This is a genomic window from Rhizobium sp. USDA 3886, assembly GCF_056279785.1.
Map to the genome: position 1 here is coordinate 843,276 of NZ_JBWCDC010000001.1, position 54,930 is coordinate 898,205.

The window sequence follows — 54,930 nt, forward strand, 5'->3', positions numbered from 1 at the left end:
GTCGGCCGTCAGGCTTTCGTCGGGGGCCTTTCGGCCGTCAGCTACGATGTTATTCCCTACGGCATGCTCAACGGAAACCCGGGTTTGCTCGGCGGCCTCAACGTCGTCGGCATGACACGAGCAGGGATCGATCGCGCTGTCATTCATAAGGTGCGGCGCGCCTACAAGGCGATTTTCGAGGGATCGGGATCGATCCGCGACAACGCCGCAGCCATCCGCGACGAATATGCCGATTGCGAGCCGGTGATGCAGATCCTCGATTTCATTGCCGCGGAAAGCGATCGAGCGCTGTCATCGCCGACGCGAGGGCAGAAAGGCTGACCTTGTCTCCCGCCAGTGATACCGACAAAGGCCGTCTGGCGATCATTGCGGGAAACGGCCTTCTGCCGTCCTATGTCGCAGAGGCGGCGCGGGCGGCCGGCGAGGAGCCATTCGTGATTTCGCTGAAGGGCGAGCTCGACCGGTCATGGGAGGGCTACGACCACGCGGTCATCGGCGTTGGCGATTTCGCGGCGCTGTACGGACTTTTCAAGCGCAACAACATCACCCGCGTCGTCATGTCGGGCGGCGTTCGCAGGCGCCCCGAATGGCGGGAAGTACGGCCGACCTGGCGGACGATCGCAAAGATGCCTGGCGTAGTGCGCACGCTGCTCTCGGGCGGCGACGATACGGTGTTGCAGATGGTCATCAAGCTCATTGAGGATGACGGCCGCCGCGTCATCGGCGCGCAGGAAATCGCCCCTGACCTGCTGGCGGCTGTCGGACCGATCGGCGCCATGCAGCCGAGAAATGACGACAAGACCGATATTCTGAAGGCGGCAGCCGCCGCCGAAGCGCTTGGGGCGCTCGACGTCGGGCAGGGCGCAGTCTCTGTCGGCGGACGCATCGTGGCGCTCGAAGGTGTGGAAGGGACGGACGGCATGCTTGAGCGCGTCGCATCGCTGCGTGCCGCCGGGCGGATATCGCCGCGCCGCCGCGGCGTGCTGGTCAAGCTCTGCAAGCCGCAGCAGGATGTCCGAGCCGACCTGCCGTCGATCGGCCTCTCCACGGTGATGAATGTCAAGGCGGCAGGCTTGGCGGGCATTGCCGTCGAGGCGGGACGTGCGCTCATACTCGACCGCAAAGCAGTGATCACGGCCGCCGACGAAGCCGGACTTTTCGTCTGCGGCCTCGATCGCGGCCTGCCGTCATGGGGGCTCTCATGAAGGTCGCGATCGTGGCAGGCGAGGTTTCCGGTGATCTTCTCGGCGCCGATCTCGTGGCGGCACTGAAGCGCAGACATGCCGGGGTCGAACTGGTCGGCGTCGGCGGCGATGCGCTGGAGGCGCAGGGGCTGAAATCGCTCTTCGATTTCTCCGAGCTTTCGATCATGGGCATCACCCAGGTGCTCGGAAAATTGCCGAAGCTTGTCGCCCGCATCAGGCAGACGGCGGCCGCGATCATTGCGGCAAAGCCCGATATCCTGGTCATCATCGACAGCCCGGATTTCACCCATCGCGTTGCCAGACGTGTCCGCGAAACCCTGCCGGAGCTACCGGTCGTCAATTATGTCTGTCCTAGCGTATGGGCGTGGAAGGAATATCGTGCGCAGCAGATGCTGGGTTACGTCGACCATGTGCTGGCCGTTCTGCCGTTCGAGCCCGCAGTGATGGAGCAACTCGGCGGACCGCAAACGACCTACGTCGGCCACCGGCTGACGGCGGATGCGGATTTAATTGGCGCTCGGCTCCGCCGGGCAGAAAAGCTCCAGACTGACGCCGAAGGCCGGAAGACGATCATGCTGCTGCCCGGATCGCGCTCGTCGGAAATCACGAAGCTGCTTCCCTATTTTCGCGAGGCCGTGAATGAACTGGTGGCGCGCAACGGCGACGTGCGTTTCCTGATGCCGACGGTCAGCCGCAGAGAATCGATGGTTCGCGACATTGTGAAGGACTGGGAAACGAAACCTGAGATCCTGACTGGTAATGAACAGAAATGGCAGGCTTTCGCGGAGGCTGATGCGGCAATGGCTGCGTCAGGGACCGTCATCCTTGAGCTTGCACTTACAGGCGTGCCGACAGTCTCGGTCTACAAGACAGACTGGATCATCACGATGATGACGCGGCGTATCAAAACATGGACTGGCGCAATCCCGAATCTGATCGCTGACTACGCCGTCGTGCCGGAATATATCAACGAGGTCGTTCGCGGCGCCAGCCTGGCACGCTGGATGGAGAGGCTTTCCAGCGACACACTCCAGCGGCGCGCAATGGTTGAAGGTTTCGACTTTGTCTGGCAACGCATGCAGACGGAAAAGCCGCCGGGGGAACGGGCGGCTGACGTCGTTCTCGACCTTCTGAACAAGAAAAAAAACGGCCATTTCTGACCGGGTGCCCAACTGCATTGTGGCATCGGCCGCTCATAGACATGTAGCAGAGCAGTGATTGACGACATGCAACTTTGCGTCTAGCTACAATGGAATGAATATCGCAACGGTTCTCGTAGTGGTGATGGAGCGCATGGGCAGGATGGTATAACCACCCGGCGAAAGCACCCATGCGCGGTAAGCAGGCTCCTGACGGGGCCTTTTTTTATGCCCGAAATTGGGGCCGCGCCTCGTCAGACTTCCATAATCCCCACTGGCAAGATGGACAAACAATGATGAGCGACAATCCCATTCAGGTTCCCAGCAAACAGACCGCCGGAAACCCGGTCGTGACTTCGGCTGCGGCTGCGCCCCGACGCACAATTCTTATCCTCCTTACGGCACTCTCGGCGTTGCCGGTGAATATGATCTTGCCGTCGCTGCCGAACATTGCCGCCACGTTCCAAGCTGATTTCACGCTCGTCAACCTTTCGGTTGCCGGTTATGCGATTGTCAGCGCCCTGACGAACCTCATCGCAGGCGCAATGTCGGATCGCTATGGACGCAGGCCCGTTGCATTGATGGCAATCTCCATCTTCGTCGTCGCGTCCGTTGGCTGTGCCCTTGCGCCCAATATTGGCGTTTTCCTTCTGTTTCGAGCGATGCAAGCGTCCATCTCTGCCTGCTTTTCCGTCGCTCTCGTCGTTATCAAGGAAACATCGGGCGAACGCGAAGCCGCAAGCAGAATTGGTTACGCCGCCATGGGATGGGCAATTGCGCCCATGCTCGGCCCGACGTTTGGCGGAGTGTTGGACGAACTGTTCGGATGGCGGGCGATCTTCGCCATTCTTGCGATGTTCGGTGCGGCGATCCTGGCCCCGTCCATGCGGGAGTTGAGAGAAACCGCCACACCCTCGGCGAAATCGACGACGAACTACCTTGCTTCATATATGCATCTCTTGGGCGCGGCCGGTTTCTGGGCCTACACCCTGTGCATGGCCTGCTCCATGGGGACACTTTATATCTTCCTGGGAGGCGCGCCGTTGGCCATTGACGGATCAAGCGCGAAGCTGGGATTCTACATGGGAATGGTTCCGGCTGGCTTCATCCTGGGCAGCTATTTGGCTGGCCGCTACGGGTCCCGAAGCCCACGAAACGCCACCATTGTTGTTGCACGTCTCTTGACTTGCATGGGGCTGCTGGTCGGCCTGAGCCTGTCGATGTCGGGCATCACCCACGTTCTGGCGTTCTTCGGACCTTGCATGTTTATCGGCATCGGCAATGGGTTGACGATGCCCGCTGCCAACTTGGGCGTGATGTCCGTCCGTGCCGATCTCGCGGGCACTGCCGCAGGGTTGGCCGCCGCGATGTCAATCGCCGGCGGAGCGCTCATAGCCTCCACCGCCGGTCTGTTTCTCAAGGAGTCAGGCGCGGTCCATGCGCTGCTCGGCATGTTGCTGATATCGGCATCGCTCGCGTTACTGGCGGCACTTTTCGCGGCTTTTATCGATCGGCGCGCGTCCAAGCGGGTTTCCTAGCCGGCTGGCGCTTTCCACCCATCGCAGAAATGGGGTTGCTGCAAGGATCCTTAAGGCTCGCGACAAAGTCAAAAAAACAGCCGCAAAAGCCGGCGTTCTCGACCGGCTTTTGCGGCTGTTGATATTCCGCACTCTGGTCAAGAACTGGATCCTTGACCGGGTTTCCTTTCGGGAGGAAGCGGCCTAACGCTTCGAAACCGGAACGTAGTCGCGCGGCGGCTCGCCGACATAGAGCTGGCGCGGACGGCCGATGCGCTGCTGCGGATCTTCGATCATCTCGTTCCACTGGGCTATCCAGCCGACGGTGCGTGCCAGCGCGAAGAGTACGGTGAACATCGTCGTGGGGAAGCCGAGTGCCTTCAGCGTGATGCCGGAATAGAAGTCGATGTTCGGATAGAGCTTCTTTTCGATGAAGTATTCGTCGGTTAGCGCGATGCGTTCCAGCTCCATCGCGACTTCGAGAAGCGGGTCGTCCCTGTGACCGAGTTCGGCGAGAACCTCATGCGTCGTCTTCTGCATGATCTTGGCGCGCGGATCGTAGTTCTTATAGACGCGGTGACCGAAGCCCATTAGGCGGAACGGATCGTTCTTGTCCTTGGCGCGGGCGATATATTCCGGAATGCGGTCGACCGTGCCGATTTCCGAAAGCATGTTGAGGGCCGCTTCGTTTGCACCGCCATGAGCCGGACCCCAGAGGCAGGCAATGCCGGCTGCGATGCAGGCGAACGGATTGGCGCCCGAGGAGCCGGCGAGACGGACCGTCGAGGTCGATGCGTTCTGCTCGTGGTCGGCATGCAGGATGAAGATACGGTCCATGGCGCGTGAAAGGACCGGGTTCACGACATATTCTTCGCAAGGAACGGCGAAGCACATGCGCAAAAAGTTCGAGGCGTAGTCGAGATCGTTCTTCGGGTAAACGAAGGGCTGGCCGATATAGTACTTGTAGGCCATGGCCGCGATCGTCGGCATCTTGGCGATCATGCGCAGGCTTGCAACCATGCGCTGATGTGGATCGGTGATGTCCGTCGAGTCGTGGTAGAAGGCAGACAGAGCGCCGACGCAGCCGCACATGACGGCCATCGGATGCGCGTCGCGGCGGAAGCCGGTGAAGAAGCGCGACATTTGCTCGTGCACCATGGTGTGATGCGTGACGCGGAAGTCAAAGTCCTTCTTCTGCGCGGCCGTCGGCAGTTCACCGTAAAGCAGCAGATAGCAGACTTCCAGGAAGTCGCCGTGCTCGGCAAGCTGTTCGATCGGGTAGCCGCGATGCAGCAGAACGCCTTCATCGCCGTCGATATATGTGATCTTCGATTCACAGGAAGCGGTCGAGGTGAAACCAGGATCGTAGGTGAAGGAACCGGTGTTTTTGTACAGTGCACCAATATCGATGACATCCGGACCGATCGTTCCGCTTTTCACGGAAAGATTGGCGGTTTTGTCGCCGATTTTGATTGTTGCGCTTTGATCCGTCATGCTGATCCTCCAAACTGGCGGCGGCGCCATAAAAGCGCCATAGGGTTAAGCGTCCTCTCCGATAGCTATATGATCACGGCGCCAATGCCAAGTTACCGTGGCGCCATTTTGTGCATCGCAGTATCAACTTTTAGACACTCCTGCGATGCCGGAGGCGCATAACGGAAGCCAATGATTTAATTCGGCTTTTGGCAATCCAATTTTTTTGGCTTTTTTCAATCGATTATTGTTACTGAAACGCCCGTTGGGCTGCATTCGGGGTTGTATTAAGAGGTGCCGCCGGGCTGGGTGCATGCCGGAGTTGAAAACGAGCACGCTGCGCATTTCCGCGTCAGCAGATGTCGTGGACGGGCAGTTCCGCATGCCCCTGCCTTGCGCTTTTGGAAAGCGGGAGGAAGCCTCCGGCATATGCAAAGCTCTCGCCCGCGAATAACCGCCGTTCGCAACGTGGCGCTTTCAGCGCTTCTCATCATCATCGTCTCGCCGCCCTCCGAGGATCATGGGGCCGAGCTTCCAGATGTCCTTTACCGCGACGCTGGCGCTGGTCCCCGGATACGCGCTATGGAAGGAGCGGCCGATGCGCGAAGCCCGTTTGCAAAACTTCGGGCGCTTCAGCTGCTGATTTCGGTCTCGGGCTTTTTCGGCGGCATCCTGCGGCTTTTCGACGGCATTGTTCTCGATCGAGCATATTCACCGGCTGACGGCTTATGTCCTGCGGGCCAATCCCGCAGCCATGCCGATCATCTCCTTCATCATCATGCCTGCTGGATTGATTGCCATGCTGCTGATGCCCTTCGGGCTCGACGCGCTGCAATGGAGGGTGGTCGGTTTCGGGCTCGATCTGGTGATCGCGACCGCAAAGACAGTATCCTCGTGGGTGGCGACATCGGCGTGGGCGGGCTGCCGGGCTGGTACTTTCCGGTAGCAGTCACCGGCTTCCCGCTGCTTACGCTGCTGCGCACGAAGCTCCGGCATATTGGCACCGCGATCATGTCAGTCTCGACGCTTTTGGTCGCCCTGATGTCGGGCGTAACCGCACCGGATGTTGTGATCGCAGAGGACGGCAGCCTCGTTGCCATCGTCAACAGAGCCTCGCTCGCGTCGGACGGCGAGCGTCGCCGGATTTCATTTTCGATCAGTGGAAAGGGCGCTGGCTATCGATGACAATCTGCGGCCCCGATTCATCGATGCCGGTTCAGCGCCGATCCACTCGGCAAAAGCCAGCGAGAGAACGGAGCTCTCCCCGGAGCAGCAGGAGAAGGCGAGAAATGCGATGCGGAACACTGCCGCGGCTAGCCATTTGTCCTGCGTCAAGAAAGCATGGTGTACGGGAACGGCTCGAAAATGGCTCCGTGCTGACGGTGCTCGATAATGCCGCCTATCTTGGTCCAGCTTGCCATACCGTGGACATCGGCGTTGCGCCGGTCAGCTGCGCTCTGCCGATCCGGCGCGATGCCCTTCACGGGCGAAACCTTGCGGAAAACCGGCGCTATTGAATTGCGCTTCGGAAGCGGAGCAGCACAAATCACAACCGCCTTCGAGAAACTCGATCGCCCCTGGAGCCGCCACCGCGCCTATGATTGGCGCAGCGGTACCTTTGCCCGGCGATGGGCCGCCGGTTAGTGATAACGGCGGATGAGGCCGACGAGTTTGCCCTGAACCTTGACACGATCTGGTCCGAAGATGCGGGTTTCGTAGGCCGGGTTTGCGGCCTCGAGCGCAATCGAAGCACCCTTGCGACGGAACCGTTTCAGCGTCGCTTCCTCGTCGTCGACCAGGGCCACGACGATATCGCCGGGGTTTGCGGTACTGGTGTTGCGGATGATGACCGTGTCGCCGTCGAAGATACCAGCCTCGATCATCGAATCGCCCTTGACCTCGAGCGCGTAGTGCTCGCCGGAGCCGAGCATGTCGGCTGGAACGTTGATGTCGTGCGTGTTGTTCTGGATCGCCGAGATCGGAACGCCTGCCGCGATCCGGCCCATGACGGGAACCGAAACGGAGCTGTTATTGCCTTCGTTCGCCGGCTTCGGCGGGACGGCCGTAGGCTGCAGCTTGCCGAGGCTGCCCTCGATGACGCTCGGCGAAAAGCCGCGGCGGGGCTGAATGCTCGGGCTATAGGCTTCCGGAAGCCGGATCACCTCAAGCGCGCGAGCCCGATTCGGTAGGCGGCGAATGAAACCGCGCTCTTCCAGTGCGGTGATCAGCCGATGGATACCGGATTTGGACGCGAGATCCAGCGCATCCTTCATTTCGTCAAAGGACGGCGGCACGCCGGATTCTTTCATGCGCTCATGAATGAAGAGGAGAAGCTCCTGTTGTTTGCGCGTCAGCATCGAAGTTTAACCCCAGTTTCGTGAAACAAAGCCAGAACAGACACTATATGTTCCATATGTGTTCCGCAAGTACCTAAATTTTCGTAAAATTTCCCCTCAACTGCGTTCGTTTTCGAAACTTTTTGTTTGCCGGATAGGGCGCCCGGCTTGCAAAGCCAAGATACCCGGCACACATCTTTCGGCACAGGAAATGGAGACGTGACGCCATGCTGCATCCGCTGGATCATCTTGTTCTGCCTGTCACCAACATCGATCTCGCGCGGGAGCGGCTGGGACGATTGGGGTTCACGGTTGCCGACGAGGGCCGTCATCCTTTCGGCACGGTGAATGCCTGCGTTTTCTTCTCCGACAAGACCTATCTCGAGCCGCTTGGCGTTGCGAGCGCGAAGGAATGTGAAGAGGCAGTGCGGCACGGAAACGTCTTTGTGGCACGCGACCAAGCCTTTCGCTTCCGCTGCGGCAATGACGGATTCTCTGCGGCCGTGTTCGCCACGGAAGACGCGGACGCCGATCATGCGCACTTCGTGCGGGCGAGAAAGAGCGGCGGCGGCATGCTGGAGTTTTCGCGCCTGATCAAGATGCCGGACGGGTCGCAATCGACGGGGACTTTCAAGCTTGCCTTTGCCGCCGATCTTCGGGTGCCGGATTTCTTCCTCTTCGCCTGCCAGCGCATCAACGCCTTTCCGGCCGATCGCAGCGCGCTGGAAAAGCATGCGAATGGCGCAACCGGTATCTCGGAGATCGTGCTAAGCGCGCCGGAGCCTGAAGCTTTCGGCTCGTTTCTTCAGTTGGGCGCGTCTACGACGGGAATCGAGCGGACGCCGTTCGGCGTGGCGATCGCGTCAGCGAATACCAGGATTAGCCTGCTGTCGCCGGAAGGGATGGAGGCTTATTTCGATTCGCTGCCGTTAACCGCAGATAAGGGGCTTAGAGGCAGCGCTATCGTTTTCCGCACCACCGATCTTGCCGTGACAGAAGCGCTTTTGGCTGATAACGGGATGACCTATACACGCAAGAACAACAGAGTCCTGGTGAAGCCGGCGCCCGGCCAGGGTGCGATCTTCGCCTTCGAGGAGACCCAATGAGCAATACGAATTCCGAAGTCGCAGTCGGCGAAGGTGCCGGCCGCGTCGTCTTTTCCAACAGCGGCAGGCTGTCACTGATTGCCGGCCCCTGCCAGATGGAGAGCCGCGAGCATGCGTTCATGGTGGCCGGCGTTTTGAGCGAGCTGTGCAAAATGCTCGGCATCGGCCTGGTTTACAAGTCGTCCTTCGACAAGGCGAACCGGACCTCGCTGTCCGCTCAGCGCGGCATCGGCCTTGAGAAGGCGCTGGAAGTCTTTGCCGACCTCAAGAAGGAATTCGGTTTTCCGGTGCTGACGGACATTCATACGGAAGAGCAGTGCGCTGCCGTCGCGCCGGTCGTCGACATCCTGCAGATCCCGGCCTTCCTCAGCCGCCAGACGGACCTCCTCGTTGCCGCCGCCAAGACGGGCCGGGCGATCAATGTGAAGAAGGGCCAGTTCCTGGCACCCTGGGATATGAAGAACGTCCTCGGCAAGCTGAATGCCACCGGCAATCCGAACATCCTGCTTTGCGAGCGCGGGGCCTCCTTCGGCTACAACACGCTGGTCTCGGACATGCGCTCGCTGCCGATCATGGCGGCCATGGGCGCCCCTGTCGTTTTCGATGCGACCCATTCGGTGCAGCAACCCGGCGGGCAGGGCGGCTCGACCGGCGGGCAGAGGGAGTTCGTCGAGACGCTGGCACGCGCGGCCGTCGCCGTCGGCGTGGCAGGCGTCTTCATCGAGACGCATGAGGATCCCGATCACGCACCGTCCGACGGCCCGAACATGGTCCATCTGAAGGACATGCCCCGGCTGCTCGAAAAGCTGCTGGCCTTCGACGCGATCGCCAAGGCGGCTTGAACGGACATGAGGTGCCTGCCGTCAGCCGGCAAGCGCCATCCTTTGGCTAGAGTGCGACCGCGTTGCGGTAGGGGCCGTCACGTCGTCGAGACGGAAACGGGACAGCAGGTGATTGAGGTGTATCGCCTCTTCACCAAGTTCGCGGCAAGCGGCACTCGTCTGCTCAACCATCGCCGCGTTCTGCTGCGTGACGCTGTCCATTGTGTTGACGGCGGCGTTGACTTCCAGGAGAGCGGTCGTTTGTTCGGAAGAGGAACGCACGATCGCCTCGATCAGCGCCGTGACCCTGAAAACCTGCTGATCGATATTGCTGAGCGCCTCACCGGTGCGGTTGACTAGTGCAACGCCGGCTGACACCTGATTGGAAGACGTCTCGATCAACTGCTTGATTTCCTTCGCTAGATTGGCAGAGCGGCCGGCAAGGTCGCGCACTTCCTGCGCAACGACTGCAAAACCCTTTCCGGCTTCACCGGCGCGGGCGGCTTCCACGCCGGCATTGAGCGCGAGGAGGTTGGTCTGGAAGGCGATTTCATCGATGACGTTGATGATCTCGCCGATCTGCACAGATGATGTCTCGATCTTCTCCATCGCAGCGACCGCCTCATGCACGACGGTTGCCGAATAGGTGGCACTTTCCTTGGTCGCCGTCATCATCGCGTTCGCTTCATTGGCCCGTTCCGACGAGTTCTTGACGGTGACCGTGATCTGGTCGAGCGCCGAGGCTGCTTGCTCCAGCGAAGCGGCCTGATGCTCGGTGCGCCGGGCCAGGTCGTCCGTGCTCGACGCGATTTCGCCGGAGCCGGTCCGCACCGTATTCGTGACGGCCGAAATTTCCGTCATCGCGCCGGAAAGCGTGTGGATGCTCGAATTGAACTGCTCGCGCAACTTTTCATAGGCCGCTTCGAAGGGCTCGCTTAGCTGGACGGTGAGGTCGCCCCCGGAAAGGCGTTCCAGGCCGCGGCTCAGGCTCGCGATGACGCGCTCGCGGACGGCTTCCTCATCTGCCTTGGTGGCGGCAAGCGCCGCATCACGCTGCGTTTGGGCCTGACGTTCGGCATCCTGGCGCTCGCGGATATTGTTCCGCTCTTCGGCGGCTTCGCGGAAGACGGTAAGCGGCCCGCGCCATCTCACCGATCTCATCGCCGCGGCGGCTGAAGGGCACTTCCTTCGAATAGTCGCCGCCGGCAAGGATCGCCATATAGTCGCGCATCGCCGAGAGCGGCACGATGGCGCGGCGTCGGAAGACATACAGGCCGCCGAGAAGCAGGCAAAGCGAGACTGCGGCAGCTGCGAGCGTGATGGTCGAGAGGATGCGTGTCTGTTCCGCGGCATCCTTTTCGGCATCCGCCAGGAAGGTGTTCGCCATATCCACGAGCTTGTTGACGGCGCTTTCATGAATATGGAAATTCGTCGCAAGTGTTTCGAAGGACGCCGGGATGACTGCGGAGTCATTCTTGAGAATGGCCGGCGCGAGTTCCTCCAACATCACCTTCCAAAACACGTCGCCTTTGACGAGCACATCGTTCAGGAGCTTTTGCTTGAGGTCACCGCTGAGCGCCGTCGTCAGCCAATATTTGCGGCGATCCTCATAAGCGGGTTTCAGGATGTCTTCAATGCGGTCGATGTTTTTCTTCGCAACGTCGGGGCGCTGCACTGCTTCGAGCGCAAGCATGTAGGATTCGACGACGTAGAGGGGCGGCGGTAGAATATCGGCGACGAGATCCTTGCCGTAGATGATCTGCCTGTACATCTCGCCGTTCACCCGCAGCTTGTTGAAGGCGTAATTCTGTATTCCGATCGAAGCGATCAATCCAGCGGTGACGACCACCGCGAAGATTGCAAGACTGCGTGCAATATTGAGTTTCATCCTGCGCCCCATGAATTGAATAGCGAACAGATGCTGTTCGTTGAAATTATTTTGGAATTTCCGAGGGAACCTGAAATCGTGAAGGTCGGCATAGTCAGGCGGGTTTGGACCGCACCAGGAAGCGCATCATGCAATACTACTTGCCGGAGAGCGGGGCAGTATTTCCTCAGTGAGTATTAATTATAATATTGATTGGTTACTGACCGATAAATTTACAACCAAATCGAAAGTGACGAAGGTTGCTTTCAAAACCTGAGGTTTCGAAGCGCCGGAACGAGCTCGCTGGCAGCGGATTGATGACGTGGCAAGCGGTCTCTTCAAAAGCCTGACATATTCGCGCTATAGGCCCGTGCCAGCCGTCTGTCGTCGGTGTGGCATTGTAATTTGCGTGCCTTCGATTAAACAGCTTCGAACGATTTATCACCCACCGAGCAGGAAGAGATCATGACCGCAATTACCGACATTATCGCCCGCGAGATTCTCGACAGCCGAGGCAATCCGACCGTTGAAGTCGATGTCTATCTCGAAGATGGCAGCATGGGCCGTGCGGCCGTGCCGTCAGGCGCCTCGACCGGTGCGCATGAGGCCGTCGAAGTTCGCGATGGCGGCAAGCGCTATCTTGGCAAGGGTGTCGAAAAGGCCGTCGAGGCTGCCAACACGGAAATCTTCGACGCGATCGGCGGCATCGATGCCGAGAACCAGATCCAGATCGACAACATCATGATCGAACTGGACGGCACGCCGAACAAGTCGCGCCTCGGCGCCAATGCCATCCTCGGCGTGTCGCTCGCCGTTGCCAAGGCGGCCGCCCAGGCATCCGGCCTGCCGCTCTACCGCTATGTCGGCGGTGCGAGTGCCCATCTCCTGCCGGTTCCGATGATGAACATCATCAACGGCGGCGCGCATGCCGACAACCCGATCGACTTCCAAGAGTTCATGATCCTGCCGGTTGGCGCCGATTCGATCCGCGAAGCGGTTCGCATGGGCTCGGAAGTCTTCCACGTCCTCAAGAAGGAACTGTCGGCCCAAGGTCATAACACCAATGTTGGCGACGAGGGCGGTTTCGCGCCGGGCCTGAAGAGCGCGCCGGAAGCGCTCGACTTCATCATGAAGTCGATCGAGAAAGCCGGCTACAAGCCGGGTGACGACATCTGCCTCGGTCTCGACTGCGCCTCGACGGAATTCTTCAAGGACGGCAAGTACGTTCTCGAAGGAGAGGGCCGCACGCTGGAATCGGGCGCCATGGCCGAATATCTCGCCGATCTCGCCGGCAAGTACCCGATCATCTCGATCGAAGACGGCATGGCTGAAGACGATTGGGACGGCTGGAAGGCTCTGACGGACCTCGCCGGCAAGAACGTGCAACTGGTCGGCGACGACCTTTTCGTCACCAACTCGGAGCGCCTGCGCGACGGCATCCGCATGGGCGTCGCCAACTCGATCCTCGTGAAGGTCAACCAGATCGGCTCGCTGACGGAAACGCTCGACGCCGTCAACACCGCGCACAAGGCAGCCTACACCGCCGTCATGTCGCACCGCTCTGGCGAAACGGAAGACTCCACGATCGCCGATCTGGCGGTCGCCACTAATTGCGGTCAGATCAAGACGGGCTCGCTGTCGCGCTCGGACCGTCTGGCAAAGTACAACCAGCTGATCCGCATCGAAGAGGGTCTCGGCCCGCAGGCCCGCTACGCCGGCCGCTCGATCATCCGCGGCTGATAGTCTTTAAGAATCAGTTGTTTGAAACCCGCGCTTCACCGGCGCGGGTTTTTTGTTGCGCGAAATTCATAGTCAACGGACGGTTAATCTCTCAGGCGTAAGCTCGCTGCAATCGGTAATGCGTTTCAGAGCATGTGTGCGTATGTGGACAAAGCATCATAAGAAGAGAAAGATTGGGCGGTTCGTCATTCCGGCCATGACGGTCGCTTTTCTCTCCTATTTCGGTTATCACTGCATTCACGGCGACTATGGTCTCCGGGCCACGGAAGGCTTTGAGAAGCGCCGGATTGCGCGCGAGCGCGAGCTTGCGGTCTTGAAGGTGAAACGCGAACATCTGGAACAGCAGGTCGCGCTGTTGAGCGATGGTTCGCTCGACAAGGACATGCTGGACGAAAAAGCCCGCTATCAACTGAACATGTCGCGGGGCGACGAAATCGTCATATTCAATTCTTATGCAAATTAACCGGAAATAGGTTAATCTGCAATTCTGTTGGTTTATCAATGGCTTAAAGCAGAATACGTGCCATGCATTTATGGCATTGCTGTGGCCAAATTTCTTCCCTATGGTACGCGCCACCCAAGAAACGACAAACCCATAGGGAGGGTTGAATGGCGCCGCGAAAGACCGCGACCGTTTCCAGCCGCAAGACCAGCGCAAAACCTCACAGCAAGCAATCGAATGGCGGGGCTATCGCCGATTTCGATCGCGATACCGAGCTCAAGGCCTATCGCGAAATGCTGCTCATCCGCCGTTTCGAGGAAAAGGCAGGCCAGCTTTACGGCATGGGCTTCATAGGCGGTTTCTGTCACCTTTATATCGGCCAGGAAGCGGTCGTCGTCGGCATGCAGTTCGCCCTCAAGGAAGGCGACCAGGTGATCACTGGCTACCGCGATCATGGCCATATGCTGGCGACCGGCATGAACGCCCGCGGCGTGATGGCGGAACTGACAGGGCGCAGGGGCGGCTATTCCAAGGGGAAGGGCGGCTCCATGCACATGTTCTCCAAGGAAAAGCATTTCTACGGCGGCCACGGCATCGTCGGCGCCCAGGTTTCGCTCGGCACCGGCCTTGCATTCGCCAACAAGTATCGCGGCAACGACAATGTCAGCGTCGCCTATTTCGGCGACGGCGCGGCCAACCAGGGTCAGGTCTACGAAAGCTTCAACATGGCGCAGCTCTGGAAGCTGCCCGTCATCTACGTAATCGAGAACAACCGTTACGCCATGGGCACTTCGACCGCCCGCGCTACCGCGCAGGCCGACTTCTCCAAGCGCGGCGCGTCCTTCGGCATTCCGGGCATCCAGGTGGACGGCATGGACGTGCGCGCCGTCAAGGCTGCTGCCGACGAGGCGATCGAATACTGCCGTTCCGGCAAGGGTCCGATGATCCTCGAAATGCTGACCTATCGCTATCGCGGCCATTCGATGTCCGACCCGGCGAAGTATCGTTCGAAGGACGAAGTGCAGAAGATGCGCTCCGAATCCGATCCGATCGAGCAGGTGCGCCTGCGCCTCATCGAGAAGGGCTGGGCGTCGGAAGACGACCTGAAGTCCATCGACAAGGACGTGCGCGATATCGTTGCTGACGGCGCGGATTTCGCCCAGGCCGATCCGGAGCCGGATGTATCCGAGCTCTATACCGACATTCTGCTCTAATCGGGGAGGGAACCCATGCCTATCGATATCCTCATGCCCGCCCTTTCTCCGACGATGGAAGAAGGCACGCTGTCCAAATGGCTCAAGAAGGAAGGCGACAAGGTCACTTCCGGTGACGTGATTGCCGAAATCGAAACCGACAAGGCGACCATGGAAGTCGAAGCCGTCGACGAAGGCACGATCGGCAAGCTGCTGGTCCCAGCCGGCACCGAGAACGTCAAGGTGAATGCCAAGATCGCGGTGCTACTGCAGGACGGCGAGTCGGAATCCGACATTTCCGCTGCGCCTGCCGCACAGCCCGCGCCGGCTGCTCCTGTCCAACAGGCAGAAGAAAAGCCTGCCGCTGCGCCCGTTCCGGCTGAGCCTAAGGCTTTCGTACCGAACGATCCGGAAATCCCGGCCGGCACCGAAATGGTGTCGATGACCGTCCGCGAAGCGCTCCGCGACGCCATGGCCGAGGAAATGCGCGCCGACGAGAGCGTCTTCGTCATGGGTGAGGAAGTTGCCGAATACCAAGGCGCTTACAAGGTGACCCAGGGGCTTCTGCAGGAATTCGGCCCGCGCCGCGTGGTCGATACCCCGATCACCGAGCACGGCTTTGCCGGCGTCGGCGTCGGCGCTGCGATGGCAGGCCTGCGGCCGATCGTCGAGTTCATGACCTTCAACTTCGCCATGCAGGCGATCGACCAGATCATCAACTCCGCCGCCAAGACGCTCTACATGTCCGGCGGCCAGATGGGTGCTCCGATGGTTTTCCGCGGCCCGAACGGCGCGGCTGCCCGCGTTGCCGCCCAGCACAGCCAGGACTACGCTGCCTGGTATAGCCAGATCCCGGGCCTCAAGGTCGTCATGCCCTATACGGCATCCGACGCCAAGGGCCTGCTCAAGGCCGCCATCCGCGACCCGAACCCGGTCATCTTCCTCGAAAACGAAATTCTCTACGGCCAGCACTTCGACGTGCCGAAGCTCGATAACTTCGTCCTGCCGATCGGCAAGGCCCGTATCCACCGTCCGGGCAAGGATGCGACCGTCGTTTCGTGGGGTATCGGCATGACCTATGCCACGAAGGCTGCCGCCGAACTCGAAAAGCTCGGCATCGACGTCGAGCTGATCGACCTGCGCACCATCCGTCCGATGGACCTGCCGGCCGTCGTCGAATCGGTCAAGAAGACCGGCCGCTTGGTCACCGTCGAGGAAGGCTATCCGCAGTCCTCCGTCGGCACCGAAATCGCCACCCGCGTCATGCAGCAGGCCTTCGATTATCTCGACGCGCCGATCCTGACGATTGCCGGCAAGGACGTTCCGATGCCCTATGCCGCCAATCTCGAGAAGCTGGCTCTGCCGAATGTCGGCGAAGTCGTCGATGCGGTGAAGACTGTCTGCTACAAATAAGGGGAGGGTATTTCGATGCCTATCAACATCACGATGCCAGCCCTTTCTCCGACGATGGAAGAAGGCAATCTGGCCAAGTGGCTCGTCAAGGAAGGCGACACCGTCAAGTCCGGCGATGTGATCGCCGAGATTGAGACCGACAAGGCCACGATGGAAGTCGAAGCCGTCGATGAAGGCACTGTCGCCAAGATCGTCATTCCGGCCGGTACGGAAGGCGTCAAGGTCAATGCGCTGATTGCGGTTCTTGCCGGCGAAGGCGAGGACGTTGCGGCGGCCGCGGCGTCCTCCAAGGCGAAAGCGGCGAGCGCTTCCGCGCCTCCACCTCCTCAGGATGAGACAGGAAAAGGCACGGCGCCAGCCGGCCCACTCGCTGCAAACGCCAATGTGAGCCCTCACACCGAGGTGCCGCAGGCGGTCTCGAAGGGCGAGGGCGGCACACGCACCTTCTCCTCGCCGCTCGCGCGGCGTCTGGCCAGGGAAGCCGGCATCGACCTTTCCGCAATCGCCGGTTCCGGCCCGCACGGCCGTGTGGTCAAGAGCGACGTCGAGGCTGCTGTCGCCGGTGGTGGCGCCAAAGCGGCTCCCGCTGTCGCGCCGCAGGCCGCTCCGGTTGCAGCCAAGGGCCCAACGGAAGAGGCTGTCCTCAAGCTCTTCGAACCGGGCTCCTACGAGCTGGTGCCACATGACGGCATGCGCAAGACGATCGCCCGCCGCCTGGTGGAGTCCAAGCAGACCATCCCGCACTTCTACGTCACCGTCGACTGCGAGCTGGATGCGCTTTTGGCGCTTCGCGCCCAGCTCAACGATGCCGCGCCGCGCAAGGATGGCGCCCCGGCTTACAAGCTCTCCGTCAACGACATGGTCATCAAGGCCATGGCGCTCGCACTGCGCGACGTTCCGGATGCGAATGTGTCCTGGACCGAAAACAACATGGTCAAGCACAAGCATGCCGATGTCGGCGTTGCTGTCTCCATTCCGGGCGGGCTGATCACCCCGATCATCCGCAAGGCTGAGGAAAAGACGCTCTCCGTCATTTCCAACGAGATGAAGGATCTCGGCAAGCGCGCCAAGGACCGCAAGCTGAAGCCCGAGGAATACCAGGGCGGCACGACGTCGGTCTCGAACATGGGCATGATGGGCGTGAAGGACTTCGCAGCCGTCGTCAATCCGCCGCATGCGACGATCCTTGCGGTCGGAGCAGGCGAGCAGCGCGTTATCGTCAAGAAGGGCGAAATGGCGATCGCGACCGTGATGAGCGTCACGCTTTCGACCGACCACCGCTGCGTCGACGGTGCGCTCGGCGCCGAGCTGCTGCAGGCTTTCAAGGGCTACATCGAAACCCCGATGGGCATGCTCGTCTGATCGTTGAGCGGAGACGGAAATGACGAAGACCGTTCTTTGCTATGGCGACTCGCTGACCTGGGGCTACGATCCGATGTCGCTGGCACGGCATGCCTATGAGGACCGCTGGCCGAGTGTTTTGCAGGCGGCGCTCGGCGGTGCGGCGCATGTCATTCCGGAAGGCTTGAACGGCCGGACGACCGCTTTCGACGACCACCTCGCCGATTGCGATCGCAACGGTGCGCGCGTCTTGCCGACGATCCTGCAGACGCATGCGCCGCTCGACCTCGTCATCATCTTGCTCGGCACCAACGACATGAAGTCGGTCGTGGCGGGATCGGCTTTTGCCGCCTGCCAGGGCATCGCCCGTTTGGTGCGCCTGATCCGCAATCATGCCTGGCCCTTCGAATTCGATGGGCCGGACATCCTGATCATCGCGCCGCCGGCGATCTGCGCCACAGGGAATGCGCCCTTTGCCGCTTCGTTCCCGGGCGGCATCGAGGAATCGGCAAAACTCGCTACGCTTTACCGTGACCTTGCCGACGAACTCGGTTGCGGCTTCTTCGACGGCAATTCCGTCGCGAAGACGACGCCGATCGACGGCATCCATCTCGATGCGGAAAATACCCGCGCCCTTGGGCGCGGGCTGGAATCGACTGTGCGGATGATGCTGGGGCTTTGACCATGGCCTCTTTCGCCGCGCTGCGGCCGGCAGAACGGCGGGATGCTGCGGAGCTGGCCATCCTCGTGGACATCGGCTCGCATGGCTTTGCTTCTTGGCTTTGGTTCGCGGAGGTGGCGGGCGGCAGCGCCGATACGCCGCTGGAGCGGGGCCGGATGAAGATGAGCCGCGATGGCGCCTGGGGGAACTGGCAGAGTGCGGTGATTGCCGAAGCCTATGGCGAGATCGCCGGAACGGCGGTGGGCTATGCGCTCGGCGGGGAGATCGGAGCGGTCGCGGCGGATCGTCCTGCCCTAAGGCCGGTGATCGCGCTGCAGAAGCAGGCGGCCGGAAACTGGTTCATCGGCACGCTGGCCGTCTACCGCCATCTGCGCGGCATCGGCATCGGAAAGCGGCTGCTGGTCGACCAGATCGAGAAAGCGGACGGGCGGGCCGTCAGCCTGATCACCGCAAGTGATAACGAGGCAGCGCTCGCGCTGTATGGGAAGAATGGATTTTCGCAAGCCGTCCGCGCTGAGGCCGTGCCGCTTTTCGAAAACAGCAGGAAACACGAGTGGGTACTTTTGACCCGCCTCGCCGGATGAAAAAGGCAGGAAAACATGGCTGAGAATTACGACGTCATCATCATCGGCTCCGGTCCAGGCGGCTATGTCGCGGCCGTACGTGCCGGCCAACTCGGTCTGAAGACCGCGATCGTCGAACGCGAGCACCTGGGCGGCATCTGCCTGAATTGGGGCTGCATCCCGACCAAGGCGCTGCTGCGTTCGGCTGAGATTCTCGACCATTCCAATCATCTGAAGGATTACGGCCTCGTTCTTGAAGGCAGCGTCAAGCCGGATACCAAGGCCGTCGTTGCCCGCTCACGCGCGGTTTCCGCCCGCCTGAACGCTGGCGTCGGTTTCCTGATGAAGAAGAACAAGATCGACGTGATCTGGGGTGAAGCCAAGATCAGCAAACCCGGAGAGATCATCGTCGGCAAGTCCACCAAGGCGGCAGTCGAACCACAGCATCCTGTGCCGAAGGGCGTCAAGGGAGAAGGCACTTACACCGCCAAGCACATCATCATCGCAACTGGTGCCCGCCCGCGCGCGCTGCCGGGCATCGAACCGGACGGCAAGCTGATCTGGACCTATTTCGAAGCGCTGAAGCCGGATGCCCTGCCGAAATCGCTGATCGTCATGGGCTCGGGCGCGATCGGCATCGAATTCGCAAGCTTCTACCGCTCGATGGGCGTCGACGTGACGGTGGTCGAAGTCCTTCCGACGATCATGCCGGTCGAGGATGCGGAAGTGACCGCCATCGCCCGCAAGCAGCTGGAAAAGCGCGGCATGAAGATCTTCACGAGCGCCAAGGTGACGAAGGTCGAGAAGGGCGCCGGCAGCATCACGGCCCATGTCGAGACGGCCGACGGCAAGGTCCAGCAGATCACGGCGGACCGCATGATCTCCGCCATTGGCGTTCAAGGCAATATCGAAAACCTCGGCCTTGAAGCGCTGGGCGTAAAGACGGATCGCGGCTGCGTGGTCAGCGACGGCTACGGCAAGAGCAACGTTCCCGGCATATACGCGATCGGCGATGTCGCCGGCCCGCCGATGCTTGCCCACAAGGCCGAGCACGAAGGCGTTGTCTGCGTCGAAAAGATCGCAGGCCTGCCGAATGTTCACCCGACCGACAAGAGCAAGGTTCCGGGCTGCACCTATTGCCAGCCGCAGGTTGCCTCCGTCGGCCTGACGGAAGCCAAGGCCAAGGAGCTCGGCCGCGATATCCGCGTCGGCCGCTTCTCCTTCGCCGCAAACGGCAAGGCGATCGCGCTCGGCGAGGATCAGGGCCTCTGCAAGGTCATTTTCGACAAGAAGACCGGCGAACTCCTCGGTGCGCATATGGTCGGCGCCGAAGTGACCGAGCTGATCCAGGGCTTCGTCGTCGCGATGAACCTCGAAACGACCGAGGAGGAACTGATGCACACGATCTTCCCGCATCCGACCGTCTCGGAGTCGATGAAGGAAGCCGTGCTGGACGCTTACGGTCGGGTGTTGAACGCTTGATAATTTCCCTTTCCGCCCTCTATCCGAAGGTGGAAAAAACGAAAGGAAATCATCATGTCCATGGAGACGCAGGCATTGCTTGTCTTCCTCCTGATTGGCCTCGTCGCGGGCTTCCTCGCGAGCCTGGTCGTCGGCGGAGGCGGTCTGATACGCTGCCTGCTCAGCGGCATCATCGGCGCGTTCGTGGGCGGGTATCTGTTCAATGCGCTGGGCATATCGCTCGGCATTGAAAATGCGCTGGCCGTGCAGATCATTCACGCCACGGTCGGCGCCATCGTCGTGGTGCTGATCGCAAGGGCGATAGCGTAGGGAAAAGGGCACTCATGGAAGGCGTCGGCTGGATAGCGGCAATCATCATCGGCGGTTTTGCGGGCTGGCTCGCCGGCAAGCTGATGGAAGCGCGATACGGAATTCTCCTCAATATCGTGCTCGGCATCGTCGGCTCGGTGGTCGCGACGGCCATCCTGGCGCAGTTTCACATCGAAGTGGCCGGAGGACGGCTCGGCTACTTCGTCACCGGCTTCCTCGGCGCCTGCCTGCTGATATTCATCGCCCGGTTCGTGCGGCGATAATGCACATCACGGCTTGAATTGTAAGATTCGAGCAAAACGCTTATGTGCAGACTGATGAAGCCGCATGGGGCGGCGGAAAGTTGACACTGCAATGGTAACCATCCTCGACACGATCAATCCCGACGCCAAGCGCGTGCGGCATCCGGAAAAGGCGAACCGCCCAGATACGGAAGTGCTGCGCAAGCCGGACTGGATCCGCGTGAAGGCGCCGACCTCGAAGGGCTACGCGGAAACGCGCGCGATCGTGAGGGAAAACAAGCTCGTCACCGTCTGCGAAGAAGCCGGATGTCCGAATATCGGCGAGTGCTGGGACAAGAAGCACGCGACCTTCATGATCATGGGCGAGATCTGTACCCGCGCCTGTGCCTTCTGCAACGTCTCGACCGGCAAGCCGAACGCGCTCGACATGGCCGAGCCCGAAAACGTCGCCAAGGCCGTCAAGGAGATGGGACTTTCCCACGTCGTCATCACCTCGGTCGACCGCGATGATCTAGAAGACGGCGGTGCCGAGCATTTCGAGAAGGTGATCTGGGCGATCCGCTCCGTCTCTCCGGCAACCACGATCGAGATCCTGACGCCGGACTTCCTGCGCAAGCCGGGCGCGCTTGAGCGCGTCGTCGCCGCCAAGCCGGACGTCTTCAACCACAATCTGGAAACCGTGCCGTCGAATTACCTTACGGTCCGCCCCGGCGCCCGCTATTTCCACTCGATCCGCCTGCTGCAGCGAGTGAAGGAACTGGACCCGACGATGTTCACCAAGTCCGGCATCATGGTCGGCCTCGGCGAGGAGCGCAACGAAGTGCTGCAGTTAATGGACGATCTGCGCACCGCCGATGTCGACTTCCTGACCATCGGCCAATACCTGCAGCCGACCCGCAAGCACCACAAGGTCGAAAAATTCGTGACGCCGGAGGAATTCAAGTCCTACGAGACGGTCGCCTATACCAAAGGCTTCCTGATGGTGGCGTCGAGCCCGCTCACCCGCTCCTCGCACCACGCCGGCGACGACTTCGCCCGGTTGAGGGTGGCACGCGAAAAGAAGCTGCTGATGGCGGCGGAATAATCAACGAAGGCTTGCATTTTCTGAAAGCCGCGGCGATCTTCCCGCGGCTTTTTCTTTGGAGGATGCCATGGCCTGGTTGAGCGATATCAGGGATGCCGCCCATCGATTGAAGACGGCTGATCGCGTACTCGTCATCGGCTGCTCCGGCGGCGGTAAGACTACGCTTGCGCGGAAGATTGCAGCGCGCTTCAGCCTGCCTTTCGTTTCCATGGATCGCGAGTTCTTCTGGCTGCCGGGCTGGGTGGCACGCGCAGGGCCGGAGCAGCGGGCGTTGATAGCCGAGCGGATCAAGCAAGATCGCTGGATCATGGACGGCACCAACGCATCGAGCTTCGATCTCCGGCTGCCGCGGACCGATATTGTCCTGTGGATCCGCATGCCGCGCCTGATATGCGTCTGGGGCGCCGTCAGCCGATGGCTGAGGTGGATTGGGCGTACACGGCCCGAAATGACGCCCGGCTGCGCGGAGAAGGTCGACCTCGAATTCCTGAGCTACATCTGGAACTTCGAAAAGAAGCATTCGCCCATCGTTCTCGCCGCCATGGCCGCTCACGGCCCCGATGTTCCGGTTCTCCAGCTAAAATCGCGCCGCCAGATGCGTGAGCTTCTTGATCTTCTTGGTTGTCCCGCTTAACTGCCGATTATGCCGCAATTTGAAACGCATCACCGTGTCCCGCATTCAGCCGAGCAGATGTTCGACCTCGTAGCCGATGTGGAACGCTATCCGGAATTCCTGCCGCTCTGCGAAGCCCTGTCCATCCGCAGCCGCAAGGAGCGCGATGGCAAGATCTTGTTGATTGCCGACATGACCGTCGGCTACAAGGCGATCCGCGAGACCTTCACGACGCAGGTGCTGGTCAACAAGGCGGAGCGCTTCATCGACGTCAAATATATCGACGGGCCGTTCAAATATCTCGACAACCGCTGGCGCTTCGAGGAGGCAGCCGAGGGCGGCTGCACCATCCATTTCTTCATCGACTACGAGTTCAAGAGCCGGATTCTCGGCGCCTTGATGGGCTCGATGTTCGACCGCGCCTTCCGAATGTTTTCCGAGGCCTTCGAAAAGAGGGCGGAAGCGATCTACTAGCTCTGAGGATCAAAGCGCTGCTGCAGCCATTAGCGGTCGAAGAAGTGATCGAAGTATCGGTTTGCCGGATAGGCATATGCCCCCCGATCAATAAAGTTGCGCCGGGACAGGCAGCTTCTCAGGGCCGCGTTGTAAACGAGGCTGTACGGATTTGGCGATCCCCGCCAGGACATCGCCTCGTACTGGCAATATCCGACCGCGCGGTCGTATTTCGCGAGCAATAGCGGGTCTGAATCGACACGGATTCCATGATACGTCTGATAGTTCGATGGCGCCTCGGCGGCTGATACGCAGCCCAAGCTCAAAACGACTCCCATTGCGGCCAGATATTTCATCGACGTAACCCCCCTCGGTATGAAATCCAGCATAGGGCATCAGCGCTCTTTGTTCCAGACTCCATGTTCATCGGAACCGCGCGCGAAAACCCCCGTCCTTCAGGGCGAGGAGGAAGCGCGCGACCTTTGGGTCTCGACATACTGCCGGATAATGTCCAACGGCGCGCCGGCGCATGACGCGGCGAAATATGACGGCGACCACAACACGCCGTCGAAGTAGCGCCCCGCCACTTCCGGCCTCGCTTGCCGCAGCAGTCGGCTCGACACGCCCTTGAGACTGTTGACGAGCTTCGACAGCTGGACGGTCGGAGGATAGTTCACCAGCAGATGGACGTGATCGTCTTCGCCGTCGCACGACACGAGTTCTGCATCGAAGTCGGAACATAGCTTCGCGAAGATGCGCGACAGCTCCGCCACGGCGCGTTCCGACAGCACATCCCGCCTATACTTGGTTACGAAGACCAAATGAACGTGCAACGCAAAAACACGATGTCTTCCAGTGCGATAATCCATATTGCGATGCCTCCGGCCAATTGATACAACCATAGCATGACGAACCGCGCGTACAAGTACAGGATTGACGCTGACCAGCAGACGGCGGAATTCTTCGCCCGCTGCTGCGGCGTCGTGCGCCTCGTCTACAACATCGCCCTTGAGCAGCGATCCTCCTTCTGGCGGCAGTTCAAGAAGGCCGAGGGAAGGACCATCTCCTACCCGTCCCAGGCGCGCGAGCTGACGGCGATCCGCTCCGAGGTGCCGTGGGTGGCGCAATGCCCGATCGACGCGCAGCAACAGGCGCTGCGTGACCTCAACCAGGCGTTCCAGAATTTCTTTGCCGGACGGGCGCGGTACCCGAAGCCGAGGCGCAAGTTCGTCAACGACGCGTTCCGCTTCCCGTCGAGCCGCGTCGGCGAAATCGAGGTGCTGAACGCGAAGTGGGCGCGGCTGCGGCTCCCGAAAATCGGCGACGTAAAGTTCCGCTACACCCGCCCGATCAGGGGCGAGGTCGGCAACGTCACGGTCGTGCGCGAGGCCAACGGATGGCACATGGCCTTTTCCTGCGCGTTCGAACACGAGACGCCGGAAAACGACAATCCGGCCGTCGGCATCGACCGCGGCATCGTCAACACCGTCGCGCTCTCCACGGGCGAGAGGCACGCGATGCCGCCGACCAACCTCGACGACCGCCACAAGCAGTGGCAGCGTACAGCCTCACGGCGGAAGCGGCGTTCGAAGCGCCAGGCCAAGGCCAGACGCCACGCCGCGCGGATCGCAGCGAAGGCGGCGCGCAAACGGCTGCACTGGCAACACGTGACGACGACGCGCATCGCGCGGCGCTTCGCAACGGCCGTCCTCGAGGACCTGAAGATCAGGAACATGAGCGCCTCGCCGAAAGGGACCGTCGAAGAGCCGGGGAAGACCGTCGCCCAGAAGGCTGGCCTCAATCGCTCGATCCTCGCTTCGGCGTGGACCGCTTCGAGCTGCTGCTGACTTACAAGCTTGCCTTCCTCGGCGGAAACGTCGTGAAGGTCGATCCGAGATACACGTCCGTGACCTGCTCAAAGTGTGGGTCGAGGGACAAGGGAAACCGCGAAAACCAAGCGAAGTTCCTCTGCCGCTCCTGCGGACACGCAGACCACGCCGACGTCAACGCGGCGGTCAACATACGACTGGCTGGAACACTGCCATCGGCGGCGTCGGAGACTTCCGGCGGGAGCCGAGGACTCGAAAGGGCGGCCTAAAGCCGCCCCTGAAAATCCCAGTCCTTCAGGGAGGGGAAGATGTTAAGGAGTGCAACCAGCATTTCCAGCGCGGTCTGCACGGTCGCAAGACGCACTTTGTCGCGGCCGATATCGCCGTAGAGCATCTTGCGATGGATGAGCACGCCGCTGCGCGATTTCGCCGCCAGATGAACCAGCCCGACCGGCTTTTCCGGTGAACCGCCGCCCGGCCCGGCGATCCCCGTCACGGCGACCGCGACGTCGGCGCGGGAGCGGAAGAGCGCGCCGTGGACCATCTGCCGTGCGGTCTCTTCGGAAACGGCGCCGAATCCTTCGAGCGTCCGTTCCTGAACGCCGAGCATCTCGATCTTGGCCGCGTTGGTATAGGTGACGAAGCCGCGATCGACGACTGCCGAGGAGCCGGAGATTTCCGTGAGCGCTCCGACGATCAGCCCGCCGGTGCAGGATTCGGCCGTCGAGATCATTGTCTTTGCCACCGTGGAATCGCGGACGACGCTTTCCGCGAGCGCAAGAATGTCGGCCGGGAACATGCTCACCCCCTTGCTTCGCGATAGACGACAGTGGCAGTCGCGATCGCCGCAATGCCTTCGCGTCGACCGACAAAGCCGATCGTCTCGTTCGTGGTCGCCTTCACCGAACAGCGATCGATCGAAATGCCGAGAAATTCGGAGAGATTGGCACGCATCGCGTCGCGGTGCGGAGCGACCTTCGGCGCCTCGGCGATCAGCGAGATATCGGCATTCATGATCGTGCCGCCGCGATCGCGCACGATCTTCGCCGCATGTTCGAGGAAGATGCGCGAGGCGGCACCCTTCCATTGCGGATCGGACGGCGGAAAATGATCGCCGATATCGCCCGCACCGCAGGTGGCCAGCAGCGCATCCGTCAGGGCATGCAGCGCGACGTCGGCATCCGAATGGCCCCTGAGCCTCTGATCGTGCGGGATGAATACGCCGCAGAGCGTGACCCCATCGCCGGCTTCCAATTGATGCACATCGTAGCCGTTGCCGGTGCGCACGTCGGGCAGTTGCGATGACGAAAGCCGGTCGTCGGCAAGGATGATATCCCGTTTGACCGTCAGTTTCACGTTATCGGCTGCACCCTCGACGATCGTCACGGGAATCCCTGCCCATTCGGCAATTGCAGCATCATCGGTGAAGTTCGTGCGGCCGGTCTCGCTTGCCTTTTCATGTGCCGAGAGGATGGCATCGAAGGCGAAGGATTGCGGCGTCTGGGCTGCGAAAAGATGCTCGCGCGACACCGTTTCCAGAACCGTGCCCGTGCCGTCGGCGCGTTTCAGCGTGTCGGCAACGGGCATTGCCGGCAGGACGGCCGGCGCACCGCCTACCAGTGCATCTGCGATCCGGTCGAGAAGCCCGCGGTCGAAGAAGGGACGGACGGCGTCGTGAATGAGGACATGCGTAATGCCCTTGTTCTTCAGATGCCTCAGTCCAGCAAGAACCGATTGCTGTCGGGTCGCCCCGCCGTGAACGGTTTCGATCGGTGTGACTGACAGCACCGGGCGAAACGTCTTTGCGAACAGCGCTTCGTCGTCAGGATGGATGACGACGACGATATGGGCGGCGTGCTCCCATGTCATGAAGTTTTCAAGCGTATGGGTGATAATCGGCTTTCCGCCGATCAAGCGGTATTGCTTCGGGCCCTCCTCACGCGAGCCTGCCCGTTCGCCGCGGCCGGCAGCGACGATGACAATTCCGGCCGAGATCGGTTGCTTCGAATGCATTTGCGGCATAAATCCCTAAAAATGTGCGGAAAGTGGCATGAGTGCTCTACCGCCTTGGGGGCTCGCTTTCCAGCATCTGCCCAAAAAATATCAATTCTCACCGAAGCCTCTTGGCAAGCCCCTTTAGTATGGCTAAAAATAGTGCAGCGTTACCGTGTGCCTGAAAGATAATCAATTGCATCGAATGAATCTTGCAGCGCCCTTGCAGATCGGAAATGTCTCCGTGCGCAACCGCGTTGTGCTGGCGCCGATGTCCGGCGTCACCGACATGCCCTTCAGGCAACTCGCCTGGCGCTACGGCGCGGGCCTGGTTGTGACCGAAATGGTGGCGAGCCGGGAGCTCGTGAACAACACCGCCGAATCATGGTCGCGACTGAGGACTGCGGGCTTCAAGCCGCATATGGTGCAGCTCGCCGGCCGCGAGGCGCATTGGATGGCTGAGGCCGCAAAAATCGCCGCTGGCAGCGGCGCGGATGTCATCGACATCAACATGGGTTGTCCGGCCAAGAAGGTGATCGGCGGCTATTCCGGCTCGGCGCTGATGCGCGATCCGGATCATGCGCTGAGCCTGATCGAGGCAACCGTGAGGGCCGTCGATGTTCCGGTGACGCTGAAGATGCGCCTCGGCTGGGACGAAAATTCGCTCAACGCGCCCGAGATCGCCAAGCGCGCCGAAGATGCAGGGGTGAAGCTGATCACCATTCATGGACGCACGCGCATGCAATTCTATGAAGGCAAGGCGGATTGGGACGCGATCCGCGCAGTTCGCGACGTGATTTCCGTTCCGCTGATCGCAAACGGCGATGTCGATACGCCGGAAGATGCGCAAGAAATCCTTCGCCGCTCGGGCGCCGATGCGGTGATGATCGGCCGCGGTTGCCAGGGGAGGCCATGGCATGCGGGCGTGCTGGCGGGGGAGGCTGCACCGGCAGCAAGCGTTATCCCCGACATAGTCGCAGAACACTACGAAATGATGCTGGATTTCTATGGCGAGGCGACGGCTATCCGTCATGCCCGCAAGCACCTCAGCTGGTATCTGGAGCGCTTCGCGCCGTTGCTGCCGGTTTCAGAGAAGACGGCAATCATGACGTCGCATACACCGGCAGAAGTCGTCTCGCGCCTTCGCGATGCGCTCACGACCGGTTTGGAAATTTCAGAAAGCCGGGAGGCGGCATGATGGACAAGGTTCAAGCCGAGCATACCGGCAGCCCCGTTGCGATGGCAGTGCTGAACGCGATCCAGAATCCGGTGGTGATGGTCGACGAGGCGGGCTTGATCGCCTTCGCCAACTGGGAGGCGGAATCGTTTTTTGGGGCGAGTGCCTCGCACCTCGCGCGCTACAAGATTTCCACCTTCATTCCGTTTGGAAGCCCGCTTCTGGCCTTGATCGATCAGGTGCGGGAGCGCAAGGCGCCCGTCAACGAATATCGCGTCGATCTGAGTTCGCCCCGTCTTGGCCAGGACAAGCTGGTCGACATTTACGTCGCGCCGGTGATCAGCGAGCCCGGCTCCGTCGTCGTCGTGTTCCAGGAGCGCTCGATGGCCGACAAGATCGATCGTCAGCTGACGCACCGCGCCGCCGCCAGATCCGTGACCGGCCTTGCATCCATGCTCGCCCACGAGATCAAGAATCCGCTCTCGGGCATTCGCGGTGCGGCCCAGCTTCTCGAGCAATCCGTCATCGATGAGGACCGCGCGCTGACGAGGCTCATCTGCGATGAGACCGACCGGATCGTGTCGCTGGTCGATCGCATGGAGGTCTTCTCCGACGAACGGCCTGTCGATCGCCTGCCGGTCAATATCCATTCGGTGCTCGACCATGTGAAGGCGGTGGCAAGGGCAGGCTTTGCCCGGCATATTCGCATAACCGAGAATTACGACCCGTCGCTGCCTGCGGTTTACGCCAACCGCGATCAGCTCGTGCAGGTCTTCCTCAACCTCGTGAAGAACGCAGCCGAAGCCGTCAGCGACCGGCAAGACGGCGAGATCATGCTGACGACGGCCTATCGTCCCGGCATCCGCCTTTCTGTCGCCGGAACGCGCGAGAAGATCTCGCTGCCCCTGGAGTTCTGCGTCCAGGACAACGGTCCCGGTGTGCCGTCCGACCTGCTGCCGCATCTCTTCGATCCGTTCATCACTACGAAGACGAACGGCAGCGGCCTCGGCCTTGCACTCGTCGCCAAGATCATCGGCGATCATGGCGGCATCATCGAATGCGACAGCCAGAACAACAAGACGACGTTCCGCGTCCTCATGCCTGCCTCCAAGGATGCCTCGGCTGACGATTCGGCAATTGCAAACCCCACAGGAACTTCTCGATGACAGCAACGATTCTCGTCGCGGATGATGACGCGGCCATCCGTACCGTGCTCAACCAGGCGCTCAGCCGTGCAGGTTATGATGTTCGAATCACCTCCAATGCTGCCACGCTCTGGCGCTGGGTGTCGGCAGGCGAGGGCGATCTGGTCGTGACCGACGTCGTCATGCCGGACGAGAACGCCTTCGATCTGCTGCCGCGAATCAAGAAGGCGCGCCCTGACCTTCCGGTGCTCGTCATGAGCGCCCAGAACACCTTCATGACGGCCATCAAAGCCTCTGAGAAGGGCGCTTACGACTATCTTCCCAAGCCCTTCGATCTCACGGAACTGATCGGCATCATCGGCCGGGCGCTCGCCGAGCCGAAGCGGAAGCCCGCCAAGCTCGACGAAGACATGCAGGACGGCATGCCGCTTGTCGGCCGCTCCGCGGCCATGCAGGAAATCTACCGCGTGCTCGCCCGCCTGATGCAGACCGACCTGACGCTGATGATCACGGGCGAATCCGGGACCGGCAAGGAACTCGTGGCCCGCGCCCTGCACGATTACGGAAAGCGCCGCAACGGACCGTTTGTGGCGATCAATATGGCGGCCATCCCGCGCGACCTCATCGAGTCCGAGCTCTTCGGCCACGAAAAGGGCGCCTTTACCGGCGCGCAGACCCGCTCCACCGGCCGTTTCGAGCAGGCCGAGGGCGGCACGCTTTTCCTCGATGAAATCGGCGACATGCCGATGGATGCGCAGACGCGTCTTCTACGCGTCCTGCAGCAGGACGAATATACGACAGTCGGCGGACGTACGCCGATCCGCACGGACGTCCGCATCGTCGCGGCGACCAACAAGGACCTGAAGCAGGCGATCAACCAAGGGCTCTTCCGCGAGGACCTCTATTACCGCCTGAACGTCGTGCCGCTGCGGCTTCCGCCGCTGCGCGACCGCGCGGAGGATATTCCGGACCTGGTCCGGCACTTCATCCAGCAGGCGGAAAAGGAAGGGCTCGGCACCAAGCGGTTTGACCAGGAAGCCATCGAGTTGATGAAGGCCTATGCCTGGCCGGGCAATGTGCGCGAGTTGGAGAACCTGATCCGCCGCCTGGTGGCACTTTATCCACAGGACGTGATCACCCGCGAGATCATCGAAGCCGAGCTTCGTTCCGACGTGCCGGACAGCCCGATCGACAAGGGGCCGATCCGCACAGGATCGATGACGATCGCCCAGGCTGTGGAAGAAAACATGCGAACCTACTTCGCGAGTTTCGGCGATAACCTGCCGCCTCCAGGCCTTTACGACCGGGTGCTGACGGAATTGGAATATCCGCTGATCCTCGCAGCTCTGACCGCCACGCGTGGTAACCAGATCAAGGCTGCGGACCTGCTCGGTCTCAACCGCAATACGTTGCGTAAAAAGATCCGCGAACTCGGCGTCTCCGTCTACAGAAGCTCCCGAACAGCTTGACAATGCTGCAGGCCGCGTTGCATTTTCGCCACAATGCGTTGCTTAAAGGTCACGCATAGGGTTGGACATCGCCATCGCATTGAAGCCGTTGAAGCGCACGCTTCAGGCTGCCTGGTGCCGTTTCGGCAGAATGGCTGAGACGGCGGGGCTTTGCATGGGCGATCAAATCCAGCCGATGGACCGTGACATACCGGCTTCTGCCGCTTGGAGTGATGACTTGATGAAGCAGGATGCGGCATCGCCTGCGGCAGACAGCGATACGGTTGCGACCGTCACCGATCGCCGGGCGCTGTTTGCGCTGCCGGGTCTTGTCTTGGCCGGCGGCGCGTTGCTCTGCGCGACGCTGACGCTCTTCATCCTGCTGGGCGTGACGCCGATCGACCCGACGACGCGCGTCGTCATCACTTCGGTCGTGGTGAATTCCTTCTTCGTGCTTGCGCTGATAGCGCTGATTGGACGCGAAGTTGCGCGGCTGCTCAAGGCGCGCACGCGCGGCCGCGCCGCCGCCCGTTTGCACATCCGGATCGTCGTCTTGTTCTCGATCGTCGCCATCACGCCGGCGATCCTGGTTGCGATCTTTGCAAGTATCACGCTGAATGCCGGGCTCGACCGCTGGTTCGCGCTGCGCACGCAGTCCATCGTCAGCTCGTCGCGCAATATCGGCCAGGCCTACATGATGGAGAACGCCAGCTACCTGCAGGGCCAGACCATCTCCATGGCGAACGACCTGGAACGCAACCGGGTGCTCTACAATCTCGACCGCACGGGCTTCGGGGAATTGATGACGCGCCAGGCGCGGGGCCGCGGGCTGCTCGGCGCATTCCTCGTAGAGAGCGACGGTACGGTCATCGTTCAGGCGGACATCAAGACCGAAAAGCCATTGCCGGCGATACCGCAGGATGCCCTGCAGAAAGCCGCCGCCGGCCAGCCGACGCTCATTCCGCCGGGCGTGACCAACCTTGTCGGCGCCATCATCAAACTCGAGCAGATTCCAAGCGCGTTCCTCTATACCGTGCGTGCCGTCGATCCGAAGGTCATGGGTGCGATGCGCATGATGGAGGAGAATGCGACGGAATACCGCTCGATGGAAGCGGGACGGGTCTCGCTGCAGATTGCGTTCGCGGTTCTCTATATCGGTTTTGCCCTGATCGTGCTGCTTGCGGCGATCTGGACGGCGATTGCCGTCGCGGACAGGATCGTCCGGCCGATCCGCCTGTTGATCACCGCAGCCGACAGCGTAGCCTCCGGCAACATGGATATCGTCGTGCCGGTTCATGCGGTCGATGGCGACGTTGCAAACCTGTCGCGCACGTTCAACAAGATGATTTCGGAAATCCGCACGCAGCGTGACGAGATACTAGAGGCGAAGGACGAGGTCGATGACCGCCGCCGCTTCATAGAGGCCGTGCTGTCGGGTGTGACCGCCGCGGTGATCGGGGTCGAGAGCGACCGGCGGATCACCATCGTCAACAGTTCTGCCGAGACGCTGATGTCGCTGCCGGCGCGCGAGATGCTCGGGAAGCAGTTGAATGAGATTGCGCCTGAAGTCGATCAGGTGCTGACCGAAGCCGCATCGCGCTACCGCAGCGATTTCCGCAAGCAGATTGCCCTCGTGCGCGGCGGAACGGTGCGGACGTTGAGCGTGCAGGTCACGCGCGAGGAAGTTCGCGATACGAGCGACTCCTACGTGATCACGCTCGACGACATTACCGATCTCGTGATCGCGCAGCGTTCGACGGCCTGGGGCGACGTGGCGAGGCGCATCGCCCACGAGATCAAGAACCCCCTGACGCCGATCCAGCTCTCCGCCGAACGCATCCAGCGCCGTTATGGGAAGCAGATCAATCAGGAGGACCGCACGGTCTTCGATCAATGTACCGATACGATCATCCGGCAGGTTGGCGATATCGGCCGCATGGTCGACGAGTTCTCGGCTTTCGCGCGCATGCCCAAGCCGACGAAGGAACAGGCCGACCTGCGCAATATTCTCCGAGATGCCATCTTCCTGCGTGAGATGGGCAATACGCATGTGAGCTTCCTGCAGGAATTCGGCGACAAGCCGCTGGAGGGGCTGTTCGACAGCCGCATGCTGGGGCAGGCATTCGGAAACCTGATCAAGAATGCAGTCGAATCCATCGAGGCTGTGCCGAGCGGCGAGCGCGACGAGCGGAAGGTTCTCGTCAGGGCGTGGTTGGATGAGAGCCGCGACCGTTTCACGGTCGATGTCATCGACAACGGCCGGGGCCTGCCGGTAGAAAACCGGCACGGCATCCTGGAGCCTTACATGACGATGCGGGAGAAAGGCACTGGTCTCGGTCTCGCAATCGTCAAGAAGATCATTGAGGAGCATGGCGGGCAGCTGGAACTGCATGATGCGCCCGCCGATTTCGACCAGGGAAGGGGGGCCATGATCCGCGTGCATCTGCCGCGTCTCGAGCCAGCTCCCGCTGCCCCGGCGTCAAATGACAAGGAAAGTGTGTATGGCCTCTGATATTCTCGTCGTCGATGATGAGCACGATATTCGCGAGATCGTTTCCGGTATTCTCTCGGATGAAGGACACGAGACGCGGACCGCGCATGACAGCGACAGCGCGCTCGCGGCGATTTCCGACCGCGCGCCGCGCCTGATCTTCCTCGATATCTGGATGCAGGGCAGCAAGCTCGACGGTCTTTCCCTGCTGGACGAGATCAAGACGCGTCATCCCGACATTCCAGTCGTTATGATTTCGGGTCACGGCAATATCGAGACGGCCGTCTCCGCCATCAAGCGCGGCGCCTTCGATTTCATCGAAAAGCCCTTCAAGGCCGATCGTCTGATCCTGATCGCTGAGCGCGCGCTGGAAAACTCTAAGCTGAAGCGCGAAGTATCCGAGCTGAAGCGGCGCGCAGGCGACGCTGTCGAACTGATCGGAACGTCGGTTGCGGTCTCGCAACTTCGCCAGACGATCGAGAAGGTTTCGCCGACCAACAGCCGCATCATGATCTTCGGCGCATCCGGCTCCGGCAAGGAGCTGGTGGCGCGCATGATCCACAAGAAGTCGGCGCGCGCCAATGGTCCTTTCGTCGCGCTGAACGCTGCGAACATTACGCCGGATCGCATGGAGGTTGCCCTTTTCGGCACGGAAGGCTTGCCCGGCCAGGCGCGCAAGACTGGGGCGCTGGAAGAGGCCCACCGCGGCATTCTCTATCTCGATGAAGTCGGCGAAATGCCGCGCGAGACACAGAACAAGATCCTGCGCGTGCTAGTCGACCAACAGTTCGAGCGCGTCGGCGGATCGAAGCGGGTGAAAGTGGACGTTCGCATCATCTCTTCGACGGCTTACAATCTGGAAAGCCGCATTGCCGAAGGCTGGTTCCGCGAGGACCTTTACCATCGCCTTGCGGTCGTTCCTGTTCGCGTGCCGGCATTGGCGGAGCGCCGCGAGGACATCCCGTTCCTCGTCGATCAGCTGATGCGTCAGATTTCCGAGCAGGCAGGCATCCGTCTGCGCCGCATCGGCGACGATGCGATGGCGGTGCTGCAGGCTCATGACTGGCCAGGCAACATCCGCCAACTGCGCAACAATATCGAACGTCTGATGATCCTTGCGCGCTCGGATGGCCCGGATGCGCCGATCACGGCCGACATGTTGCCGACAGACCTTGGCGACATGCTGCCGAAGGTATCGGCCAAGAACGACTACCACATCATGACGCTTCCGCTGCGCGAAGCCCGCGAGATGTTCGAAAAGGATTACCTGATCGCGCAGATCAACCGCTTCGGCGGCAATATCTCGCGCACCGCGGAATTCGTCGGCATGGAGCGCTCGGCGCTTCACCGCAAGCTGAAGTCGCTCGGCGTCTGATTGCTCCCGGCGCAGTTTTCTGCGCCGGTTTCCCATTTCATTGCCTTAAATTCAGGTTCCCATGCCGAGAATTTCCTATGTGAATGGCCGCTACGTGCGGCACGCCGATGCGAAGGTGCATATCGAAGACCGCGGCTACCAGTTCGCGGACGGCGTCTACGAGGTCTGCGAAATACGCCATGGCTATATCGTCGATATCACGCGCCATCTCGACCGCTTGAACCGCTCGCTCGGCGAGTTGCGCATCGCCTGGCCGATGAGTCGCCAGGCGATGATCCATGTGATTCGCGAAACGGCGCGCCGGAACAAGGTGCGGAACGGCTTGTTCTACTTGCAGGTTACACGCGGCGTGGCGCGCCGCGACCACGTGTTTCCGGCCGAAGGCACCAAGCCTTCGCTGGTCATCACGGCCAAAAGCACCGATCCGTCAGTGATCGCGAAGAAGAACGCAAACGGAATCAGGGCGATCACCGTTCCCGACAATCGGTGGGATCGGGTGGACATCAAGACCGTCGGTCTTCTCTCGAATGCGCTGGCCCGCCAGCAGGCGAAGGAAGCAGGCGCCCAGGAGGCCATCTATGTCGATACAGACGGCTTCGTGAACGAGGGCGCGGCGACCAATGTCTGGATGGTCGACGCGGACGGCACTTTGATCACGCGCCCTGCCGAACATGGCATCCTGCGCGGCATCACGCGAACGACGCTGATGGACGTCGGGGCGAAGCTCGGCCTCAGGATCGCCGAGCGGAACTTCACCGTCGCAGAAATGCTGGCGGCGCGCGAGGTCTTCATCACGGCTGCCACAAGCATTTGTTTTCCCGTCGTTTCCGTCGACGGGCTGACGATTGCCAACGGTCATCCCGGCACGATCTCGCAGAATATTCGAGAAGCCTTTTTCGACGTTGCGGAAAAGATTGCGATTTGATACCAAGATTTGCTGGACGGAAGGGATGAGGATTACCATCCGCCTTGCAGGAGAGGTTGATTAATATTCACCGGCGCGATCAAGCCGGCAATAAAGAAAGAAGCGGCGCGATGGCGGAACGTTCTCAGAATTTGCAGGACTTATTTCTCAATACTGTTCGCAAACAAAAGATTTCTCTCACTATTTTTCTCATCAACGGCGTAAAGCTCACGGGCGTTGTCACTTCCTTCGACAATTTCTGCGTTCTTCTTCGCCGTGACGGCCATTCGCAACTCGTGTATAAACACGCGATCTCAACGATCATGCCGGGCCAGCCCATGCAGATGTTCGAGAGCGAAGAAGCAGCGTCCTAACAGGATCAGCAGTCATTACGACACGCGATACCAGGAATGATTCCATCATCCCGGAGGCCCAAAGGCTTCGGGATGATATGCGGGCAACCGTTGTCGTGCCTGTGCTGAAGCAGGCGCGGAGCAAAAGTGTGCCGATCGAAGGCGCTGCCACCCGCTCGCCTGAGAGCCGCCTTGAAGAGGCGACCGGTCTCGCCGAGGCAATAGATCTCGATGTGGTCGGCGGCGCAATCGTGCCGATCTCCGATCCGCGTCCGGCAACTCTGCTCGGCACAGGCAAGATCGAGGAAATCAAGGCGAAGCTCGATGAGCACGATTCCGGCCTCGTGATCGTCGATCACCCGCTGACGCCGGTGCAGCAGCGCAATCTCGAGAAGGAATGGAACGCCAAGGTCATCGACCGGACGGGCCTGATCCTGGAAATCTTCGGCCGCCGCGCCTCCACGAAGGAAGGCACGCTGCAGGTCGATCTCGCGCATCTGAACTATCAGAAGGGCCGTCTGGTCCGCAGCTGGACCCACCTTGAACGCCAGCGCGGCGGCGGTGGCTTCATGGGCGGCCCGGGCGAAACGCAGATCGAGGCCGACCGCCGTCTGCTGCAGGATCGTATCATCAAGCTGGAGCGCGAGCTGGAGCAGGTCGTCCGCACCCGCCAGCTTCACAGGGCCAAGCGCAGGAAGGTACCTCATCCGATCGTGGCCTTGGTGGGCTACACCAACGCCGGCAAGTCGACACTCTTCAACCGGATCACTGGGGCAGGTGTCCTTGCCGAGGACATGCTCTTCGCCACGCTCGATCCGACGCTTCGCCGTATGAAGCTGCCGCATGGCCGCACCGTCATCCTGTCCGACACCGTTGGCTTCATTTCCGACCTGCCGACGCACCTCGTCGCCGCCTTCCGCGCCACGCTCGAAGAGGTGCTGGAAGCCGATCTGATCCTCCATGTCCGCGACATGTCGGATGCCGACAATCAGGCACAGAGCGCGGACGTGATGCGCATCCTGGACGATCTCGGCATCGACGAGGCCGAGGGCGCCAGACGCATCGTCGAAGTCTGGAACAAGATCGACCGCCTGGAACCGGAAGCGCATGACGCGATGGTGCAGAGGGCAGCAGGCGCCGAAAACGTCGTCGCCGTTTCGGCCGTCAGCGGCGAAGGCGTCGATCATCTGATGCATGAAATCAGCAAGCGCCTTTCCGGGGTGATGACCGCGACGACGATCAAGCTGCCGTTGGACAAACTGGCGCTGCTGCCCTGGCTTTACGAGCATGCGATCGTCGATGGCCGCGAAGACAATGAAGACGGCACGGTGACACTCGACGTAAGGCTCGCCGAAAGCGAAGCGGCCGAATTGGAACGGCGCATGGGCGACGGGCCGAAGCCGCAGAAGGAAGACTGGGAATAGCGTTTAGTTAGCCGAGCTGCCGCTCGATCGCCTTTGCCGCCTGCCAGATTTCCTCCATCCGCTCCAGCGTTGCTGCTTCCAGCGTTTCACCATCTGCTTCAAGTGTTCTTTCGATGTGATTGAATCGGCGGCGGAATTTTGTGTTCGTGCCGCGTAGCGCTTGTTCGGGATCGGCTTTCACGTGCCGGCCGATATTGGCAATGGCGAAGATCAGGTCGCCGAGTTCGTCGCTGACTTTCGCGTGATTGCCCTCCTTCAGCGCGGCACGAAGCTCGCCGATCTCTTCCTCGATCTTGTCCAGGATCGGTTCCGGTGCCGACCAGTCGAAGCCGACCTTTGCGGCGCGTTCCTGCAGCTTCAGCGCTTCTGTCAGCGCAGGAAAGCTTCGCTGCACGGAGCCAAGAAAGCCCGCCTTGAAGTCGTCGCCGATCCCGCGCTTTACCCGCCGCTCGGCGCGCTCGCGTTTCTCCGCCTGCTTGATCTCGTCCCACTGCCTTTGGACAAGCTCCGGAGTGCCGGCATCGGACCGCGCAAAGACATGGGGGTGGCGGCGGATCATCTTGCGCGTGATGGCTGCGACGACGTCGCCGAAGGTGAATTCGCCGGCTTCCTCGGCCATGCGGGCATGGAAGACGACCTGCAGCAGCAGATCGCCCAGTTCCTCGCAGAGATCGTCCATGTCGTTGCGTTCGATCGCGTCAGAAACCTCGTAGGCTTCCTCGATCGTGTAGGGCTTGATCGTTTCGAAGGTTTGGACGACGTCCCAGGGGCATCCGGTTTCGGGATCGCGCAATGCGGCCATGATCTCGATCAGGCGCGAAATGTCTTTTGAAGCTTCCATGATATCTCAGTTCAACGGGATGGCATTGGCGTCTTTGGACGCCTGATAGGTGTCGGACAGCGCATCGTAGCGGGCCCTAATGCGGATGGCTTGCGCTTTCAGGTCAGCTTTCAACGGTTCGTCCTCGGTCTCGATGAGATCGGCGATCGCAAAACTGTTCCAGAAGGCGTTCTGGCGGCGGTATCCGCCGGGTTCGAGGCCGAAGACCTCTTTCAGAATCTTCAGATCGTGGGGAATGGCGAAGCTGTCGCGCGAATCCTCGTGGCTGAAGAAATAATAGAAGTTATCGAAGCCCGCCCAGGTGATCGCCGACATGCACATGCTGCAGGGTTCGTGAGTCGAGACAAAGATGAGCTCCTTGGTCGAAGGCTTGTCGGAGAGTTCGTAGAAACGCTTCAGCGTGTGGATTTCGCCATGCCAGAGCGGATTTTCCAGCTCGTTGTTCGTTTCTGCAACGATAAGCGAAAGGTCGGATTTGCGCAGGACCGCCGCGCCGAAGACCTTGTTGCCCTCGGAAACGCCGAGTTCCGTGATCGGCAGGATATGCTTCTCGATGACTTCGAGAAGGCGGGAAACAATCGTCTTTTCCGGCATGGCTTTCTCCCTGTTTCGTGCAGTTTACCGGTTGCCGCCGGGAAGCGGAATGCATGGTTCCGCCGAATCTGCGCATTTGCCACCACCTTGTGAATGCGCTGCAGCATTTTCCAACGACCGGGCGACTTTTCTCAAATCCTTGAGGTGGCGAGCAAAAGAATACGCGCCCGGCGGGGCATTCGAATTTCTGTTTCTTCAATCCGTTGACGGTAAAAGGCATAGTCGGCCCACTTCGAAGTGGAACGATAATGCCTTCCAGCAACGAACAGCTATCGGTATTTCCCGCATTCTTCCGTGTGGAAGGGCGGATTGCAGCCGTTTTCGGCAATGGAGACGAGGCCTTCGCCAAGGTGCGTCTGCTGCTGAACACGCGCGCCCGCATCGTTGCTTATGCGGAACATCCCGAGGCTGATTATCACTCCTTCCTGATTTCCAACCGCATCGAAACGGTTCGTGCGCCTTTCTCGCCCGCGCAAGTGGACGGTGCAACGCTCGTTTTCGCCGCGACGGGCGACGCTGCCGAAGATCGAGCGATCGTGGAAGCTGCCCAGGCGGCCAGAATTCCGGCCAATGCGGTCGACCAGCCGGACTATTGCGATTTCTTCACGCCGGCTCTCGTCAATCGCGCGCCGGTCGCCGTTGCGATCGGCACGGAGGGCGCCGGTCCGGTGCTTGCCCAGATGATCCGCGCGCAGGTCGACCAGTTGCTCTCGCCGTCGCTCGGCCGTCTGGCGGACCTTGCGGCGAGCTACCGCAAGACCGTCGAGCATCTCGTTCCGCGCGGCGTCGCCCGCAGGGTCTTCTGGCGCCGTTTCTTCTCGGGCGCGGTGGCGGATGCGGTCGCGAACGGTAATCTTCCCGAAGCACGCCGCGCCGCAAACGGCCTGCTGCGCTCCGCGGAAAAAATTGAAGGCCGTGTCTGGCTCGTCGGCGCCGGTCCCGGTGCCGAGGATCTGCTGACGTTGCGCGCCCAGCGGGTCATGATGGAAGCCGACGCCATCGTTTTCGATGCGCTGGTGCCGCAGGCGATCGTTGATATGGGCCGCCGCGATGCCGAGCGCCTTTCGGTCGGCAAACGCAAGGGTTGCCATTCGAAATCGCAGGAAGAGATTAACGATCTGCTGGTCCAGCTTGGACGCCAAGGCAAGCGAGTCGTGCGCCTGAAATCCGGCGATCCGCTGGTTTATGGCCGGGCAGGCGAAGAGATGGCGGCGCTGCGTGCGGCAGGCATCGGCTACGAGGTCGTTCCGGGCATCACCTCCGCTTTGGCTGCCGCGGCCGATTTCGAGCTGCCGCTCACGCTGCGCGGCGTTGCCTCGTCGCTGGTCTTTACGACCGGGCATGACCTGACCGGCGACGTGCTGCCGGATTGGGCAAGCCTTGCCGTGTCGGGCGCGACGATCGCCGTATATATGGGCCGCACCGTCGCGGCCTCGGTTGCCGCGCGGCTGATGAATGCCGGGCTTCCCGCCGAGACGACCGTTGCGGTCGTCGAGAACGCCAGCCGCCGCGATCGCCGTCTGCTGCATGGCATCTTGCGTGATCTTCCCGACCTGCAGCATCGTGACGAGTTGACCGGACCGGTCATGGTCATTATCGGCGATGCGGTCGCAGGCGCCAATTTCGAACTGTCCGAGCCGCTGGTGCGCCATGAGGCGACCGCGCCGGAATTTGCAAGGAGCTAAACATGGTCGACAAGGTTCTGACCGCCAACAGGCTGACGGACGGCGTGGCCGTATGGCTGAACGCCGGCGGCGAATGGGTAACCTCGCTGCAGGGTGCGCTCGTTGCCCGCCATGCCGAGGCCGTGACCGCCTTGGAAGAGATCGGCAAGAAATCCTATGCCGAGAACAAGGTCGTTGACGTCGCCGTCATCGAAGTTCAGGAAACCAACGGCGTTTTATGGCCGCTCCGCCTTCGCGAGCGCATCCGCGCCCAGGGCCCGACCATGGAATATGCGCCGGGCTACAAGCCGGCGGATCCCGAATTCATTGCAGTCTGAGGAAGCTGATGTACCGTTACGACGAATTTGACCACGCCTTTGTCGCCGAGCGCGTCGAGCAGTTTCGCGACCAGGTTCAGCGCCGACTGTCCGGTGAGCTTGCCGAGGATGCGTTCAAGCCGCTGCGCCTGATGAACGGCGTCTATCTACAGCTTCATGCCTATATGCTGCGCATCGCGATTCCTTATGGCACGCTCTCCTCGCGCCAGATGCGTATGCTCGCCCATATCGCCCGCACCTATGACCGCGGCTACGGCCACTTCACGACCCGCCAGAACCTGCAGTTCAACTGGCCGAAGCTCTCGGACATGCCGGATGTGCTCACTGACCTGGCAACCGTCGAGATGCACGCGATGCAGACCTCTGGCAATTGCATTCGCAACGTGACGGCCGATCATTTCGCCGGCGCCGCCGCGGACGAAGTCGCCGATCCGCGCCCCTATGCGGAAATCCTGCGCCAGTGGTCGTCCGTGCATCCGGAATTCTCCTTCCTGCCGCGCAAGTTCAAGATCGCCGTAACCGGCGCCGAGCGCGACCGCGCCGCGATCCAGGTCCACGACATCGGCCTGCACCTGAAGAAGAACGACAAGGGCGAGATCGGTTTTGCCGTCTATGTCGGGGGTGGCCAGGGCCGCACGCCGATGATCGCCAAGCTGATTCGCGACTTCCTGCCGGAAGAGGACCTTCTTTCCTATACGACCGCGATCATGCGCGTTTATAACCTGCACGGCCGCCGCGACAACAAGTACAAGGCGCGCATCAAGATCCTCGTGCACGAAACCGGCGCCGAAGAACTGGCGCGCCAGGTCGAGGTTGAGTTTGCGCAGCTCAAGGATACCGAGCTGAAGCTGCCGGAAAAGGACGTTCAGGCGATCACCGCCTATTTCGCGCCGCCCGCGCTGCCCGAGCGTGCTGAAGGTTGGGAGAACCTTGCCCGCTGGAAGAAGGCCGATCCGGCTTTTGCCCGCTGGGTGCTGCAGAACGTGGCGCCGCACAAGAACCCCGATTACGGCATGGTGACGATCTCGCTGAAGCCGATCGGCGGCATTCCGGGCGATGCCTCCGACGCGCAGATGGATGCCGTTGCCGCTATCGCCGAGGAATATGCCTTCGACGAAATCCGTGTGAGCCACGAACAGAACCTCATCCTGCCGCATGTGGCGCTGGCCGATCTGGAAGCCGTCTATCGCGGCCTGGTCGCGGCCGGTCTCGAAACCGCCAATGCCGGCCTCATCACGGATATCATTGCCTGTCCCGGGCTGGACTACTGTGCGCTCGCCAATGCGCGCTCCATTCCGGTTGCGCAGGAAATCTCCAGGCGGTTCGGCGATCCGGCGCGTCAGGCCGAGATCGGCGAGCTGAAGATCAAGATTTCCGGCTGCATCAACGCCTGCGGGCATCACCATGTCGGCCATATCGGCTTGCTGGGCGTCGAAAAGAAGGGTGCCGAACTCTACCAGATCACTCTTGGCGGCTCCGGTGACGAGCACACCTCGATCGGCGAGATCATCGGCCGGGGCTTTGAACCGGACAAGGTGACGGACGCGATCGAGACGATCGTCGATACCTATCTCGGCTTGCGTCAGGCCCCATCGGAAACCTTCCTCGCCGCCTACCGCCGCGTCGGACCGCAGCCCTTCAAGGATGCGCTCTACGGCGCGGCTGCGGAAGCGGCATAAGGAGGGGATGATGAGGAAGATCTGGAGAGAAATCGGTTTTGCCGCCAGCGATCCCTGGGTGATCGAAACCGAAGAGGTGAAAGCGGAGGGCGATCAGAAGCCGCTGCTCGGCCTCGACGAATTGATTGCAAAGGCTGGCGAGAGCAACGATGTCGGCCTCGGCGTGCTGATCAAGCCGGCCGACGACGTCCGCAAGCTTGAGCCGTACCTCGATCGCCTCGATATCGTCGCCGTTGCCTTCCCGGCATTCAGCGACGGCCGTGCTTTCAGCCATGCCTCGCTGCTGCGCGAGCGGCTGGGTTATGCCAAGGAACTGCGGGCTGTGGGCGATGTGCTCATCGACCAGATCCCGCTGATGCTGCGCGTCGGAATTGACAGCTTCACCGTGACCAACGAAACGGCCCTCAAGCGCCTTTCCGAGAACCGGCTGCCCGGAATTCCGTATCATTATCAGCCGGGCTGCGCGTGACGCGGAGGCCGGCAAGGGCTATAGTTGGCGCCGTCAGGCGAAGCCGGCGGCATAATGCCGGCTCGCCGTCTCTGATGACGGAAGCGATGCAATGAAACATTTCGAAGTTGCGGTGATCGGCGGCGGTCTCGCCGGCATGGTGGCCGCGATCGCACTGGCCCGCGGCGGCCGTAGCGTGGCGCTGATTGCCCCTACCGCAGCGACCGGGGACCAGCGCACGACGGCGCTGATGGATCAGTCGATCCGCTTCCTCGATCGCCTTTCTCTATGGGACAAGCTGAAGCCCGAAACCGCGCCGCTGAAGAGCATGCGCATCATCGACGCCACGAATCGTCTGCTGCGTGCGCCAGCCACGACCTTCCGCGCCGTCGAAATCGGTCTTGACGCCTTCGGTTACAATTTCCCGAACAAGGCTCTGACCGGCGTGCTTGAGACGGCCGTCGCCATCGAAGGCAATATCACGCGATTCACCTCTTATGCCGACAGCATCGACATAGGCGAGAATGCCGTTTCCATCGCGCTCGCAGGCGGCGAGGTTCTGTCTGCGGATTTCGCCGCCGGCGCCGACGGCCGCAAGTCGAAGCTTAGGGAAGCAGCCGGCATTGGTGCCCGCAACTGGTCCTATCCACAGTCGGCCATGGTGCTGAACTTCGGCCATTCGCTGCCGCACGAAAACATCTCGACGGAATTTCACACCGAGAGCGGCCCCTTCACTCAGGTACCCTTGCCAGGCAATCGCTCCAGCCTCGTCTGGGTCCAGGATCCGTCGGATGCCGCCGCCGGCCTCGAATTGTCGCTTGCTGAATTGAGCAATGTCGTCGAAGGGCGGATGCAGTCGATCCTCGGCAAGGTGAGCGTCGAGGAAGGCGTACAGGTCTGGCCGCTTTCGGGCATGATGGCGCACCGCTTCGGCAAGGGCCGGATGGCGCTGATCGGAGAGGCCGCGCACGTCTTCCCGCCGATCGGGGCGCAGGGCCTCAATCTCAGCCTGCGCGATATCATGGCGCTGGCAGATATTCTCTGCCACCGCGCCGAAATACCGACACCGGCCGATTCGGGCGATCGGTTCGACCGAAGGCGCCGCGCCGATATCATGACGCGAACGGCGAGCGTCGATTTGCTGAACCGCTCGCTTCTGTCTGGTTTCCTGCCGGTCCAGATGCTGCGCGCTGCGGGCCTTCACATCCTCTCGGCATTTCCGCCGCTTCGCAGCGTCGTCATGCGCGAAGGCATCGAGCCGGGCGGCGGCTTCCGCGATATTCCAAGCGCCTTACGGGAAAAGTTCAGCCGAAGGAAAGCGTGATCCGCCTTAGCCGATCTGCATCAGGATCGGAAAAGTCTGCTGGAACCAGATGGCGGCATCGCTGACGAATCCGAATATGAAGGCGAGCCCTGTCAGCACGAGGAAGGCGCCCGTGATTTTTTCGACGGTGCCGAGATGGCGGCGGAAGCGCGCCAGAAAGTTCATGAAGGCGCCGGAGAAGCCGGCGGCGATCCAGAATGGAATGGCAAGGCCCAGCGAATAGACGGCAAGGAGCCCGGCGCCAGAGCCAACCGTCTCGCGCGATGCCGCGACCGCCAGAATGGCGCCGAGCACCGGCCCGATGCAGGGCGTCCAGCCGAAGGCGAAGGCAAGTCCCATGATATAGGCGCCGGTCAGCGTCGCCGGCTTGCCGCCGCTCTGGAAGCGGGCCTCGCGCGCGAAAAGCCCGATTCGGAAGACGCCGAGGAAATTCAGCCCCATGAGGATGATGATGAGGCCGCCGATCTTCGCCAGAAGATCCAGATGCTGGCGCAGCAGCATGCCGATGCTGGAAGCCCCGGCGCCGAGCGCGACGAAGACCGTGGCGAACCCGAGCGTGAAGAACAGCGCCGAAAACAGCACACCGCGCCGGAAATCGGGCGCAACTGCAACAGTATTGCCACCGCGGAACTGCTCGACGGAAATACCTGCCATATAGCAGAGATAGGGCGGAACGAGGGGAAGCACGCAGGGGGAAAGAAAGGAGAGGGCTCCCGCAAGCAGGGCGCTCAACAGGGAAATATCGGCAATCGACACGCATTCTCTCCGGCTGCAATCCGGCGGATGTTTAGCGCCGCAACCCGCCGATTGCCAATCACCTTTTCGCGCTCCGGCAAGAAATGTGCCTAACGCGGCGAAAAAGGGAGATTTTTCGGTTGACCGCAATAGGTCGCCTGCATATGTTCCGCGCACTTCCGGCCGGGGCGGTCTTTCAGTCCAAGGCATCAAGGGAGAGCGTAGCTCAGCTGGTAGAGCAACTGACTTTTAATCAGTAGGTCCCGGGTTCGAGCCCCGGCGCTCTCACCAAGGATTTCAATAACTTGGTGAGAATTCATATCTTTAGTGACTGCTCCAGTCGCCACCGAGTCGCCACGGCAGGCGAGATAACTGTCTTATGGCGCGCGCCCTGAGGCGTCGCCTCGTCCAACGAATCTGACCGTGCCGATTTAAACAAAGTACCAATTTCCGCGCGTTTCACCTACTTTCCGGGCATCAACTGGAAACAAGGAGGTGCCGATGCCGCGAAACATTCGCGTGAAAGAAGCCGCGTTCTATCTTGGCCTGTCGAATCGACGCTAGACAAGCTTCGCCATTTCGGGGGCGGGCCACGGTATTACAAACTTGGCCGCGCCGTGATCTACGATACCGCGGATCTTGACGCATGGAAGGCTGAACGAGCCCGCACTGAAACGTGGGTCGGCGCCAACGACAACGCGCGGGCGGCGAGGGCCGCCTAGCCGTCCTTTTCTGGACAATCGCGTCGGTAACACCGACAATACTCGCAGCTACATCACATCACCATTTTGCCGACCGGCTTCGCCGGCGAGGAGGATTTCTTGCGCATTTCAGCAGCTATCAAAGGCCCATCGCTGGCCGAAGTTCTTGCATTCACAATGATCGAAGATTCCGACGACGTAGCCCGCGTAGAGCGTGCTGCCGCCAATCGTATGTCGACTGTCCGCGGGTGGGTCGGCTGGCGGGTGATCGCCGCAGAGATGGATGCGGATGAAGACGACCTTTGGCGCGTTAAGGTCTTTTGCGATCCGGCCGGTGGCGGTTACCGGGAAATGACAGTTCTCCAGTTCCTCGTCAGTCAAGACAACAAGCGACGTTCTCACCGATTTGAATCCTTCCTCGCAGCATGTGGAATGAAGGCGATTGGCGATACCGATGAACTCGGTGGCAGGTACTTCGCGACCCGGAGCCGTGGCCGAGCAGCCTCCGACTTCGGCCCTCTGACCAATGCTCTCGTGGGCTGATCCATGGTGAGAGTGATGAACATGGAATCTGCCGCCAGGGTTGGTGGAGGAAAGATGGAACATGTCGCTACGTTCGACCTGCAACTCACCGATGATGTTGCCGTGTACGGCATGCGTCTCCTCCGCCATCCGTCTGGCGGGCATGTGACGTATGCGCCCACAGCGCTGGGTGGTCGCCGCTCGGTGACATTTGCCCGTCCACTCGCTGAGGCCATCACCGCCGCAGCTCTTCAATCTTACTCGGAGCACAACACCGCCAATGGCACCAATTCCGAAGCTTAAGCCTGCTCCTGCCGCTTCCTTCGATGAAGCGGCGATCCGAACCCACGTCGAGATGCTCCATGGCCTTGCTGATGGCATTGATGGTCTTCTTGTCACCTCCGCTTACTATGCAAATCCAACTGGCGACAGCGATGCGCCTGGCACTGTCACCCATCATCCTGTCGGTGACGTCGACGGGATGATTGATGCGATTATGGCGCATGCAATCCACACCTAACGCGAATGTCTTCACTGGCCTGCAGGTGATGCGAAATGGGCTAGCCCGCGGCTCGCGTGGAAAAGAGACTGACATTGTCGCCCTGCTCGGTCTTGTTGTTGATCTTGACGGAGATACGGGCAAGGCAGGTGACATGCCGGTGGAGCCGAACGCCGTTCTCGAGACATCGACCGGAAACTATCAGCCCTTCATACTCTTCGATCGCGCGACATCGCCAGCCGAAGCAAAGCCCTTGAGGAGGCAAGGGTGGCGGCATTCAGGCTTGCCAAAGGAACGGCAGCGATCCTCGCCGAGCCCGACGATGTCCCGAACAATTTGTCGGAGGCGATCTACAATTTGCCCGATCCCAAACCGAAATGGAGCAAGTGAAATGACTGCAACCGGCTTCATCAATGAGAAATTCGCTTCCGCCGATTTCGAAGCTTCGGCAAATTACCGCCTCGCTGCCAATGACAATACATCGCCGATCGAACCACTTCGCCTCCTCGCCAACCTTGCAGCATCAGGAGCTCTGACGGACGATGAGCGCGACGCCGGCGAGATCCTGCACCGTTTGGCAAAGGCTAGCCACTCCGAACTCAAAGGTCCGGCGACTATCAATTGGCGTGATGCAGACGGCAAGTGGTCGCTCGTGTCCAAGCCACGACTTGCTCTACGGGAGATGGTGGACAAGGCAATGGTTGCGATCAAAACGTCGAAGCGTGAGCGTGAGCGTGAGCGTGCGGTGCGGATGGCGCTCGTGATAGATGAGCCCCGCGCCGACATGGATCGCACTCACCAGATCACCGCCGGCGTTGCTGACGTCTCCCGTCACTGGTGGGGAGCCAAGGCGAAGGCTAAGGCCCTGTCCGGAAAGGTGTCGGTTGCCAGGATATCGCTCGGCGAAAACGACGCCACGTCAGAACGCCTGGTCGCTGCAAACGACAATTTCGAAACCGTCCATGGCGCTCGTCGTTCTGCCTTCGATGTTCTCGCCAAGAGAAAGCAACTGGACGAGGACGTTGGAATGAATGAACTCCTATTCACAGCGGGCCGTCTGTATCAGCAGGATCACCATTCGGCGGGACTCGAGCCTCTTGGCGCCATCGATTACTCACGGCCGATGGTTGATGGTGCCGGATCTCAACTTATTTCCGAACGCTCTGCTATTGCTAAGGATCGGTTTCGCGCCGCAAGACCGTCAATAGGCAGTCGCTACGGCGCTGTGGTCGACGCGGTCGTGCTTGAAGGCAAGACGCTGCTTGATGCGGGAAGGGCACACTGTGGATACGTCGGTAAGGACACTGCTACAGCTGCAGCTAAGGAGCGGCTTAACGCTGGCCTTCGTGTTCTCGCTAGCGTTTACGGCCTGACGCGACGAGCCGCATAGGTATCCGGATATCGCCGGACGCCTATGCTATACTTATAACCAAGATCAGAAATTCGACCCGGCCACCGCGCCGGGTTTCTCTTTTTCGGTGCGCAGCTTCATTTGCGACCGAGCCCGAGCCAGCGATGAGCGCGGGTAACCCATTGCCCCATCACCTACCGCCACTTCGGCGCGCGTTTGGCGTTGTACATGAGTTCGCACGCGGTCGCGAACGGACCAAATAACCGGAGTAGCCTCGTTTCTTCTTCATCGTCCAATCGATGTCGCGAGCAGAACTCCGTCACCGACCAGACCTTTGTTGCCATATTCGAGTCCGCAATTTCCGGCTCAATGCGTTTCATAGAAATCCTCCCACCCCTAATGGGAGAACACTACTAAAGTCTAATTTAGAAGCAAATTAAATAACAATGCGGGCGCGATTTTTGTTGCGCTGCAATGCCATTACCTGGCGCGCCTCCTCCGCGAAAGGTAATCGTGCGGCAGGTCGAGCTTCAGTGCTCCCTGCCGCTTTTGCTGTCTACTTCAGTCGACCTGCTGCCTTGTCGGCCGCGTCGCGATCTGAGCCATGTTGCTTAACGATGCGTCTCGCATCCTCGTTTGATATGCCGTGCTTCTTGGCGAAGTACGTGACCTCGTAACGTCCGCCTACTGCTACCCTGTTTCGATCTACGGCACCGCGCTTGCTCTTGTCGTCTGCCATCACAGGCCTCCTCCACTGCAGGTGCTGAACGTATGGCGCAATCCAAGGTTCCGGACCACGGGTCGAGTGAGGCTAAGGATTATCGCAGATGGTACGGCCTCAAGGCCTGGCGAGATGCGCGGCACGTGCAGTTATCCAGGCAGCCGCTTTGCGAACGTTGTCTCCAATCGGAGACCGTTGCCGAAGCCACGGTCGTAAACCATCGCATTCCGCACAAAGGGAACTGGCCGCTGTTCATCGATCCTGAAAACCACGAGAGCGTCTGCGCACCACATCACGATGGCCTGATCCAGCGCGAGGAGAAGCGCGGACACGTGATCGGATGCGACGTCGATGGCCGTCCGCTCGACCCGGCTCACCCTTGGAACCGATGACGGAGGGGGTGGAGCGCGAGGTCCGGCCGACCGGCCTCCGTACCCGTCTCCTTCGTTCGCACCGAGAATAAATTTGAAGTAGGGGGATGTTCGCCATCCCCATAGGTGATGAACGTGAACGATAGCGAATCCCTTGTCCAGCATGAGCCAGATTGGGCATCGAGCTACGTCGATCCCAGTGATGCCGAAGAAGCTAGCCGGCAATGGCAGGCGGTCATGTCGGATCTTTCGGCAGCCGGCACTATTGCTGACGCCAACGGGCATACAGGCGTCGACGATAGGCGAAGCCGACGCTGATTGTCGATATGCTTCCGGTTCATCGATCCTGCTGATCGACCTCTGCGTTTCAACAACTACCACTGGGTTCTCCCGCTTCGTTATCATGCGCGTGGCGCTTTGCGGCCGGCATGAACATCGCCAATCGTCAAGTTAATTTCGGGTACTGAGCGTTTAACTGTGTTAGATTACTTCAGGGGCGAAATATTGCCGATCTCTAAAGATCAACCTTCGAGATACGTGGATTTGTCGCCTATGGTCCATAGGCCCGTTGAGCGGATTCGCGATAACACAAATGAGGAGGAAAATAATGGCCGATTTTAGAGACCGCAAAAAGGCAATGGAAGACCAATACTTCCAGGACGCCGAGAGGACCCTCAAGCTCAAATCTCGTCATGACAGGCTTTTGGCGAAGTGGATCGCAGGCCTCATTGGTCGGGATGACGTTGCAGGTTACGCTGATGAAATCACTGATGCCCGCTTCAAAGGTGGTGGGGACGCTGGAGTTCTCTCGAAAGCTCTAGCTGATCTTCAAGCGGCAGGTCACAGTATCAGCGAGCAGGGCGTCGCAGCGAAGATGCGCGAATTTATGGTCGAGGCCGCTGAACAGCTTTGAGCACGGCCATACGTCATCCTCTCCTCGTTTGAGGTCAAACGCCCTGCAATGATTATGGAAAGCTCCCGCCCGAGCCACATCTGACATGGCGCAACTGCAGCGCAGGGTCAAGCCGGTCCATGTCCAAGCCTCCCCAGTCAAAGCCTCTCCTCAGCGATGCCGATGCGCCGGTTCGATCCCGGCCGCGCAAGCGCTGTGATCCAGCGCAGCCGAACCTACCCCTTGATCCCATGCCTGTACGCATCGAGCCTTGTCTGGCGCTCACAAAAGCGAAGCCGCCAAAGGGACCTGACTGGGTCTTCGAAACTAAATGGGACGGGTATCGCCTCGCGGTGCACATAGAACCGAAGCGCGTCCGGATCATCACCAGGGGCCGGCATGACTGGACACATCGCTTTCCTGCGATCGCTGAGGCCGCCAAGCAGCTCGGCGTGGCGACGGCAATCCTTGATGGCGAGGCAGTCGTTCTCGATGAACAGGGAAGGCCGAATTTTGGACTGCTGCAGCAAGCACTCGGTGGCCGGGGCGGCAAGCGCAACTCAGGTGAAGCACTCTTCATGGCGTTCGATCTGCTCTATTTCGATGGTCGTGACCTGACCGAAATGGAGCTGTCGGCGCGACGCCATCTGCTCGAAGGGCTGATCACCGGCCAGGAGCGCGATATTCGACTTTCCGAAGAGGTCGAGGCCGACGGCGCGCAGCTGCTCGCCGCTGCCTGCGAGCATGGCCTGGAAGGCATCATTGCGAAGAATCGGCACAGCACCTATCGCTCCGGCCGCCTCGGCGATTGGGTGAAGGTGAAATGCGAGCCTTCAGGGTCTTTGGTTTCGGCTCCCTTGCAAGTTCTCTCAGGGCCTCCCAGATCGCCAGTAGATCTGATTCGGAAAATAGATAATCGCGACCGAACCGCGAGCAGCACCCATATTTCTTGGCAATCTTTATGAGGCCACGATTGCTCAGCCGCAGACGCTCTGCGGCCTCGTCTGCTGTGTAGATAGCATCGATTTGTATGATGGGAGCCATCAGCACCTCCACAAATGAGTAAACCTTACCGCCGGCACGAATGCCGAAAGCCGCTCGAGGTCTCCTCTGTGGCGGTGTGCGGATTGGTGGGCCGCAGCTGAAAGCTAGCCGTGTCGCGGGAGGGTGATCAAGACTTTGTCGTTGGTTCCGGATCCACCGGATGCGGGTGTGTCAAGCTTGGCCCATGGCACATCACCCACCCGCACCGGGAGGCGCGTCATTCACGAGATACTCGCGATATTGAACGGTTTGGGTGTCGTCAGAGTCGATCGACTTGCCAGTGGGCGTCACGAGCCGAACGCCAGGGCCACCGGAGCCCGAGTAATCACCGTCTAGGAAGGCGATGCCGGCGACCTCCAATGCGCGCTGCAATGCATCCATGGTCGATTGCTTCGCGTCGGCTCCGTTCTCTATTCGATTGACAGTATTTGCGGTCACGCCGGATTTCGCAGCGAGATCTCGTACTCCCCACCCAAGCGCTGCGCGCGCCATTTTCACTTGTACGCCCCTCATTTTATGTACCCTGTACAAATGCGTGTTGACATGGAACCGAATCCATATATGAATAGGGACACTGTACAAATACAGCAGGACAAAAGCAACGAGGAGCACGACATGACCCCGCATACCAAGATCAGCGCGAACGACAGAACTCTTTTGCCGCGCGGTCTCATCGCAAGACGACGCTTCGCAAATCCTGACTATGAAATGAACTTTATGATTGGCCAGCCAGTGACGATCCTCTGCACCGGCGAGGCGGCCGTGGTCGCTGGAAGGATCCAGATTGTTGGCTGCTTGGACGAGTACATTGTCGAAATCGTAGACGCGGATTGTGATCCGCTCCGAGTGTTCGAACATCAGATTGCATAAGTTTCCATCCCGCCGGTCCATCACCCGGCAGGTGAGGCGGTGCGCGTGAACCGCACCGCCGGCCGTTGGCTCATCCGCTCTAGGAGGGCAGACGGCTCTAAGTTACCAATGGCCGGCGCGGTCACCACCTGCGCCCACACCAGCAGCGCGCCGGCCGGTTCTATTTGCAACCACCGCGACAGCCGTCGACCTCACCAGTCGGCGGCTTTTCTGCTTTCAACCATATCTTCTATTACAGACGCCGTGGGTACACTTGAAACATGCTCCTACCGATAATCGTCACGATCACCACGATCACCACGATCACGATCACTTCTGGATGATGACGAGGCTTCTAACCTGTCCAAAGTTTGCAGTAGAATGTCGGCACAAACCTTTGTCGGTTCGTCATCGGCACACTTGATGTCGATTTTGACGTCGCCATCCACGATGTGAAAATGCGCGGCCTTTGACGGCGGCGGCGGTCGACGATCACGCATTCCGTTCTCCGCGCCAATCAGAGCGCTGGCGACCATCATCTGAGGGGGCTGCTTGAGCGGCCGGAGGAGTGGCTTCAGGCGCCGCTGTTGGATTGTCTGGCGGCCGAGGCGGCGTATCGGTGGGTTGCTGGGCGAAGCTTGCGCCAGCAGACAGTGCTAATGTTACGGCTGTAATGGCAAGGATGGGTTTCATTTATGAATCCTCGGATTTCGCACGTAAAGGAACGCACCGCAGAGAGGTTGGTTGCGAATGCGGCGTCTCACCGCCAATAGCGATAACCTTGAGGCGCCGATGACCTCCCCATCAAGTAACCAGCAGTGAAGGCGAGAGTGCCGATAGCCAGGACGATGCTCGTCGCTGTGTATGGATGATCCGCGGCGCCGACCGCCGCGGCTGTCGCTTCACGGCTCACCGCGTCAGTTGCGCTCCTGGCTACCTTTCGGGCGCCGGTCGGTGGTTCTGTTGGCGTGCCGGTGAAGCCAGTTTTGAGTTCATTCGCCATTTTGTTCCTCCTTGTTGGTAAAGGAAAAACTGGCGGCGGGGAGGGATGTTCCGATGATATGGTCTGTTAGCTATTTCTTAAGTATGCGGGTGCACTCTCGATCCGTCCCGGTAGTCATGAGGCCGGGGCAAGATATGCATGCGGATATGTTTTGAGTTCCGAAATTACCAGGTCCGTTGCTTCCAAGGCAGCGGACCTTTTTTGGTCAAGGTATTGTCTCTAGCGCCCGTCAAAAAAGGGCGACCTAGCGTAGCAGGGGTTGACTTGGAGTGGAGCCGATACTCACCGCCCTTCTTCGCGAAGAGCGTCCATGCTCGCCTCATATTTCGCGACCGCAGTTTCGATCTGAGTCTTTGCCAGCATAAAGCGGCCGCCTAGCTTATCCATGCGCTCCTCATATCCAACGCCCGCCGTCCGCATCTCGTCGTTGTCGATGCCGATGTCGTACCAGAGGTGGGTAGCGCCGAAGGGTTGCCGGCCACGCTTCGCCGCAGCGAGATACTCAGCCAGTGCTCTTGTTTCAGGGCCAGCCCTGCCAGCATCAATCACTGAACGCAGCCGAGCTAGCGCATCCGCCCGCTTGCCTCGATGGAGTAAAGTGCGACACGAGTGTTCCGATCTTGATGCGCTTCTTAGCAACACCGCGGCCGCCGGCGCCTGGGCGGTATTCAATGATCCACGACTTCGCGCCGGTGGGCATGACTTTCAGTCCGAAGCCTTTCAAAGTCGCATCATAATAGACGACTGGCTTGTCGCCAGAGGTGATATCCGCCAGCGCCTTGCGGCTAATCTTGATTTGTCGGCAAGTTGTCCCTCTCTTCTTCACAGTCGCCACCGAGTCGCCACCGAACGCGGAAACAAGGTGAAACATCGTAAGGCTTCATTCTCTGATATAAGGGAAAAACGGCGAAAAAACAACATGTTGCGAAACTCAAGGAAACTCGGTGAAACACAGCGCGGCTGACTTTTAATCAGTAGGTCCCGGGTTCGAGCCCCGGCGCTCTCACCAAAATCAGCAATGAGATCCAGATAGACCTCAAGAGCGTTAGGCTTGGCGGAAGCTCAGTCCAGCGGATGTTTTGCTCCCGTTCATAATCGGGATGTTAATGTCGATCTCCAATGTCTGAGGAGATCGACAGATGCGCGTAACGCAGATTCTTATGGGGCTTGCCGCTGCGGCCACGCTAATGACTGCCCCTGCAACCAGCTTTTCCCAGGATTTCGAGTTCTACATAGGAAGGGATCAGCCACGGTATTACTATGATGACGACGACTATGAGCGGCCAAGGTATAGGTATGATCGGCAGCGTCCGCGGTGGCGTCAGTGCACACCCGGCCAGGCGCTCAACATATCCCGCCGATATCTTCGAAACCCGAGAGTTGCGAGGACATCGTACGATTCCATCGTCATAATTGGCCGCGGCAGAGTTAACGAGCGGATTCGCATGGTTTTTGGAACAGAGCCCGGTTGCCCGCGGATCGGCTAACGAGAAACCGTGCATCCGAAGATCAAGCCCGCCGCCTAGCGGGCTCTTTTATGGGAGCCGCCCGGGTCGCGGAGACCCGGCATCAGGCCTCGTATGGTCCACGTGCCGGATCTCCTTTTGCCGTAGCGGGGAGGGGTGCTCTACGGCCCAATGATATTGATCGGCTGCTGCTGAGGCGGTCCATCTCAATGGACGGGTAAGGATAACGGCCGGTAAATATCCACCGGGTGCGCTTCGATCCGGGATATCAACACCCTTTGAGCATTCTACAGCGATTGGCCGCGGGTGCTTCGCCGCGCGCTTTGGACGGCCCGGTACACCATTTGAAGATTCGAGCCTCTGGTCTGTCGTTTTTCGGATTTGCGCAAACCTTCCCAACGGCCCTGAACGCCCTAATTTCCGGGTTGTAACAAGGAGGTTGCCATGGCCGACTCTGCCAATCAGACGGTGCCGACGCGCAGGGTGTTGCGCGGCAGGCCTTACAGCATGAGCGAATTCGCCCGGAAATACCGTTTGGATGAAAAGGAGGCCAAGCGGCTTTACGAAAAATTCGGACCGTCGGCGACCGAACTCGATCTCCTGATGGCCGCCAAGCGCAAGCCGCCGACGCTGCCGCTCGATTTCGACGCCTGATGAGAACGCGCACCGGGGGCTGCCTCTGCGGCGCGGTCAGATATGAGGTGAAGGGCGAGCCGCTTCGCGCCGGCC

58 protein-coding genes, 1 tRNA gene and 4 pseudogenes (2 of these 63 running past the window's edge) are annotated in these 54,930 nt (G+C 60.5%); 47 read left to right on the forward strand and 16 right to left on the reverse strand.

Annotation, left to right across the window (positions count from 1 at the left end):
• The 4 genes from lpxA to ACZ9BX_RS04390 all read left to right on the forward strand — a co-directional run.
• Positions 1-321: the 3' end of an acyl-ACP--UDP-N-acetylglucosamine O-acyltransferase gene (gene lpxA / locus ACZ9BX_RS04375; protein WP_027509411.1), read on the forward strand. Its footprint begins 498 nt before the window's first position; the window shows 321 of its 819 coding nt (coding positions 499-819); its start codon lies beyond the left edge, outside the window; the stop codon is at positions 319-321.
• A gap of 2 nt (positions 322-323) precedes the next feature.
• Positions 324-1,205, forward strand: coding sequence for an LpxI family protein (locus tag ACZ9BX_RS04380; protein ID WP_132566288.1), 882 nt, complete (start codon positions 324-326; stop codon positions 1,203-1,205).
• A complete protein-coding gene (lpxB, locus tag ACZ9BX_RS04385; RefSeq protein WP_476215955.1) occupies positions 1,190-2,365 on the forward strand; it encodes a lipid-A-disaccharide synthase in 1,176 nt (391 codons plus the stop codon). Before ACZ9BX_RS04380 ends, lpxB begins: the two co-directional genes overlap by 16 nt.
• Before the next feature lie 272 nt (positions 2,366-2,637).
• Positions 2,638-3,882, forward strand: a complete 1,245-nt coding sequence (locus tag ACZ9BX_RS04390) for an MFS transporter (RefSeq protein ID WP_476215957.1) — start codon at positions 2,638-2,640, stop codon at positions 3,880-3,882.
• Between the two features lie 183 nt (positions 3,883-4,065).
• On the opposite strand, the gene gltA is transcribed toward ACZ9BX_RS04390, so the two are convergent.
• On the reverse strand, positions 4,066-5,355 hold the full coding sequence (gene gltA, locus ACZ9BX_RS04395; RefSeq protein WP_476215959.1) for a citrate synthase: 1,290 nt from the start codon (positions 5,353-5,355) through the stop codon (positions 4,066-4,068).
• 420 nt (positions 5,356-5,775) lie between these two features.
• On the opposite strand from gltA, the pseudogene ACZ9BX_RS04400 reads away from it, so the two are divergent.
• Positions 5,776-6,994, forward strand: a pseudogene (locus ACZ9BX_RS04400) (ComEC/Rec2 family competence protein); the annotation flags it as partial.
• Here ACZ9BX_RS04400 and lexA read toward each other — a convergent pair.
• Positions 6,975-7,691 (reverse strand): transcriptional repressor LexA, encoded by a 717-nt coding sequence (gene lexA, locus ACZ9BX_RS04405; RefSeq protein WP_132566276.1) that lies wholly within the window; start codon positions 7,689-7,691, stop codon positions 6,975-6,977. The pseudogene ACZ9BX_RS04400 and the gene lexA sit on opposite strands and share 20 nt — an antisense overlap.
• 206 nt (positions 7,692-7,897) lie before the next feature.
• Here lexA and ACZ9BX_RS04410 point away from each other — a divergent pair, with 206 nt between their 5' ends.
• Positions 7,898-8,776, forward strand: a complete 879-nt coding sequence (locus ACZ9BX_RS04410) for a VOC family protein (RefSeq protein ID WP_476215962.1) — start codon at positions 7,898-7,900, stop codon at positions 8,774-8,776.
• Positions 8,773-9,618 carry a 3-deoxy-8-phosphooctulonate synthase gene (gene kdsA / locus ACZ9BX_RS04415; RefSeq protein ID WP_476215963.1) on the forward strand — a complete coding sequence of 282 codons (846 nt, stop codon included), beginning with the start codon at positions 8,773-8,775 and terminating at the stop codon, positions 9,616-9,618. The genes ACZ9BX_RS04410 and kdsA overlap by 4 nt, the downstream gene beginning before the upstream one ends.
• A 21-nt stretch (positions 9,619-9,639) precedes the next feature.
• On the opposite strand, the pseudogene ACZ9BX_RS04420 reads toward kdsA, so the two are convergent.
• Positions 9,640-11,485: pseudogene (locus tag ACZ9BX_RS04420) on the reverse strand (methyl-accepting chemotaxis protein).
• A gap of 444 nt (positions 11,486-11,929) precedes the next feature.
• On the opposite strand from ACZ9BX_RS04420, the gene eno reads away from it, so the two are divergent.
• From eno to ACZ9BX_RS04485, 13 genes are all read left to right on the forward strand, one after another.
• Positions 11,930-13,204: a phosphopyruvate hydratase gene (gene eno / locus ACZ9BX_RS04425; RefSeq protein WP_476215965.1), complete on the forward strand. Its 1,275-nt coding sequence runs from the start codon at positions 11,930-11,932 to the stop codon at positions 13,202-13,204.
• A 142-nt stretch (positions 13,205-13,346) separates the two neighbouring features.
• Complete coding sequence (locus tag ACZ9BX_RS04430; protein WP_027509422.1) at positions 13,347-13,667, forward strand: FtsB family cell division protein; 321 nt, start codon at positions 13,347-13,349, stop codon at positions 13,665-13,667.
• Between the two features lie 146 nt (positions 13,668-13,813).
• Positions 13,814-14,860: a pyruvate dehydrogenase (acetyl-transferring) E1 component subunit alpha gene (gene pdhA / locus ACZ9BX_RS04435; protein WP_476215967.1), complete on the forward strand. Its 1,047-nt coding sequence runs from the start codon at positions 13,814-13,816 to the stop codon at positions 14,858-14,860.
• 15 nt (positions 14,861-14,875) lie between these two features.
• Positions 14,876-16,252 carry a pyruvate dehydrogenase complex E1 component subunit beta gene (locus ACZ9BX_RS04440; RefSeq protein ID WP_476215968.1) on the forward strand — a complete coding sequence of 459 codons (1,377 nt, stop codon included), beginning with the start codon at positions 14,876-14,878 and terminating at the stop codon, positions 16,250-16,252.
• Between the two features lie 15 nt (positions 16,253-16,267).
• A complete protein-coding gene (locus tag ACZ9BX_RS04445; RefSeq protein WP_476215969.1) occupies positions 16,268-17,614 on the forward strand; it encodes a pyruvate dehydrogenase complex dihydrolipoamide acetyltransferase in 1,347 nt (448 codons plus the stop codon).
• Between the two features lie 19 nt (positions 17,615-17,633).
• Positions 17,634-18,275: an SGNH/GDSL hydrolase family protein gene (locus tag ACZ9BX_RS04450; RefSeq protein ID WP_027509426.1), complete on the forward strand. Its 642-nt coding sequence runs from the start codon at positions 17,634-17,636 to the stop codon at positions 18,273-18,275.
• A gap of 2 nt (positions 18,276-18,277) precedes the next feature.
• On the forward strand, positions 18,278-18,859 hold the full coding sequence (locus ACZ9BX_RS04455; protein ID WP_476215972.1) for a GNAT family N-acetyltransferase: 582 nt from the start codon (positions 18,278-18,280) through the stop codon (positions 18,857-18,859).
• 15 nt (positions 18,860-18,874) lie between these two features.
• Positions 18,875-20,320 (forward strand): dihydrolipoyl dehydrogenase, encoded by a 1,446-nt coding sequence (gene lpdA / locus ACZ9BX_RS04460; RefSeq protein WP_476215974.1) that lies wholly within the window; start codon positions 18,875-18,877, stop codon positions 20,318-20,320.
• A 54-nt stretch (positions 20,321-20,374) separates the two neighbouring features.
• Entirely contained in the window at positions 20,375-20,629 is a 255-nt protein-coding gene (locus ACZ9BX_RS04465; RefSeq protein ID WP_027509429.1) for a GlsB/YeaQ/YmgE family stress response membrane protein, read from the forward strand.
• A 14-nt stretch (positions 20,630-20,643) separates the two neighbouring features.
• Positions 20,644-20,892, forward strand: a complete 249-nt coding sequence (locus ACZ9BX_RS04470; protein WP_476215977.1) for a GlsB/YeaQ/YmgE family stress response membrane protein — start codon at positions 20,644-20,646, stop codon at positions 20,890-20,892.
• Between the two features lie 91 nt (positions 20,893-20,983).
• A complete protein-coding gene (gene lipA / locus ACZ9BX_RS04475) occupies positions 20,984-21,955 on the forward strand; it encodes a lipoyl synthase (RefSeq protein ID WP_027509431.1) in 972 nt (323 codons plus the stop codon).
• Positions 21,956-22,022: 67 nt separating this feature from the next.
• Positions 22,023-22,589 (forward strand): P-loop NTPase family protein, encoded by a 567-nt coding sequence (locus ACZ9BX_RS04480; protein ID WP_476215978.1) that lies wholly within the window; start codon positions 22,023-22,025, stop codon positions 22,587-22,589.
• Between the two features lie 9 nt (positions 22,590-22,598).
• Positions 22,599-23,042 carry a type II toxin-antitoxin system RatA family toxin gene (locus ACZ9BX_RS04485; protein WP_476215979.1) on the forward strand — a complete coding sequence of 148 codons (444 nt, stop codon included), beginning with the start codon at positions 22,599-22,601 and terminating at the stop codon, positions 23,040-23,042.
• Positions 23,043-23,071: 29 nt separating this feature from the next.
• Here the strand turns inward: ACZ9BX_RS04485 and ACZ9BX_RS04490 are convergent, their stop codons facing one another.
• A complete protein-coding gene (locus ACZ9BX_RS04490) occupies positions 23,072-23,377 on the reverse strand; it encodes a hypothetical protein (protein ID WP_086996490.1) in 306 nt (101 codons plus the stop codon).
• Between the two features lie 99 nt (positions 23,378-23,476).
• Positions 23,477-23,890, reverse strand: coding sequence for an IS200/IS605 family transposase (gene tnpA, locus ACZ9BX_RS04495; protein WP_476215980.1), 414 nt, complete (start codon positions 23,888-23,890; stop codon positions 23,477-23,479).
• A gap of 36 nt (positions 23,891-23,926) precedes the next feature.
• Here tnpA and ACZ9BX_RS04500 point away from each other — a divergent pair, with 36 nt between their 5' ends.
• Both ACZ9BX_RS04500 and ACZ9BX_RS04505 read left to right on the forward strand, forming a co-directional pair.
• On the forward strand, positions 23,927-24,868 hold the full coding sequence (locus ACZ9BX_RS04500) for an RNA-guided endonuclease InsQ/TnpB family protein (RefSeq protein WP_476215981.1): 942 nt from the start codon (positions 23,927-23,929) through the stop codon (positions 24,866-24,868).
• 32 nt (positions 24,869-24,900) lie between these two features.
• Positions 24,901-25,119 (forward strand): zinc ribbon domain-containing protein, encoded by a 219-nt coding sequence (locus tag ACZ9BX_RS04505; RefSeq protein WP_476219896.1) that lies wholly within the window; start codon positions 24,901-24,903, stop codon positions 25,117-25,119.
• On the opposite strand, the gene ACZ9BX_RS04510 is transcribed toward ACZ9BX_RS04505, so the two are convergent.
• Together ACZ9BX_RS04510 and ACZ9BX_RS04515 are read right to left on the reverse strand one after the other, a co-directional pair.
• A complete protein-coding gene (locus ACZ9BX_RS04510) occupies positions 25,116-25,655 on the reverse strand; it encodes a CinA family protein (RefSeq protein ID WP_476215983.1) in 540 nt (179 codons plus the stop codon). The two genes, ACZ9BX_RS04505 and ACZ9BX_RS04510, sit on opposite strands and share 4 nt — an antisense overlap.
• Positions 25,652-26,872 (reverse strand): bifunctional 2-C-methyl-D-erythritol 4-phosphate cytidylyltransferase/2-C-methyl-D-erythritol 2,4-cyclodiphosphate synthase, encoded by a 1,221-nt coding sequence (locus ACZ9BX_RS04515; protein WP_476215985.1) that lies wholly within the window; start codon positions 26,870-26,872, stop codon positions 25,652-25,654. Before ACZ9BX_RS04515 ends, ACZ9BX_RS04510 begins: the two co-directional genes overlap by 4 nt.
• 145 nt (positions 26,873-27,017) lie before the next feature.
• On the opposite strand from ACZ9BX_RS04515, the gene dusB reads away from it, so the two are divergent.
• From dusB to hflX, 8 genes are all read left to right on the forward strand, one after another.
• The gene (gene dusB, locus ACZ9BX_RS04520; protein WP_476215987.1) at positions 27,018-28,040 is read left to right on the forward strand and encodes a tRNA dihydrouridine synthase DusB; all 1,023 of its coding nucleotides are present in this window, start codon (positions 27,018-27,020) and stop codon (positions 28,038-28,040) included.
• Complete coding sequence (locus ACZ9BX_RS04525) at positions 28,037-29,185, forward strand: two-component system sensor histidine kinase NtrB (RefSeq protein WP_476215989.1); 1,149 nt, start codon at positions 28,037-28,039, stop codon at positions 29,183-29,185. Before dusB ends, ACZ9BX_RS04525 begins: the two co-directional genes overlap by 4 nt.
• Positions 29,182-30,633: a nitrogen regulation protein NR(I) gene (ntrC, locus tag ACZ9BX_RS04530; protein WP_476215991.1), complete on the forward strand. Its 1,452-nt coding sequence runs from the start codon at positions 29,182-29,184 to the stop codon at positions 30,631-30,633. Before ACZ9BX_RS04525 ends, ntrC begins: the two co-directional genes overlap by 4 nt.
• A gap of 220 nt (positions 30,634-30,853) precedes the next feature.
• Positions 30,854-33,124, forward strand: coding sequence for a sensor histidine kinase NtrY-like (locus tag ACZ9BX_RS04535; protein ID WP_086996376.1), 2,271 nt, complete (start codon positions 30,854-30,856; stop codon positions 33,122-33,124).
• Positions 33,114-34,478, forward strand: a complete 1,365-nt coding sequence (gene ntrX / locus ACZ9BX_RS04540) for a nitrogen assimilation response regulator NtrX (RefSeq protein ID WP_027509441.1) — start codon at positions 33,114-33,116, stop codon at positions 34,476-34,478. Before ACZ9BX_RS04535 ends, ntrX begins: the two co-directional genes overlap by 11 nt.
• 61 nt (positions 34,479-34,539) lie before the next feature.
• Positions 34,540-35,403: a D-amino-acid transaminase gene (locus ACZ9BX_RS04545; protein WP_476215994.1), complete on the forward strand. Its 864-nt coding sequence runs from the start codon at positions 34,540-34,542 to the stop codon at positions 35,401-35,403.
• Positions 35,404-35,513: 110 nt separating this feature from the next.
• Entirely contained in the window at positions 35,514-35,756 is a 243-nt protein-coding gene (gene hfq / locus ACZ9BX_RS04550) for an RNA chaperone Hfq (RefSeq protein WP_003539403.1), read from the forward strand.
• A 77-nt stretch (positions 35,757-35,833) separates the two neighbouring features.
• The gene (gene hflX / locus ACZ9BX_RS04555) at positions 35,834-37,159 is read left to right on the forward strand and encodes a GTPase HflX (protein WP_027509443.1); all 1,326 of its coding nucleotides are present in this window, start codon (positions 35,834-35,836) and stop codon (positions 37,157-37,159) included.
• A 7-nt stretch (positions 37,160-37,166) separates the two neighbouring features.
• Here hflX and mazG read toward each other — a convergent pair whose 3' ends face one another.
• Both mazG and ACZ9BX_RS04565 read right to left on the reverse strand, forming a co-directional pair.
• Positions 37,167-38,000, reverse strand: a complete 834-nt coding sequence (mazG, locus tag ACZ9BX_RS04560; protein ID WP_476215996.1) for a nucleoside triphosphate pyrophosphohydrolase — start codon at positions 37,998-38,000, stop codon at positions 37,167-37,169.
• 6 nt (positions 38,001-38,006) lie between these two features.
• A complete protein-coding gene (locus ACZ9BX_RS04565; RefSeq protein WP_476215998.1) occupies positions 38,007-38,594 on the reverse strand; it encodes a nucleoside deaminase in 588 nt (195 codons plus the stop codon).
• A 248-nt stretch (positions 38,595-38,842) separates the two neighbouring features.
• Here ACZ9BX_RS04565 and cysG point away from each other — a divergent pair, with 248 nt between their 5' ends.
• The 5 genes and pseudogenes from cysG (at position 38,843) to ACZ9BX_RS04590 (ending at position 44,047) form a co-directional block, all read left to right on the forward strand.
• Complete coding sequence (cysG, locus tag ACZ9BX_RS04570) at positions 38,843-40,279, forward strand: siroheme synthase CysG (RefSeq protein ID WP_476216000.1); 1,437 nt, start codon at positions 38,843-38,845, stop codon at positions 40,277-40,279.
• A 2-nt stretch (positions 40,280-40,281) separates the two neighbouring features.
• The gene (locus tag ACZ9BX_RS04575) at positions 40,282-40,596 is read left to right on the forward strand and encodes a DUF2849 domain-containing protein (RefSeq protein ID WP_086996385.1); all 315 of its coding nucleotides are present in this window, start codon (positions 40,282-40,284) and stop codon (positions 40,594-40,596) included.
• Positions 40,597-40,604: 8 nt separating this feature from the next.
• Positions 40,605-42,275 (forward strand): nitrite/sulfite reductase, encoded by a 1,671-nt coding sequence (locus ACZ9BX_RS04580; RefSeq protein WP_476216003.1) that lies wholly within the window; start codon positions 40,605-40,607, stop codon positions 42,273-42,275.
• A gap of 10 nt (positions 42,276-42,285) precedes the next feature.
• Positions 42,286-42,799 (forward strand): annotated as a pseudogene (locus tag ACZ9BX_RS04585) (DUF934 domain-containing protein).
• 36 nt (positions 42,800-42,835) lie between these two features.
• Positions 42,836-44,047 (forward strand): UbiH/UbiF family hydroxylase, encoded by a 1,212-nt coding sequence (locus tag ACZ9BX_RS04590; RefSeq protein ID WP_476216004.1) that lies wholly within the window; start codon positions 42,836-42,838, stop codon positions 44,045-44,047.
• A 6-nt stretch (positions 44,048-44,053) separates the two neighbouring features.
• Here ACZ9BX_RS04590 and ACZ9BX_RS04595 read toward each other — a convergent pair whose 3' ends face one another.
• Complete coding sequence (locus tag ACZ9BX_RS04595; RefSeq protein ID WP_476216006.1) at positions 44,054-44,803, reverse strand: cytochrome c biogenesis CcdA family protein; 750 nt, start codon at positions 44,801-44,803, stop codon at positions 44,054-44,056.
• 194 nt (positions 44,804-44,997) lie between these two features.
• Between ACZ9BX_RS04595 and ACZ9BX_RS04600 the strand changes: the two genes are divergently transcribed.
• From ACZ9BX_RS04600 to ACZ9BX_RS04625, 6 genes are all read left to right on the forward strand, one after another.
• Positions 44,998-45,073 (forward strand) — tRNA-Lys (locus tag ACZ9BX_RS04600).
• Between the two features lie 530 nt (positions 45,074-45,603).
• Positions 45,604-46,026, forward strand: coding sequence for a hypothetical protein (locus ACZ9BX_RS04605; protein WP_476216007.1), 423 nt, complete (start codon positions 45,604-45,606; stop codon positions 46,024-46,026).
• A 15-nt stretch (positions 46,027-46,041) separates the two neighbouring features.
• A complete protein-coding gene (locus ACZ9BX_RS04610; RefSeq protein ID WP_476216009.1) occupies positions 46,042-46,308 on the forward strand; it encodes a hypothetical protein in 267 nt (88 codons plus the stop codon).
• Complete coding sequence (locus ACZ9BX_RS04615; RefSeq protein ID WP_476216011.1) at positions 46,286-46,525, forward strand: hypothetical protein; 240 nt, start codon at positions 46,286-46,288, stop codon at positions 46,523-46,525. Before ACZ9BX_RS04610 ends, ACZ9BX_RS04615 begins: the two co-directional genes overlap by 23 nt.
• 246 nt (positions 46,526-46,771) lie before the next feature.
• Positions 46,772-46,894: a hypothetical protein gene (locus ACZ9BX_RS04620; protein ID WP_476216013.1), complete on the forward strand. Its 123-nt coding sequence runs from the start codon at positions 46,772-46,774 to the stop codon at positions 46,892-46,894.
• Position 46,895: 1 nt separating this feature from the next.
• Positions 46,896-47,894: a hypothetical protein gene (locus ACZ9BX_RS04625; RefSeq protein ID WP_476216015.1), complete on the forward strand. Its 999-nt coding sequence runs from the start codon at positions 46,896-46,898 to the stop codon at positions 47,892-47,894.
• Between the two features lie 155 nt (positions 47,895-48,049).
• Here the strand turns inward: ACZ9BX_RS04625 and ACZ9BX_RS04630 are convergent, their stop codons facing one another.
• On the reverse strand, positions 48,050-48,235 hold the full coding sequence (locus ACZ9BX_RS04630) for a hypothetical protein (protein ID WP_132566192.1): 186 nt from the start codon (positions 48,233-48,235) through the stop codon (positions 48,050-48,052).
• A 176-nt stretch (positions 48,236-48,411) separates the two neighbouring features.
• The gene (locus ACZ9BX_RS04635) at positions 48,412-48,594 is read right to left on the reverse strand and encodes a DUF3606 domain-containing protein (RefSeq protein ID WP_132566189.1); all 183 of its coding nucleotides are present in this window, start codon (positions 48,592-48,594) and stop codon (positions 48,412-48,414) included.
• A 32-nt stretch (positions 48,595-48,626) separates the two neighbouring features.
• On the opposite strand from ACZ9BX_RS04635, the gene ACZ9BX_RS04640 reads away from it, so the two are divergent.
• The 3 genes and pseudogenes from ACZ9BX_RS04640 to ACZ9BX_RS04650 form a co-directional block, all read left to right on the forward strand.
• Entirely contained in the window at positions 48,627-48,968 is a 342-nt protein-coding gene (locus ACZ9BX_RS04640; protein WP_476216017.1) for an HNH endonuclease, read from the forward strand.
• A 586-nt stretch (positions 48,969-49,554) separates the two neighbouring features.
• On the forward strand, positions 49,555-49,860 hold the full coding sequence (locus ACZ9BX_RS04645) for an ATPase inhibitor subunit zeta (protein WP_476216019.1): 306 nt from the start codon (positions 49,555-49,557) through the stop codon (positions 49,858-49,860).
• A gap of 119 nt (positions 49,861-49,979) precedes the next feature.
• Positions 49,980-50,687 (forward strand): annotated as a pseudogene (locus ACZ9BX_RS04650) (ATP-dependent DNA ligase); the annotation flags it as partial.
• Between the two features lie 388 nt (positions 50,688-51,075).
• Here ACZ9BX_RS04650 and ACZ9BX_RS04655 read toward each other — a convergent pair.
• Positions 51,076-51,510 (reverse strand): helix-turn-helix domain-containing protein, encoded by a 435-nt coding sequence (locus ACZ9BX_RS04655; protein WP_476216021.1) that lies wholly within the window; start codon positions 51,508-51,510, stop codon positions 51,076-51,078.
• Between ACZ9BX_RS04655 and ACZ9BX_RS04660 the strand changes: the two genes are divergently transcribed.
• Positions 51,499-51,753 (forward strand): hypothetical protein, encoded by a 255-nt coding sequence (locus ACZ9BX_RS04660; RefSeq protein ID WP_476216022.1) that lies wholly within the window; start codon positions 51,499-51,501, stop codon positions 51,751-51,753. The genes ACZ9BX_RS04655 and ACZ9BX_RS04660 overlap by 12 nt on opposite strands.
• Before the next feature lie 266 nt (positions 51,754-52,019).
• Here the strand turns inward: ACZ9BX_RS04660 and ACZ9BX_RS04665 are convergent, their stop codons facing one another.
• The 3 genes from ACZ9BX_RS04665 to ACZ9BX_RS04675 form a co-directional block, all read right to left on the reverse strand.
• A complete protein-coding gene (locus ACZ9BX_RS04665) occupies positions 52,020-52,271 on the reverse strand; it encodes a hypothetical protein (RefSeq protein ID WP_476216024.1) in 252 nt (83 codons plus the stop codon).
• Positions 52,272-53,017: 746 nt separating this feature from the next.
• The gene (locus ACZ9BX_RS04670; protein ID WP_476216026.1) at positions 53,018-53,284 is read right to left on the reverse strand and encodes a hypothetical protein; all 267 of its coding nucleotides are present in this window, start codon (positions 53,282-53,284) and stop codon (positions 53,018-53,020) included.
• The gene (locus ACZ9BX_RS04675) at positions 53,277-53,606 is read right to left on the reverse strand and encodes a hypothetical protein (protein ID WP_476216028.1); all 330 of its coding nucleotides are present in this window, start codon (positions 53,604-53,606) and stop codon (positions 53,277-53,279) included. The genes ACZ9BX_RS04670 and ACZ9BX_RS04675 overlap by 8 nt, the downstream gene beginning before the upstream one ends.
• Before the next feature lie 1,039 nt (positions 53,607-54,645).
• On the opposite strand from ACZ9BX_RS04675, the gene ACZ9BX_RS04680 reads away from it, so the two are divergent.
• Both ACZ9BX_RS04680 and ACZ9BX_RS04685 read left to right on the forward strand, forming a co-directional pair.
• Complete coding sequence (locus ACZ9BX_RS04680; protein WP_027509454.1) at positions 54,646-54,855, forward strand: hypothetical protein; 210 nt, start codon at positions 54,646-54,648, stop codon at positions 54,853-54,855.
• Positions 54,855-54,930: the start of a GFA family protein gene (locus ACZ9BX_RS04685; RefSeq protein ID WP_132566163.1), read on the forward strand. It continues 299 nt past the right edge of the window; 76 of the gene's 375 nt are visible here — the first part of the coding sequence; its start codon is at positions 54,855-54,857; the stop codon falls past the right edge of the window. The genes ACZ9BX_RS04680 and ACZ9BX_RS04685 overlap by 1 nt, the downstream gene beginning before the upstream one ends.

Excerpts from the sequence above, each read along its gene's own strand:
- lpxB (WP_476215955.1), top strand. The coding sequence starts at position 1,190 with ATGGGGGCTCTCATGAAGGTCGCGATCGTGGCAGGCGAGGTTTCCGGT.
- ACZ9BX_RS04390 (WP_476215957.1), top strand. The coding sequence starts at position 2,638 with ATGATGAGCGACAATCCCATTCAGGTTCCCAGCAAACAGACCGCCGGA.
- gltA (WP_476215959.1), bottom strand. The coding sequence starts at position 5,355 with ATGACGGATCAAAGCGCAACAATCAAAATCGGCGACAAAACCGCCAAT.
- lexA (WP_132566276.1), bottom strand. The coding sequence starts at position 7,691 with ATGCTGACGCGCAAACAACAGGAGCTTCTCCTCTTCATTCATGAGCGC.
- ACZ9BX_RS04410 (WP_476215962.1), top strand. The coding sequence starts at position 7,898 with ATGCTGCATCCGCTGGATCATCTTGTTCTGCCTGTCACCAACATCGAT.
- kdsA (WP_476215963.1), top strand. The coding sequence starts at position 8,773 with ATGAGCAATACGAATTCCGAAGTCGCAGTCGGCGAAGGTGCCGGCCGC.
- eno (WP_476215965.1), top strand. The coding sequence starts at position 11,930 with ATGACCGCAATTACCGACATTATCGCCCGCGAGATTCTCGACAGCCGA.
- ACZ9BX_RS04430 (WP_027509422.1), top strand. The coding sequence starts at position 13,347 with ATGTGGACAAAGCATCATAAGAAGAGAAAGATTGGGCGGTTCGTCATT.
- pdhA (WP_476215967.1), top strand. The coding sequence starts at position 13,814 with ATGGCGCCGCGAAAGACCGCGACCGTTTCCAGCCGCAAGACCAGCGCA.
- ACZ9BX_RS04440 (WP_476215968.1), top strand. The coding sequence starts at position 14,876 with ATGCCTATCGATATCCTCATGCCCGCCCTTTCTCCGACGATGGAAGAA.
- ACZ9BX_RS04445 (WP_476215969.1), top strand. The coding sequence starts at position 16,268 with ATGCCTATCAACATCACGATGCCAGCCCTTTCTCCGACGATGGAAGAA.
- ACZ9BX_RS04450 (WP_027509426.1), top strand. The coding sequence starts at position 17,634 with ATGACGAAGACCGTTCTTTGCTATGGCGACTCGCTGACCTGGGGCTAC.
- ACZ9BX_RS04455 (WP_476215972.1), top strand. The coding sequence starts at position 18,278 with ATGGCCTCTTTCGCCGCGCTGCGGCCGGCAGAACGGCGGGATGCTGCG.
- lpdA (WP_476215974.1), top strand. The coding sequence starts at position 18,875 with ATGGCTGAGAATTACGACGTCATCATCATCGGCTCCGGTCCAGGCGGC.
- ACZ9BX_RS04465 (WP_027509429.1), top strand. The coding sequence starts at position 20,375 with ATGTCCATGGAGACGCAGGCATTGCTTGTCTTCCTCCTGATTGGCCTC.
- ACZ9BX_RS04470 (WP_476215977.1), top strand. The coding sequence starts at position 20,644 with ATGGAAGGCGTCGGCTGGATAGCGGCAATCATCATCGGCGGTTTTGCG.
- lipA (WP_027509431.1), top strand. The coding sequence starts at position 20,984 with ATGGTAACCATCCTCGACACGATCAATCCCGACGCCAAGCGCGTGCGG.
- ACZ9BX_RS04480 (WP_476215978.1), top strand. The coding sequence starts at position 22,023 with ATGGCCTGGTTGAGCGATATCAGGGATGCCGCCCATCGATTGAAGACG.
- ACZ9BX_RS04485 (WP_476215979.1), top strand. The coding sequence starts at position 22,599 with ATGCCGCAATTTGAAACGCATCACCGTGTCCCGCATTCAGCCGAGCAG.
- ACZ9BX_RS04490 (WP_086996490.1), bottom strand. The coding sequence starts at position 23,377 with ATGAAATATCTGGCCGCAATGGGAGTCGTTTTGAGCTTGGGCTGCGTA.
- tnpA (WP_476215980.1), bottom strand. The coding sequence starts at position 23,890 with ATGGATTATCGCACTGGAAGACATCGTGTTTTTGCGTTGCACGTTCAT.
- ACZ9BX_RS04500 (WP_476215981.1), top strand. The coding sequence starts at position 23,927 with ATGACGAACCGCGCGTACAAGTACAGGATTGACGCTGACCAGCAGACG.
- ACZ9BX_RS04515 (WP_476215985.1), bottom strand. The coding sequence starts at position 26,872 with ATGCCGCAAATGCATTCGAAGCAACCGATCTCGGCCGGAATTGTCATC.
- ACZ9BX_RS04525 (WP_476215989.1), top strand. The coding sequence starts at position 28,037 with ATGATGGACAAGGTTCAAGCCGAGCATACCGGCAGCCCCGTTGCGATG.
- ntrC (WP_476215991.1), top strand. The coding sequence starts at position 29,182 with ATGACAGCAACGATTCTCGTCGCGGATGATGACGCGGCCATCCGTACC.
- ACZ9BX_RS04535 (WP_086996376.1), top strand. The coding sequence starts at position 30,854 with ATGAAGCAGGATGCGGCATCGCCTGCGGCAGACAGCGATACGGTTGCG.
- ntrX (WP_027509441.1), top strand. The coding sequence starts at position 33,114 with ATGGCCTCTGATATTCTCGTCGTCGATGATGAGCACGATATTCGCGAG.
- ACZ9BX_RS04545 (WP_476215994.1), top strand. The coding sequence starts at position 34,540 with ATGCCGAGAATTTCCTATGTGAATGGCCGCTACGTGCGGCACGCCGAT.
- hfq (WP_003539403.1), top strand. The coding sequence starts at position 35,514 with ATGGCGGAACGTTCTCAGAATTTGCAGGACTTATTTCTCAATACTGTT.
- hflX (WP_027509443.1), top strand. The coding sequence starts at position 35,834 with ATGCGGGCAACCGTTGTCGTGCCTGTGCTGAAGCAGGCGCGGAGCAAA.
- mazG (WP_476215996.1), bottom strand. The coding sequence starts at position 38,000 with ATGGAAGCTTCAAAAGACATTTCGCGCCTGATCGAGATCATGGCCGCA.
- ACZ9BX_RS04565 (WP_476215998.1), bottom strand. The coding sequence starts at position 38,594 with ATGCCGGAAAAGACGATTGTTTCCCGCCTTCTCGAAGTCATCGAGAAG.
- cysG (WP_476216000.1), top strand. The coding sequence starts at position 38,843 with ATGCCTTCCAGCAACGAACAGCTATCGGTATTTCCCGCATTCTTCCGT.
- ACZ9BX_RS04575 (WP_086996385.1), top strand. The coding sequence starts at position 40,282 with ATGGTCGACAAGGTTCTGACCGCCAACAGGCTGACGGACGGCGTGGCC.
- ACZ9BX_RS04580 (WP_476216003.1), top strand. The coding sequence starts at position 40,605 with ATGTACCGTTACGACGAATTTGACCACGCCTTTGTCGCCGAGCGCGTC.
- ACZ9BX_RS04590 (WP_476216004.1), top strand. The coding sequence starts at position 42,836 with ATGAAACATTTCGAAGTTGCGGTGATCGGCGGCGGTCTCGCCGGCATG.
- ACZ9BX_RS04610 (WP_476216009.1), top strand. The coding sequence starts at position 46,042 with ATGAACATGGAATCTGCCGCCAGGGTTGGTGGAGGAAAGATGGAACAT.
- ACZ9BX_RS04615 (WP_476216011.1), top strand. The coding sequence starts at position 46,286 with ATGGCACCAATTCCGAAGCTTAAGCCTGCTCCTGCCGCTTCCTTCGAT.
- ACZ9BX_RS04625 (WP_476216015.1), top strand. The coding sequence starts at position 46,896 with ATGACTGCAACCGGCTTCATCAATGAGAAATTCGCTTCCGCCGATTTC.
- ACZ9BX_RS04630 (WP_132566192.1), bottom strand. The coding sequence starts at position 48,235 with ATGAAACGCATTGAGCCGGAAATTGCGGACTCGAATATGGCAACAAAG.
- ACZ9BX_RS04635 (WP_132566189.1), bottom strand. The coding sequence starts at position 48,594 with ATGGCAGACGACAAGAGCAAGCGCGGTGCCGTAGATCGAAACAGGGTA.
- ACZ9BX_RS04640 (WP_476216017.1), top strand. The coding sequence starts at position 48,627 with ATGGCGCAATCCAAGGTTCCGGACCACGGGTCGAGTGAGGCTAAGGAT.
- ACZ9BX_RS04645 (WP_476216019.1), top strand. The coding sequence starts at position 49,555 with ATGGCCGATTTTAGAGACCGCAAAAAGGCAATGGAAGACCAATACTTC.
- ACZ9BX_RS04660 (WP_476216022.1), top strand. The coding sequence starts at position 51,499 with ATGACCCCGCATACCAAGATCAGCGCGAACGACAGAACTCTTTTGCCG.
- ACZ9BX_RS04655 (WP_476216021.1), bottom strand. The coding sequence starts at position 51,510 with ATGCGGGGTCATGTCGTGCTCCTCGTTGCTTTTGTCCTGCTGTATTTG.
- ACZ9BX_RS04665 (WP_476216024.1), bottom strand. The coding sequence starts at position 52,271 with ATGATGGTCGCCAGCGCTCTGATTGGCGCGGAGAACGGAATGCGTGAT.
- ACZ9BX_RS04675 (WP_476216028.1), bottom strand. The coding sequence starts at position 53,606 with ATGTTTCACCTTGTTTCCGCGTTCGGTGGCGACTCGGTGGCGACTGTG.
- ACZ9BX_RS04680 (WP_027509454.1), top strand. The coding sequence starts at position 54,646 with ATGGCCGACTCTGCCAATCAGACGGTGCCGACGCGCAGGGTGTTGCGC.